The 57,671-nt window shown below is 71.1% G+C and carries 43 protein-coding genes and 1 riboswitch (1 of these 44 only partly in view); of the genes, 30 read left to right on the plus strand and 13 right to left on the minus strand.

The annotated features are described in order from the left end of the window. Positions 1 to 8: 8 nt before the first annotated feature. Positions 9 to 1,511 (plus strand): IMP dehydrogenase, encoded by a 1,503-nt coding sequence (gene guaB, locus ACH492_RS30900; protein ID WP_398991251.1) that lies wholly within the window; start codon positions 9 to 11, stop codon positions 1,509 to 1,511. A 99-nt stretch (positions 1,512 to 1,610) separates the two neighbouring features. Beyond that, positions 1,611 to 2,735: a GuaB3 family IMP dehydrogenase-related protein gene (locus ACH492_RS30905; protein WP_398991253.1), complete on the plus strand. Its 1,125-nt coding sequence runs from the start codon at positions 1,611 to 1,613 to the stop codon at positions 2,733 to 2,735. A gap of 72 nt (positions 2,736 to 2,807) precedes the next feature. On the opposite strand, the gene ACH492_RS30910 is transcribed toward ACH492_RS30905, so the two are convergent. Continuing rightward, the gene (locus ACH492_RS30910; protein WP_398991255.1) at positions 2,808 to 3,296 is read right to left on the minus strand and encodes a hypothetical protein; all 489 of its coding nucleotides are present in this window, start codon (positions 3,294 to 3,296) and stop codon (positions 2,808 to 2,810) included. Between the two features lie 113 nt (positions 3,297 to 3,409). Then, the gene (locus ACH492_RS30915; RefSeq protein ID WP_398991257.1) at positions 3,410 to 4,651 is read right to left on the minus strand and encodes a nucleotide sugar dehydrogenase; all 1,242 of its coding nucleotides are present in this window, start codon (positions 4,649 to 4,651) and stop codon (positions 3,410 to 3,412) included. A 229-nt stretch (positions 4,652 to 4,880) separates the two neighbouring features. On the opposite strand from ACH492_RS30915, the gene ACH492_RS30920 reads away from it, so the two are divergent. From ACH492_RS30920 to ACH492_RS30960, 9 genes are all read left to right on the plus strand, one after another. Then, on the plus strand, positions 4,881 to 6,587 hold the full coding sequence (locus ACH492_RS30920; RefSeq protein ID WP_398991259.1) for a glycerol-3-phosphate dehydrogenase/oxidase: 1,707 nt from the start codon (positions 4,881 to 4,883) through the stop codon (positions 6,585 to 6,587). 375 nt (positions 6,588 to 6,962) lie between these two features. Continuing rightward, positions 6,963 to 9,332 (plus strand): serine/threonine-protein kinase, encoded by a 2,370-nt coding sequence (locus ACH492_RS30925; protein WP_398991261.1) that lies wholly within the window; start codon positions 6,963 to 6,965, stop codon positions 9,330 to 9,332. A gap of 166 nt (positions 9,333 to 9,498) precedes the next feature. Further along, positions 9,499 to 12,168 carry a protein kinase gene (locus ACH492_RS30930; protein WP_398991263.1) on the plus strand — a complete coding sequence of 890 codons (2,670 nt, stop codon included), beginning with the start codon at positions 9,499 to 9,501 and terminating at the stop codon, positions 12,166 to 12,168. Positions 12,169 to 12,400: 232 nt separating this feature from the next. Then, on the plus strand, positions 12,401 to 14,014 hold the full coding sequence (locus ACH492_RS30935) for a serine/threonine-protein kinase (RefSeq protein WP_398991265.1): 1,614 nt from the start codon (positions 12,401 to 12,403) through the stop codon (positions 14,012 to 14,014). Positions 14,015 to 14,043: 29 nt separating this feature from the next. Further along, complete coding sequence (locus ACH492_RS30940; RefSeq protein ID WP_398991266.1) at positions 14,044 to 15,693, plus strand: serine/threonine-protein kinase; 1,650 nt, start codon at positions 14,044 to 14,046, stop codon at positions 15,691 to 15,693. Beyond that, positions 15,690 to 15,929, plus strand: a complete 240-nt coding sequence (locus ACH492_RS30945) for a hypothetical protein (RefSeq protein WP_398991386.1) — start codon at positions 15,690 to 15,692, stop codon at positions 15,927 to 15,929. Before ACH492_RS30940 ends, ACH492_RS30945 begins: the two co-directional genes overlap by 4 nt. Next, a complete protein-coding gene (locus ACH492_RS30950) occupies positions 15,926 to 16,123 on the plus strand; it encodes a hypothetical protein (protein WP_398991268.1) in 198 nt (65 codons plus the stop codon). The genes ACH492_RS30945 and ACH492_RS30950 overlap by 4 nt, the downstream gene beginning before the upstream one ends. A gap of 104 nt (positions 16,124 to 16,227) precedes the next feature. Further along, positions 16,228 to 17,844, plus strand: coding sequence for a succinic semialdehyde dehydrogenase (locus tag ACH492_RS30955; RefSeq protein WP_398991270.1), 1,617 nt, complete (start codon positions 16,228 to 16,230; stop codon positions 17,842 to 17,844). Positions 17,845 to 17,873: 29 nt separating this feature from the next. After that, complete coding sequence (locus ACH492_RS30960; protein WP_398991272.1) at positions 17,874 to 19,679, plus strand: GMC family oxidoreductase N-terminal domain-containing protein; 1,806 nt, start codon at positions 17,874 to 17,876, stop codon at positions 19,677 to 19,679. A gap of 73 nt (positions 19,680 to 19,752) precedes the next feature. Here ACH492_RS30960 and ACH492_RS30965 read toward each other — a convergent pair whose 3' ends face one another. Further along, a complete protein-coding gene (locus ACH492_RS30965; protein WP_398991274.1) occupies positions 19,753 to 20,706 on the minus strand; it encodes an LPXTG cell wall anchor domain-containing protein in 954 nt (317 codons plus the stop codon). A 753-nt stretch (positions 20,707 to 21,459) separates the two neighbouring features. Next, entirely contained in the window at positions 21,460 to 21,762 is a 303-nt protein-coding gene (locus ACH492_RS30970; RefSeq protein WP_398991276.1) for a chorismate mutase, read from the minus strand. 311 nt (positions 21,763 to 22,073) lie between these two features. Here ACH492_RS30970 and guaA point away from each other — a divergent pair, with 311 nt between their 5' ends. After that, the gene (gene guaA, locus ACH492_RS30975) at positions 22,074 to 23,654 is read left to right on the plus strand and encodes a glutamine-hydrolyzing GMP synthase (protein WP_398991278.1); all 1,581 of its coding nucleotides are present in this window, start codon (positions 22,074 to 22,076) and stop codon (positions 23,652 to 23,654) included. A gap of 65 nt (positions 23,655 to 23,719) precedes the next feature. Here the strand turns inward: guaA and ACH492_RS30980 are convergent, their stop codons facing one another. Beyond that, positions 23,720 to 24,157, minus strand: coding sequence for a cupin domain-containing protein (locus ACH492_RS30980; protein ID WP_398991280.1), 438 nt, complete (start codon positions 24,155 to 24,157; stop codon positions 23,720 to 23,722). Positions 24,158 to 24,226: 69 nt separating this feature from the next. Between ACH492_RS30980 and ACH492_RS30985 the strand changes: the two genes are divergently transcribed. The 3 genes from ACH492_RS30985 (at position 24,227) to ACH492_RS30995 (ending at position 27,096) form a co-directional block, all read left to right on the plus strand. After that, positions 24,227 to 25,024, plus strand: coding sequence for a class II aldolase/adducin family protein (locus ACH492_RS30985; RefSeq protein WP_398991282.1), 798 nt, complete (start codon positions 24,227 to 24,229; stop codon positions 25,022 to 25,024). Positions 25,025 to 25,200: 176 nt separating this feature from the next. Next, a complete protein-coding gene (locus ACH492_RS30990; RefSeq protein ID WP_398991284.1) occupies positions 25,201 to 26,442 on the plus strand; it encodes a hypothetical protein in 1,242 nt (413 codons plus the stop codon). Between the two features lie 129 nt (positions 26,443 to 26,571). Then, positions 26,572 to 27,096: a DoxX family protein gene (locus ACH492_RS30995; RefSeq protein ID WP_398991286.1), complete on the plus strand. Its 525-nt coding sequence runs from the start codon at positions 26,572 to 26,574 to the stop codon at positions 27,094 to 27,096. A 168-nt stretch (positions 27,097 to 27,264) separates the two neighbouring features. Here ACH492_RS30995 and ACH492_RS31000 read toward each other — a convergent pair whose 3' ends face one another. Then, positions 27,265 to 28,581, minus strand: a complete 1,317-nt coding sequence (locus ACH492_RS31000; protein WP_398991288.1) for a PspC domain-containing protein — start codon at positions 28,579 to 28,581, stop codon at positions 27,265 to 27,267. 179 nt (positions 28,582 to 28,760) lie between these two features. Here ACH492_RS31000 and ACH492_RS31005 point away from each other — a divergent pair, with 179 nt between their 5' ends. The 3 genes from ACH492_RS31005 (at position 28,761) to ACH492_RS31015 (ending at position 31,925) form a co-directional block, all read left to right on the plus strand. Further along, positions 28,761 to 30,053, plus strand: a complete 1,293-nt coding sequence (locus tag ACH492_RS31005) for a PspC domain-containing protein (RefSeq protein WP_398991290.1) — start codon at positions 28,761 to 28,763, stop codon at positions 30,051 to 30,053. Continuing rightward, positions 30,050 to 30,745: a LuxR C-terminal-related transcriptional regulator gene (locus tag ACH492_RS31010; protein ID WP_398991292.1), complete on the plus strand. Its 696-nt coding sequence runs from the start codon at positions 30,050 to 30,052 to the stop codon at positions 30,743 to 30,745. Before ACH492_RS31005 ends, ACH492_RS31010 begins: the two co-directional genes overlap by 4 nt. Positions 30,746 to 30,815: 70 nt before the next feature. Next, the gene (locus ACH492_RS31015; protein WP_398991294.1) at positions 30,816 to 31,925 is read left to right on the plus strand and encodes an alpha/beta hydrolase; all 1,110 of its coding nucleotides are present in this window, start codon (positions 30,816 to 30,818) and stop codon (positions 31,923 to 31,925) included. A gap of 37 nt (positions 31,926 to 31,962) precedes the next feature. Here ACH492_RS31015 and ACH492_RS31020 read toward each other — a convergent pair whose 3' ends face one another. Continuing rightward, positions 31,963 to 33,018: an NlpC/P60 family protein gene (locus tag ACH492_RS31020; protein ID WP_398991382.1), complete on the minus strand. Its 1,056-nt coding sequence runs from the start codon at positions 33,016 to 33,018 to the stop codon at positions 31,963 to 31,965. A gap of 373 nt (positions 33,019 to 33,391) precedes the next feature. Here ACH492_RS31020 and ACH492_RS31025 point away from each other — a divergent pair, with 373 nt between their 5' ends. After that, positions 33,392 to 33,745 carry a hypothetical protein gene (locus ACH492_RS31025; RefSeq protein ID WP_398991296.1) on the plus strand — a complete coding sequence of 118 codons (354 nt, stop codon included), beginning with the start codon at positions 33,392 to 33,394 and terminating at the stop codon, positions 33,743 to 33,745. 61 nt (positions 33,746 to 33,806) lie between these two features. Here ACH492_RS31025 and ACH492_RS31030 read toward each other — a convergent pair whose 3' ends face one another. Further along, positions 33,807 to 34,979 carry an NlpC/P60 family protein gene (locus ACH492_RS31030; RefSeq protein ID WP_398991298.1) on the minus strand — a complete coding sequence of 391 codons (1,173 nt, stop codon included), beginning with the start codon at positions 34,977 to 34,979 and terminating at the stop codon, positions 33,807 to 33,809. 2 nt (positions 34,980 to 34,981) lie between these two features. Beyond that, a riboswitch (cyclic di-AMP (ydaO/yuaA leader) is annotated at positions 34,982 to 35,145 on the minus strand. Between the two features lie 296 nt (positions 35,146 to 35,441). Between ACH492_RS31030 and pcrA the strand changes: the two genes are divergently transcribed. Continuing rightward, on the plus strand, positions 35,442 to 37,883 hold the full coding sequence (gene pcrA, locus ACH492_RS31035) for a DNA helicase PcrA (RefSeq protein ID WP_398991300.1): 2,442 nt from the start codon (positions 35,442 to 35,444) through the stop codon (positions 37,881 to 37,883). A gap of 31 nt (positions 37,884 to 37,914) precedes the next feature. On the opposite strand, the gene ACH492_RS31040 is transcribed toward pcrA, so the two are convergent. After that, entirely contained in the window at positions 37,915 to 39,471 is a 1,557-nt protein-coding gene (locus ACH492_RS31040; protein ID WP_398991302.1) for a M23 family metallopeptidase, read from the minus strand. 266 nt (positions 39,472 to 39,737) lie between these two features. Next, on the minus strand, positions 39,738 to 40,580 hold the full coding sequence (locus tag ACH492_RS31045) for an esterase/lipase family protein (protein ID WP_398991304.1): 843 nt from the start codon (positions 40,578 to 40,580) through the stop codon (positions 39,738 to 39,740). Between the two features lie 376 nt (positions 40,581 to 40,956). Between ACH492_RS31045 and ACH492_RS31050 the strand changes: the two genes are divergently transcribed. Continuing rightward, positions 40,957 to 41,370, plus strand: coding sequence for a cobalamin B12-binding domain-containing protein (locus tag ACH492_RS31050; RefSeq protein ID WP_398991306.1), 414 nt, complete (start codon positions 40,957 to 40,959; stop codon positions 41,368 to 41,370). A 709-nt stretch (positions 41,371 to 42,079) separates the two neighbouring features. On the opposite strand, the gene ACH492_RS31055 is transcribed toward ACH492_RS31050, so the two are convergent. Both ACH492_RS31055 and ACH492_RS31060 read right to left on the minus strand, forming a co-directional pair. Then, a complete protein-coding gene (locus ACH492_RS31055; RefSeq protein ID WP_398991308.1) occupies positions 42,080 to 43,693 on the minus strand; it encodes a DUF5691 domain-containing protein in 1,614 nt (537 codons plus the stop codon). A 16-nt stretch (positions 43,694 to 43,709) separates the two neighbouring features. After that, a complete protein-coding gene (locus ACH492_RS31060) occupies positions 43,710 to 45,110 on the minus strand; it encodes an SWIM zinc finger family protein (protein ID WP_398991309.1) in 1,401 nt (466 codons plus the stop codon). A 138-nt stretch (positions 45,111 to 45,248) separates the two neighbouring features. Here ACH492_RS31060 and ACH492_RS31065 point away from each other — a divergent pair, with 138 nt between their 5' ends. The 8 genes from ACH492_RS31065 (at position 45,249) to sucD (ending at position 55,135) form a co-directional block, all read left to right on the plus strand. Then, positions 45,249 to 45,659 (plus strand): MmpS family transport accessory protein, encoded by a 411-nt coding sequence (locus tag ACH492_RS31065; protein WP_398991311.1) that lies wholly within the window; start codon positions 45,249 to 45,251, stop codon positions 45,657 to 45,659. A gap of 120 nt (positions 45,660 to 45,779) precedes the next feature. Beyond that, the gene (locus ACH492_RS31070; protein WP_398991313.1) at positions 45,780 to 46,904 is read left to right on the plus strand and encodes an AAA family ATPase; all 1,125 of its coding nucleotides are present in this window, start codon (positions 45,780 to 45,782) and stop codon (positions 46,902 to 46,904) included. Continuing rightward, a complete protein-coding gene (locus ACH492_RS31075) occupies positions 46,901 to 49,402 on the plus strand; it encodes a DUF5682 family protein (protein ID WP_398991315.1) in 2,502 nt (833 codons plus the stop codon). Before ACH492_RS31070 ends, ACH492_RS31075 begins: the two co-directional genes overlap by 4 nt. Next, on the plus strand, positions 49,399 to 50,580 hold the full coding sequence (locus ACH492_RS31080; protein WP_398991317.1) for a VWA domain-containing protein: 1,182 nt from the start codon (positions 49,399 to 49,401) through the stop codon (positions 50,578 to 50,580). The genes ACH492_RS31075 and ACH492_RS31080 overlap by 4 nt, the downstream gene beginning before the upstream one ends. A gap of 94 nt (positions 50,581 to 50,674) precedes the next feature. Further along, positions 50,675 to 51,508 carry a hypothetical protein gene (locus ACH492_RS31085; protein ID WP_398991319.1) on the plus strand — a complete coding sequence of 278 codons (834 nt, stop codon included), beginning with the start codon at positions 50,675 to 50,677 and terminating at the stop codon, positions 51,506 to 51,508. Between the two features lie 107 nt (positions 51,509 to 51,615). Then, positions 51,616 to 52,725, plus strand: a complete 1,110-nt coding sequence (locus ACH492_RS31090; protein WP_398991321.1) for a hypothetical protein — start codon at positions 51,616 to 51,618, stop codon at positions 52,723 to 52,725. A 324-nt stretch (positions 52,726 to 53,049) separates the two neighbouring features. Further along, positions 53,050 to 54,228: an ADP-forming succinate--CoA ligase subunit beta gene (sucC, locus tag ACH492_RS31095; RefSeq protein WP_356222746.1), complete on the plus strand. Its 1,179-nt coding sequence runs from the start codon at positions 53,050 to 53,052 to the stop codon at positions 54,226 to 54,228. A gap of 22 nt (positions 54,229 to 54,250) precedes the next feature. Next, positions 54,251 to 55,135 carry a succinate--CoA ligase subunit alpha gene (gene sucD, locus ACH492_RS31100; RefSeq protein ID WP_398991323.1) on the plus strand — a complete coding sequence of 295 codons (885 nt, stop codon included), beginning with the start codon at positions 54,251 to 54,253 and terminating at the stop codon, positions 55,133 to 55,135. Between the two features lie 95 nt (positions 55,136 to 55,230). Here sucD and ACH492_RS31105 read toward each other — a convergent pair whose 3' ends face one another. After that, the gene (locus tag ACH492_RS31105) at positions 55,231 to 56,400 is read right to left on the minus strand and encodes a sigma factor-like helix-turn-helix DNA-binding protein (RefSeq protein WP_398991325.1); all 1,170 of its coding nucleotides are present in this window, start codon (positions 56,398 to 56,400) and stop codon (positions 55,231 to 55,233) included. Positions 56,401 to 56,525: 125 nt separating this feature from the next. On the opposite strand from ACH492_RS31105, the gene ACH492_RS31110 reads away from it, so the two are divergent. Beyond that, positions 56,526 to 57,671, plus strand: partial view of a DUF6350 family protein gene (locus tag ACH492_RS31110; protein ID WP_398991327.1) — the 5' portion only. Its footprint extends 579 nt past the window's final position; 1,146 of the gene's 1,725 nt are visible here — the first part of the coding sequence; it begins with the start codon at positions 56,526 to 56,528; the stop codon falls past the right edge of the window.

Here is a 57,671-nt window from a genome sequence, read left to right on the forward strand (position 1 = left end):
AAGGTGTCATGACCAACGTCGACGGAGTGCCCGATAAATTCGCGACACTCGGGCTGACCTACGACGATGTGCTGCTGCTGCCGGGCTCGTCGGACATGGCGCCCGACCAGATCGACACCGCCTCGTACATCTCGAGGAACGTACGGGTGAACATCCCGCTGCTGTCCGCCGCCATGGACAAGGTGACCGAGGCCCGGATGGCGATCGCCATGGCCCGGCAGGGTGGCGCAGGCGTGCTGCACCGCAATCTCTCCATCGCCGACCAGGCGAACCAGGTCGATCTGGTCAAGCGCTCCGAGTCCGGCATGGTCACCGACCCGATCACGGTGAACCCGGACGCGACGCTCGCCGAGGCCGACCAGCTGTGTGCGAAGTTCCGCATCAGTGGTGTCCCGGTGACCGACCGCGGGGGCAAGCTGCTCGGCATCGTCACCAACCGCGACATGGCCTTCGAGTCGGACCGCAGCCGCCAGGTGCGCGAGGTCATGACCCCGATGCCGCTGGTCACCGGCAAGGTCGGGATCTCCGGTGTGGACGCCATGGAGCTGCTGCGCCGGCACAAGATCGAGAAGCTTCCGCTGGTCGACGAGGCCGGTGTGCTCAAGGGCCTGATCACGGTCAAGGACTTCGTCAAGGCCGAGAAGTACCCGATGGCCGCCAAGGACAATGAAGGCCGGCTACTCGTCGGCGCGGCCGTCGGTGTCGCGGGCGACGCCTTCGAGCGGGCCCAGGCGCTGATCGAGGCGGGTGTCGACTTCATCGTCGTCGACACCGCGCACGGCCACTCCCGGCTGGTCGGCGACATGGTCGCCAAGATCAAGTCGAACGCCTCCGGCGTCGACGTGATCGGCGGCAACATCGCCACGCGCGACGGCGCGCAGGCGCTGATCGACGCCGGCGTCGACGGCATCAAGGTCGGCGTCGGACCGGGCTCCATCTGTACGACCCGCGTGGTCGCCGGCATCGGCGTACCGCAGGTCACGGCGATCTACGAGGCCTCGCTCGCCGCCAAGGAGGCCGGCGTCCCGGTGATCGGCGACGGCGGTCTGCAGTACTCCGGCGACATCGCGAAGGCGCTGGTCGCGGGCGCGGACACGGTGATGCTCGGCTCGCTGCTCGCGGGCTGCGAGGAGTCGCCGGGCGAGCTGCTCTTCATCAACGGCAAGCAGTTCAAGTCGTACCGCGGCATGGGTTCACTCGGCGCGATGCAGTCCCGCGGCGAGCAGCGCTCCTTCTCCAAGGACCGTTACTTCCAGGAGGGTGTCGCCTCCGACGAGAAGCTGGTGCCCGAGGGCATCGAGGGCCAGGTGCCCTACCGCGGCCCGCTCTCCGCGGTGGTGCACCAACTGACCGGTGGTCTGCGGCAGTCGATGTTCTACGTCGGCGGCCGGACGGTGCCTGAGCTGCAGGACCGCGGCCGGTTCGTACGGATCACGTCGGCGGGGCTCGAGGAGAGCCACCCGCACGACATCCAGATGACGGTCGAAGCGCCGAACTACAGCAGGAAGTAGTCCACGCGTGGTCAGGGGCGGTCCCGGTTCCCCGGGCCGCCCCTGACGTGTGCGTCGGGGATACTGGAACGGCAGACGTAGAGGGAAAGGCCACACAACGTGACTGAGATCGAGATCGGGCGCGGAAAGCGCGGCCGCCGGGCGTACGCGTTCGATGACATCGCCGTCGTACCGAGCCGGCGCACCCGGGACCCGAAGGAGGTCTCGATCGCCTGGCAGATCGACGCCTACCGCTTCGAGCTGCCCTTCCTGGCCGCTCCGATGGACTCGGTGGTCTCCCCGCAGACCGCGATCCGCATCGGTGAGATGGGCGGTCTGGGCGTGCTGAACCTCGAGGGTCTGTGGACCCGGTACGAGGACCCGCAGCCACTGCTCGAAGAGATCGCAGGTCTCGACGAGGCCGCCGCGACCCGTCGTCTGCAGGAGATCTACGCGGCTCCGATCAAGGAGGACCTGATCGGGCAGCGGATCAAGGAGGTGCGCGACTCGGGTGTGGTGACCGCCGCCGCGCTCTCACCGCAGCGCACCGCGCAGTTCTCGAAGGCCGTCGTGGACGCGGGTGTCGACATCTTCGTCATCCGCGGCACCACCGTCTCGGCCGAGCACGTGTCGGGCGCCGCGGAGCCGCTGAACCTGAAGCAGTTCATCTACGAACTCGATGTGCCGGTCATCGTGGGCGGCTGCGCCACGTACACGGCCGCGCTGCACCTGATGCGTACGGGCGCGGCGGGCGTGCTGGTCGGCTTCGGCGGCGGGGCCGCGCACACCACGCGCAACGTCCTGGGCATCCAGGTGCCGATGGCGACGGCTGTCGCGGATGTGGCCGCAGCCCGCCGTGACTACATGGACGAGTCCGGCGGCCGGTACGTTCACGTCATCGCGGACGGCGGTGTGGGCTGGTCGGGCGACCTGCCGAAGGCGATCGCGTGCGGCGCGGACGCGGTGATGATCGGCTCCCCGCTGGCCCGCGCGACGGACGCGCCGGGGCGCGGTCACCACTGGGGCATGGAGGCGGTCCACGAGGACGTGCCGCGCGGCAAGCTGGTGGACCTGGGCATCGTGGGCACGACCGAGGAGGTCCTCACCGGTCCCTCGCACAGCCCTGACGGGTCGATGAACTTCTTCGGCGCGCTGCGCCGGGCGATGGCGACGACGGGCTACAGCGAGCTCAAGGAGTTCCAGCGGGTCGAGGTGACGGTGGCGGACTCGCAGCACCGCCGCTGACGCCGCTGCGTACGAAAGGGGCCCCGCACCGGGTGGTGCGGGGCCCCTTCGTATGCCTGGATCACGCGTGGATCAGCCGTTGGCCTTCTTGGCGCCCGCGAACGCGGCGGCCGCGCCGACAGCGAGGAAGACGTAGGACATGGCGTCCGCCGCCTCCTTCCACACCTTGGTCAGGTCGCTGAAGTTGTCGAAGAAGTACTCCGTGAAGGAGAGGTCACCCAGCTTTGTGAAGATGACCGCGATGGCGACCAGCTGGCCCAGGTAGACGGCGCCCAGCGCGAGCACCGCGCTGACGATGGGCAGCACGGGGTTGCGACCGCCGACCTTGGCGGCGGCGAAGCCGACCAGGAAGCCGACACCGAGGGCCGCGTAGCCGATCTCGCGCTCGATGGCACCGCCGATGCCGCCGTACGCGCCCGCGGCGACCAGCGCGGCGACGATGGCCGCGATGACGCCGAGCCCCACGTTGTTACGGACGGGCGCCGGCGGCGGTGCCGGGGCGTACTGGGTGTCGGCGCCGGCGAACGGGTTGCCGGTCGGCGGTGGGACAGGCTGGCTCATGTGGAATTTCCCCCAGGGACGAATGCATCGCACGACCGTGCGAGCGGAGATCCCGGAGACTAGCAGTCAGGACCGACAGTGCCGCAGCGGGTTATTCGGGCTGCTGTACTCGATCACAGGCGGTGTGCCGCGCCGGCCGGGCTGGCTCCCCTTGTGTCGAGCAGGAGTTGGGCCTTGACCGCCAGTCCCTGGAGGTCGTACGTGCGGTGATGCTGGAGCAGCACCGTCAGATCCGCGCTGGCGGCGGCCTCGTAGAGGGAGTCCGCACGGGGGACGGGCAGTTCGCGCACGCGCCAGTCCGGGACGTACGGGTCGTGGTAGCTGACGGCGGAGCCCAGGTCCATCAGGCGGCGGGCGATCTCGGTGGCGGGGGAGCTCTCCAGGTCGGGGAGGTCCGGCTTGTAGGTGATGCCGAGGAGCAGCACGCGCGCGCCGCGGGCCGATTTGCCGTGTTCGTTGAGGAGCGTGGCGCAGCGCTGGATGACGTACTGCGGCATCCGGGTGTTGATCTCCTGGGCGAGGCCGACGATCCGCAGCGGGTGGCCGGGGGTGCGTCCGGTGTGCGGGAGGCCGTTGGGGTTCAGGGGGACGCCGTGGCCGCCGACGCCGGGGCCGGGGCGGAAGGCCTGGAAGCCGAAGGGCTTGGTCTCGGCGCAGCGGATGACGTCCCAGAGGTCGACGCCCAGGTCGTGGCAGAGCACTGCCATCTCGTTGACCAGGGCGATGTTGACGTGGCGGAAGTTCGTCTCGAGGACCTTGACGGTCTCGGCCTCACGCGGTCCGCGCGCGCGGACCACCTTGTCGGTGAGGCGGCCGTAGAAGGCGGCGGCCGATTCGGTGCAGGCAGGGGTGAGACCGCCGATGACTTTGGGGGTGTTGGCGTAGCCGTGGGTGCGGCTGCCCGGGTCGACGCGGCTGGGGGAGTACGCGAGATGGAAGTCGCGGCCCGCCCGCAGCCCGGAGCCTTCTTCGAGGATCGGGCGGAGGAAGGTTTCCGTGGTGCCGGGCTGGACGGCGGATTCGAGCAGCACGGTGGTGTGCGGGCGCAGCCGGGCGGCGAGCGCGCGGGCGGCCTCGGCGAGTGCCGTGAGGTCGAGGTTGCCGTCCGCGCCGAGGGGGGTGGGGGCGCAGATGGCGGCGGTGCGCACGCGGCCCAGCTCGGCCGGGTCGGTGACGGTCCTGAAGCCTCCGGAGAGCATGCGGCGGATGTCGGCGGGGGTGCGCCCCGCCGCCGGTTCCGTGAGATGGCGGGGGTCCGTGTCGTAGCCGATGGTCTCGATGCCGACGGTTACGGCGGCCTGGGCGAGGGGCAGGCCGAGATGACCGAGTCCGATGACGGCGAGATCTGCGGGCATGGCGTAGGCCGTCCTTCCCTTAGCCGGAGGGGGCAGAAAGCGCAAGCCCTGTGGGCAGAACGAGCAGGCGCAATGTCAGACTAGGCGTAAATATGACTGATATGCCGCATTGCGAGCCTGTGGCTGTCCGAGTGTTATCCACAGGCGGTGGCTGAAGTCGGCGACTGCGGACAGAATCGACGTTGTGAGCCCGACCGCAGGGGACACACGGGGGCGACGGGAGGCAGCAGTGAGGACAGCGACACTGGGACCCGAAAAGCGTGCCGAGGCGCTCGCCGGGATGGCCGAGCGTGAACTGGACGTGCTGGTGGTGGGCGCGGGCGTGGTCGGAGCCGGGACCGCGCTGGACGCCGTGACGCGAGGGCTCTCCACCGGTCTGGTCGAGGCCCGTGACTGGGCGTCGGGCACATCGAGCAGATCGAGCAAGCTCATCCACGGCGGGCTGCGCTATCTGGAAATGCTGGACTTCGCGCTCGTACGGGAAGCGCTGAAGGAGCGCGGGCTGCTGCTGGAGCGGCTGGCGCCCCATCTGGTGAAACCGGTGCCGTTTCTGTATCCGCTCCAGCACAAGGGCTGGGAGCGGCTCTACGCCGGATCGGGCGTCGCGCTCTACGACGCGATGTCGGTGTCGTCGGGGCACGGGCGAGGACTGCCCGTCCACCGGCATCTGTCGCGGCGGCACGCGTTGCAGGTCGCGCCCTGTCTGAAGAGGGACTCGCTGGTCGGAGCGTTGCAGTACTACGACGCGCAGATGGACGACGCGCGCTATGTGGCCACGCTGGTGCGGACGGCCGCGAGCTACGGCGCCCAGGTCGCCAGCCGGGCCAGGGTGATCGGCTTCCTGCGGGAGGGCGAGCGGGTCGTCGGCGCGCGGGTTCAGGATGTGGAGGCCGGCGGGGAGTACGAAGTCCGGGCCAAGCAGATTGTCAACGCGACCGGGGTGTGGACGGACGACACCCAGGCGCTGATCGGGGAGCGCGGGCAGTTCCATGTGCGTGCCTCCAAGGGCATCCACCTGGTGGTGCCCAAGGACCGGATCCACTCGGCAACCGGGCTGATCCTGCGGACCGAGAAGTCGGTGCTGTTCGTCATCCCCTGGGGACGGCACTGGATCGTGGGGACGACCGACACCGACTGGGACCTGGACAAGGCCCATCCGGCGGCGTCCAGCGCGGACATCGACTATCTGCTTGAGCACGTCAACTCCGTGCTGGCCGTCCCGCTGACACGGGACGACGTCGAGGGGGTGTATGCGGGGCTGCGGCCGCTGCTCGCCGGGGAGTCGGACGCGACCAGCAAACTGTCGCGCGAGCACACGGTGGCGCATCCTGTGCCGGGCCTCGTGGTCGTGGCCGGCGGCAAGTACACGACGTACCGGGTGATGGCGAAGGACGCGGTGGACGAGGCGGTGCACGGGCTCGACCAGCGAGTCGCGGCCTGCGTCACGGAGAACGTGCCACTGGTCGGCGCCGAGGGGTACGGCGCGCTGTGGAACGCGCGGGCGAGGATCGCGGCACGGACGGGGCTTCATGTGGTGCGCGTGGAGCACCTGTTGAACCGGTACGGCTCGCTGGCCGAGGAGGTGCTGGCTCTGATCGCCGACGACCCGAAGCTCGGCGAGCCGCTCGGGGGTGCGGAGGACTATCTGCGGGCCGAGATCGTGTACGCGGCGTCGCACGAAGGGGCGCGACACCTCGACGACGTACTGACGCGGCGGACCCGGATCTCGATCGAGACGTTCGACCGCGGGACGCGCAGTGCGCGGGAGTGTGCGGAGTTGATGGCGCCGGTGCTCGGCTGGGAGAAGGAGCAGATCGAGAAGGAGGTGGAGCACTACGAGAAGCGGGTGGAGGCGGAGCGCGAGTCGCAACGGCAGCCTGACGACCTGACGGCGGACGCGGCGCGGCTGGGGGCGCCGGACATCGTGCCGCTCTGATCCCGGGCGCCGCTGATCCCGGGCGCCGCTCTGATCCCGATCCCCCGGCGCCGGTCTGGTCCTGGCGCCGGTCCGAACCCCGTGCCGGGCTGGTCCTGGTCCCCGCGACCGGTCCGAAAACCGGTGGCTATCCGTCCGTTGGCGCTGATCCCGGTGGCGGCCGGGGCAGGGCTGCGACCAGCAAGGCGGTGAGCTTTACGCCGTGTAGTGGCATTGTGGGTGGTCCCAACCTCCCGGGCCCGTCTTGCGGACGGCGGACCCGGGAGAGACGCCGGTCCCGGAGTAAGAGACAATGGAGGCTCTGCCAGGGTGGGTTACCGCATCGCGCGGGAAGCGGCAGGCGCGGGCGAAGATCAGGGATCGCAGAGGGGACGCATGTCGGAGGCGGAGCAGTCGCGGGAGCCCCAGCGGGACACGGCCGAGGAGCCCAAGGAGTCCACGTCGCAGGAGTTGGGGGCCGGGGCCGGTAAGCAGTCCGCGGACGGTGCTGGGCGAGGCGCGGATTCTGGTTCGGGGGCCGGGGCCGAAAAGGTTGCCGACGTCGAGACCGAGGCCGGTTCCGGAGTCGAACCCGAGCGTGGGTCCGGTGTCCGGTCCGAAGCCGGAGCTACGGCCGGTGCTGGGGCCGAGAAGTCGGGCGAGGCTGCGGGACAGGTGTCCGTGAGGGCGTCCGCCGCGGGTGCCGTGCACGAGCGTGAGCGGAAGTCCGAACAGCGCTCAGAGAAGAGCGGCTCCGGGACGCGGGACGAGGAGGTGCCCGCCCAGTCGGCTGACAGCGGTTCGGGGCGGGGCGACGCTTCCGGTGCCGGGCGGGCGGCCGCGCAGGCCGCTGACAGTGGATCAGCGCCGGGCGGCACGTCCGGGGCAGGCGCCGGGCAGAGTGCCGTCCAGGCGGGTGCGGCCGGTCGGAGTTCCGGCCGGGAGACCGAGGGGCGGCTGCTCGCAGGGCGGTACCGGCTCGGAGGCGTGCTCGGTCGCGGAGGCATGGGCACCGTCTGGCGCGCCGTCGACGAGACCCTCGGCCGTACGGTCGCGGTGAAGGAGCTCCGCTTCCCCAACAGCATCGACGAGGACGAGAAGCGCCGGCTCATCACGCGTACCCTGCGCGAGGCCAAGGCGATCGCCCGGATCCGCAACACCAGCGCGGTCACCGTCTACGACGTCGTCGACGAGGACGACCGCCCGTGGATCGTCATGGAACTCGTCGAGGGCAAGTCGCTCGCCGAAGCCGTGCGCGAGGACGGGACGCTGACGCCGAGGCGGGCCGCCGAGGTCGGGCTCGCGATCCTCGACGTGCTGCGCTCCGCCCACCGCGAGGGCATCCTGCACCGCGATGTGAAGCCGTCCAACGTGCTGATCGCCGAGGACGGGCGCGTCGTGCTCACGGACTTCGGCATCGCGCAGGTCGAGGGCGACCCGTCGATCACCTCGACCGGCATGCTCGTCGGCGCCCCTTCGTACATCTCGCCGGAGCGCGCCCGCGGTCACAAGCCCGGTCCTGCCGCGGACCTGTGGTCGCTGGGCGGGCTGTTGTACGCGAGCGTCGAGGGCAGTCCGCCGTACGACAAGGGCTCCGCCATCGCGACGCTGACCGCCGTGATGACCGAGCCGCTCGACCCGCCGAAGAACGCGGGCCCCCTGGAGGAGGTCATCTACGGCCTGCTCGTCAAGGACCCCGATCAGCGGCTGGACGACGCGGGCGCGAGGGCGTTGCTCACCAACGTGCTCTACGCGCCCGAGGTTCCGGAGCCGCCCGTCGAGCCCGAGCCGGCGCCGGATGCGACGCGTGCCATACCGCTGCCGCCGATTCCGCCGGTGCCACCGCAGACGAGGCAGCCGAAGGATCCGGCCGCCGACCGGGTGCGGGCCGCGCTGCGCTCCGTACGGAATGCCGCGGCGGCCGCGAAGCCGGAACCGACGCCTCGGCCCGCGTCGCAGACGCCCGCCGCGCGACCCGTGCCGGTGCGGGCGCCGCTCACCGATGTGGTGCCCCGCCGCACCCTGGTGATCATCGCGGTTGTCGCCGCGCTCGCAGTGCTGACCACGGTGCTCTATCTGACCCTGGGTGACGACGACACGGGCGGCCAGGGCAAGTCCAAGGACGACAAGACCGCTTCGGCCGGCGCTGCGAACGGCGGAAGCGGGAACGGCAAGGGCACGGACGCCACCCCGGACAAGGGCAAGGACACCGGGAACGGCGACAACGGCGGCGGGAGTGGCGGGAGTCCGGGCGGCGGGAAGCCGTCCGGCGCGCCCAAGGCGGACAAGCCCGCGGGCGGGGACGGAGTGCCGGCCGGGTATGTCCTGGTCTCCAACGACCAGTTCCACTTCACGATGGCGATGCCCAAGGGCTTCAAGCTGACCGGCATCGCCGGCCAGAACTCCGGCGGGATCTTCAGCCGGAACGGCGGATTCCCGCGCGTTCAGGTCGACTTCAACGGCAGCCCCAAGGACGACGCGGCCGCCGCCTGGAGCGCCGCGGTGGCCGCGACCCGCGCCAGCAGTAACGGCTACAAGCACCTGGGGATCGGGAAGGTCGCCTACAACGGCTATCCGACGGTCGCGGACTGGCAGTTCGAGCGCAATCAGGGCGGCCAGCGGGTACGGGTCCTCAACAGGGGCTTCAAGGTGGACGCCCGGCGCGGCTACTCGATCATGATCACGTGCAAGGCGAGCGAGTGGGAGAGCACGGAGTGTGAGACGTTGCGCAAGACGGCGTTCGCCACATTCAAGCCCAAGGACTGAGTAAGGCCACGTATCGTGAGAGCTCGCGGACGGTAGGCAGCTGCAAGGGGTCGTATGAGGCCGTAAGGGGCCGTCAAATGACCGGAATTGACGGTCTGCTGCGGCACCGGCTGCGACACCTCCGGGACGGACCGGCCCGGGGACGGCACGCTCGTGGGGAGGCGTCGTGGACGACTATGCGGGAAGGGTGCTCGCCGACCGCTACCGCCTGCCGCTGCCGCCCTCCGACGAGTACGAACTGGTCGAGACCCGCGCGTTCGACACTTATAGCGGGCAGGAAGTCCTGGTGCGGCAGGTGCCGTTGCCGGAGGTGGTGGACGCGGAGGTCGTCGAAGCGGACGGCCTGGCCGGGGCGGCGGTACCGCGGCGGACCCAGGGGCGTACGACGCGCAGGCCCACGGACCCGGCGGTGCGGCGGGCCATCGAGGCCGCGCAGGCGGCCGCGCAGATCCCCGACCACCCGCGCCTGGACCAGGTCTTCGACGTCTTCGCGGAAGGCGGTTCGCTCTGGATAGTGAGCGAACGTGTCGCGGCACGGCCGCTGGCGGCGCTGCTCGCGGAGAAACCGCTCAGTCCCTACCGGGCGGCGGAGGTCGCCTCCGACGTGCTCACCGCGCTGCGTGTGCTGCACGCGCATGGCTGGACCCACCGGAACATCACCGTCCGTACGGTGCTCGTCTGCGACGACGGGCGCGTGGTCCTGACCGGGCTGGCATCGGGTGCGGCGGAGGAGGCGCTGTGCGGGTACGCCCCGGTGCCGGGCCCGCCGGACGAGCACTCGGACGAGTACTCGGAAGAGCCGCCGGAGTACGACGACGTGTCGGGGGAACCCGTACTGCCCGCCGCGCCGGCCGCCCCCGCCGCCCCGGCCGCGCTGCCCGGCGCCGGAACCGGTGGAGCGACGACCGGCGTGCCGGACGTCCGGGCCGCCAGGGCGGGCGCGATCGCGGCGTACCGCGCGGGTGCCCGGGCCGCGGCCCGCGTCAGCGAGGACCAGCGCCATGGCGACGGCTCCGGCGACATGGGGGACCGTCCGGTGCAGGGCTTCGACCCGGACTGGTGGGCCAGTCGGCCGGGCGAGTTGGGCCCGGTCCTCAATGTGGACGACACCGACGACGACGAGATCGACGACGAGGACGAGATCGAGGGCGGCTGGCACCCGGGCGGCGGGCCGCGCGGCCCCGGCCGCGCCCGGCTGGCGGGGACCTGGCACGACGGGCCCTTCCCGGGACACGACGGCCCACGCCCCCTCCCGGCCGGTGGAGGGCCCGCCGGCGATCGGCCCACCCCTGAACTGCCGTACGGCGCTCGCCAGGTGGGCCCGGACGGTAAGCCCCGCGCCGCCCGCGACCGCCCCGCCGGAGACCCGTACGCCTCCCGGCCCGCGCTCCCCAGCGCCCGCACCACCCCCGCCACCAGCAACACCACCACCAGCAACACCACGAGCTGGGACCAGGGCGGTGCCGGACGGGAAGCACTGCGGGCCGACGCCCAGAGGCAGCCCGTCGTGGCCGGGGCCCCCGTGCCCACCGGGCGGTGGGACGAGATCGTCGCGAGCGGCAGCACCCCCGCCTACCGCGGCCCCGCAACGCCGCTCGCCGCCGAGCGTGCCCGGCACGCGCGTATCGCCGTCGTCGGGGCCGTCACCGAGCGGTGGGCCCCAGAGCAGGCCGGACCCGTCCACGAGAACTGGCAGTTGGCGGCCCCCGTCGGCCCCGCCACCGATCTCTGGGCTCTGGGCGCGCTCCTCTACCGGGCGGTGCAGGGCCACGCCCCCTACCCCGAGGAGAGCGCGGTTGAGCTGGTCCAGCTCGTGTGCGCGGAGCCGCCCGCGTTCGCCGAGGAGTGCGGGCCGCTGCGCCCGGTAGTCGAGTCCCTGCTGCGCCAGGACCCCACGGAGCGCCCGGACTTCGAGGAGCTGCGCGGCTGGCTGCGTTCGCTCGTACGGTCCGCGCCCGAGCCCGAGGCCGGGATGGACGTCGTGCCGGTCCCGTCCAGCCCGGTGGACGGGACCCGGCTGCCGGTCGTACGCCGCAGGGGCGAGCTCGTGCGCAAACGCCGCGCGGGCTCGGCCGAAGTGGTGCACGGCCGCCACCGCCACAAGAAGGCCCGGGGCAACCGGGAGCGGCGCGGGCCGCGTGCGCTCGGCCGTACCTTCCTGCTGCTGATACTGCTCCTTCTGGTCGCCGCCATCGCGTACGCCGTCCTGTTTATGCCGAAGGCCGAGCCACAGCAGCAGAACCAGCCCCAGGGCAAGGGCGGCGGGCGTCCGTCGGCGGCGGGTCCGGGCCCGGACCGTACGGCCCCGGACACCCCGCCAACGACCCCCACCACCAGCCCCGGAGCCCAACAGCCCCAGACCTCCGCGCCGGCCGGAAGCCTGCCGTCCGGCTATACGCTGCGTAAGGACCCGGAGGGTTTCCAGACAGCCGTCAACAAGACCTGGCAGCGTCGCCCCATCAATGACGTCGGCCAAGTCCGTTATATCGACGGTGACTTCACACTGATCGTGGTTCCCGGCCGCGACACCGTGAAGGCGAACGGCAACGACCCGCTGGCCTATCAGCGCGACAAGGAGCGGGAGCTCCAGCCGTGGCGGGAGTCCTCCTGGGCCGGGGCGAGCGGACTGCGCCGTATCGAGGTGGGGCAGCAGGTCATGGCCGAGGGCCAGTTCACCTGGCAGGACAGCAACGGCCGTGAGGTGTACGTACGTAACCTCGCCCTGATCGTCGGCGGCAGCTACCACGTCGTCCAGGTGATCGGCCCCGAGGACCAGCGCGACAAGGTGACGGAGGTCTTCGAGGAAGCCACGACCGCTTACCGCGCCACCCGTTAGACCCGCCCAAGACCCGCCCAAGACCCATCCGAGAACCGCCGGAGACCCGCCCGAAAGCCGCCGGGCACTCGCCGGGGGCTCGCCCAAGCCCCCGCCGGAAATCCGTTAGTGGGCGTTTTGGCTCCGGTTGCGCAGAGTCACAATCATCACAGTGCGGTCACTTGAGGCTTCCGAGGTTCCGTGGCCGTATTCCCCTCCGTAACCTGTGATCCCAAGGAACTGGGCGGGGGACGTGGAACACTCTCAAAGCACGGGCGCGGGTCTACTGCTCGCTGGGCGTTACCGCCTGAGCGAGACCATCGGCAGCGGCGGCATGGGCAAGGTCTGGCGCGCACACGACGAACTGCTGCACAGGGTCGTTGCGGTCAAGGAGTTGACGGCCGGGCGGTATGTCTCCGAAGCCGACCGGGTCGTCCTGCACGCCCGCACCCAGAAAGAGGCCCGGGCCGCCGCCCGGATCAGCCACCCCGGTGTCGTCACCGTGCACGATGTGCTGGAACACGACGCCCGCCCCTGGATCGTCATGCAGTACGTCGACGGGCCCTCCCTCGCCGACGCGGCCAAGGAGTCCGGGCGAATACCCGCGCAGGAGGCCGCCCGGATCGGGCTGCACGTCCTGCGCGCGCTGGGCGCTGCGCACGCGGCCGGTGTGCTGCACCGGGACGTCAAGCCCGCGAACGTACTGCTCAACCGCGACGGCCGGGTGCTGATCACCGACTTCGGCATCGCCGCCATCGAGGGCGACTCGACGATCACCAGAACCGGGGAAATCGTCGGGTCCATCGACTACTTGGCCCCCGAGCGGGTCCGCGGCTCCGATCCCGGGCCCGCGTCCGACCTCTGGTCGCTGGGCGCGACGCTGTACACGGCGGTCGAGGGGGAGTCGCCGTTCCGGCGCTCGTCGCCGTTGTCCACGATGCAGGCCGTGGTTGACGAGGAGCCGCGCCATCCCGACCAGGCGGGACCCCTGGCACCGGTCATCATGGCGCTGCTGCGCAAGGACCCGGCAGCCCGGCCGTCGGCCGCCGAGGCCGAGCAGTTGCTGCTGGAGGCGATGACAGGCGGCTCGTCGGCCGCCACGAGGAAACACATACCGCCCCAGCAGACCACTGAGCAGCACACCCGGCCTGTGACCACACAGCTGCCTTCCCCGACGCCCGCCGCTCCCGCCCCCGTTCTCCCGCACCCGGGGCACGCCACCACGGCTTCCGCGGCTGAGCCCCGGCGCGGCGGCCGCCTGCGCAGAGCGGCGATCGTCGTCGTCCTCGCGGCCGTCGTCGGCGGCGGCGCGGGACTGGCGGCCATGAAATACGCGGGCGGCGGCAACGGCGGCAACGGCGGCGGGGAGCGCACCGGCACGCAGTCGACCGCGTCGCCGGGCACCGCGTCGAGCGTGCCGACCGGCTGGCGGCGGGTAAAGGACCCGGAGGGCTTCAGCCTGTGGGTACCGCACGGCTGGACGCGCCAGACGGACGGCGACCAGATCGACTACACACCCGACAACGGCCGCCATCGCATCCGGATCAGCAGCAACACGTCGCCCGACTTCGAGAATCCGTACATGCACATGCTGGACATGGAGAAGGGGCTGGAGAAGCGGCTGCCCAAGTACAAGAGACTGAAGCTCAGCCCCAACACCTTCCGTGACCAGACGAACTCCGCACAGTGGGAGTTCACCTGGACCGAGAAGAAGACCTTCCCGGGGCCGCGGCGGGCCATCGACCAGATGTACTACACGGACGACGGCACTGAGTACGCCCTCTACATGTCGGGACCGGCCGACGACTGGGCGACAACCCGCGAGCAGTTCGACACCATGCTGCGGGGCTGGCGGCCTCCGGCATGATGTACCCAGGCTGATCAAGGGGGAGTTGCGTGTCCGAGGGAACGCGGCTGATCGCGGGCCGCTACCGGCTCCTCGACCGGCTGGGACGCGGGGGCATGGGCACCGTGTGGCGCGCGGACGACGAGCTGCTCGGGCGTCGGGTTGCCGTCAAGGAGCTGCATCCGGAGGACGAGGGGCGCCGTTCCGCGTCCCCGTACACCTCCACGGCCGCGCCGCTGCGCGAGGCCCGTGCCGTCGCCCGGGTCAAGCATCCGCATGTGGTCGTCGTCCATGACGTGGTGGTGCACGAGGGACTCCCGTACATCGTCATGGAATTGGTCGACGGCGGCTCGCTCGCCGAACGGATCACGCGGCGCGGTCCGGTCGACGTCGCCGAGGCGGCGCGCATCGGGCTGGCGCTGCTGGGCGCGCTGCGCGCGGCGCACGGGCTCGGTGTGCTGCACCGGGATCTGAAGCCCGCCAACGTACTGCTCGAGGAGTCGACCGGCCGGGTCGTCCTCACCGACTTCGGTATCGCGCAGTTCGCCGGGTCGACGACGATCACCGAGTCGGGGTCGTTCGTCGGATCGCCCGAGTACACCGCTCCGGAGCGGATGCAGGGCGTCACCGCGGGTCCCGAGTCGGACCTTTGGTCGCTGGGGGTGCTGTTGTGCGCGGCGCTGAGCGGTGAATCGCCGTTCCGCCGCGACTCGTTGGGCGGCATTCTGCATGCGGTCGTCGAGGACGCGATCCGTCCGCCCGCCCAGGCCGGGCCGTTGCTGCCGGTGGTGCTGGGTCTGCTCGAGCGGGATCCGGAGCGGAGGCTGAGCGCGGCGGAGGCGGAGGAGCTGCTGCGTACGTACGTCACGACGGGGGCCGTACCGACGCCCGAGGTGTCCCGGTCCGGGTCCGGGTCCGGGTCCGGGTCCGCGGTGAGTTACACACCCACCCGTCTCGACGCGCCGCGTGCGCCCGCGCCCCGACCGCCCGTCGACCTGCCCGCGCCCGCGAAGGCAGCTCGCCACCGTACGCCGTTGCTCGTCGCAGCCGCCCTGGTCGCCGCGCTGGCCGGGGCGGGAGGGGCCACCGCGCTCCTCGTGGACGACGGCGGGGGCGACGGCCGGGCGGCTGCGGGGCGCACCGCCGCGAGCAGTACGCCTCCGGTGCGTACGGCGCAGTCGCCCGTGGCAGGCGAGAAGCCCACGCCCACGCCCACGGTGACCGTCACCGCCTCCACGTCACCCAACAGGCCGGTGGCACCGGAGGGTTATCTCATGGTGTCCGATCCGGACGGTTTCGCGCTTGCCGTCCCCGCAGGCTTCGCCCGTTCCGCGGACGACAAGCGGGTCTACTACATGGCGCCGGACAAGGGCATCAGGATCGGCGTACGCATACAGCAGCCGGCCTCCGACGGGCCGCTCGGCGCGATGCGGCGCTCGGACGCCGACGGGCCCAGCACCAACCCCGGCTACCGCGACGGCAAGGTCACCGCGACCACGCACAACGGACTGTCCGCCGCGCTCTGGGAGTTCACCTGGAACGGCTTCTCCAAGGCGGAGGGACCTCGGCACACCTTCGACATCTGCTGGGACGAGGACGGGAAGATGTACGACGTCTGGGTCTCGGCCCCGGTCGGCCGGCTCGACGAGGCGCGACGGCATTTCGACACCGCGCTCGACTCCTTCACCCCCAGGATGTGAGCACGACCGGTTCCGGCGAGGGGCGGCTGATCGGCGGCCGTTACCGCCTCGTCGAACGCGTCGGCTCCGGCGGCATGGGCACCGTCTGGCGGGCCCGCGACGAACTCGTCGGCCGCGACTGCGCGGGGAAGGAGCCGCGGCTGGTCCCCGCGCGGGCCGGTTCACCGCGTCCGAGGCGAAAGGCACCGTCGTCCCCGCCAACCACCACGGTGCCGACGCCGCCCTCCTGGACGTGACGTACTACGCCCAGGAGGGCGACACAGCGCGCCCCGTCCACCGGCCGGTGTTCTACGTCGTGACCGAAGCCGATGAGCGCCACACCGTGCTCGTCGAGATGCCCGAGGGCGGCAAGGAGGAGGCCGAGGGGCAGGATCTGTTCCGCGGCGTACGAGAGCGGCTGAAGCTCGGCAGAGCCGCGACGAGCCCCTGATCAGGCCTTATCTGCCAGTGATCGCTGGCGCGATGGTGAGGGCCTGGTGAAAAGCCGTTACTGACGGGTACCCAAAGCTCCGTTTGCGGCATACTCTCGCCCCCATGACGGACTCGCAGGCCCCCGCCGCCGCCCTCGGTACCAACCCGACAGCCGCCTCCCCGGCCGGTGCGCGCACCGCAGCCGACGTGGTCACTCCCGAGGTGGTCGCCCAGCTCACCCGTGGTGTGGTCGGCTCCGGCCGTACCGCCAATCACACCCCGTTCACCGGGGAGAAGCTGGCGGACCTGCCCGAGTCCACGCCCGAGGACGTCGCCGAGGCCTTCGAACGCGCCCGCGCCGCACAGCCCGTGTGGGCCGCCACCTCCGCTCGCGCCCGCGCCGCCGTGCTGCTGCGCTTCCACGATCTGGTCCTGGAGCGCCAGGCCGAGGTCCTCGACCTCATCCAGCTGGAGACCGGGAAGGCCCGCCTCCACGCGCACGAAGAGGTCCTGGCCGTTGCCGTCGCCGCCCGCCACTACGGCCGCAAGGCGCCCGCCTATCTCAAGCCCAAGCGGCACACCGGCGTCGTCCCCGTCCTCACCAAGACCACCGAACTGCGCCAGCCGCGCGGCGTCGTCGGCCAGATCGCACCCTGGAACTACCCGCTCGAACTCTCCGTCGGCGATGCGCTGCCCGCGTTCGTCTCCGGCAACGCCGTCGTGATGAAGCCCGACACCGAGACCGCGCTGACCGCCCTGTGGGCGCGTGATCTGCTGATCGAGGCGGGCCTGCCGGCCGGCGTCTTCCAGGTCGTCATCGGCGAGGGGCCGGTCGTCGGCCCGGAGGTCGTCAAGCACGCGGACTACGTCTCCTTCACCGGCTCCACCCGCACCGGCCGCGAGGTCGCCCAGGGCGCGGCGGCCCGTCTGATCGGCGTATCCCTCGAACTCGGCGGCAAGAACGCCATGCTGGTGCTGCACGACGCGGACGTGGAGAAGGCGGCGGCCGGAGCGGTCCGCGCCTGCTTCTCCTCCGCGGGCCAGCTGTGCATCTCCATCGAGCGGCTGTACGTCCACGAGTCGATCGCCGACGACTTCGTCGAGCGTTTCGCGGCCCGTACGAAGGCGATGCGCCTCGGCAAGTCCCTCGCGTACGGCGCCGACATGGGCTCGCTCGTCGGCGAGCGCCAGCTGGAGACCGTCACCCGTCATGTCGAGGAGGCCGTCGCCAAGGGCGCGACCGTCGTCGCGGGCGGCGTCGCGCGCCCCGACATCGGTCCGCTCTTCTACGAGCCGACCATCCTCGACGGTGTCGAGGCCCCGATGGCCGTGTGCACCGAGGAGACCTTCGGCCCGGTCGTCTCCATCTACCGCTTCACGGACGAGGACAAAGTCGTCGAGCAGGCCAACGCCACCCCGTACGGCCTGAATTCCAGCGTCTGGACCAAGGACGGCAAGCGCGGCCACGCCGTCGCCGCGAAGCTGCGCACCGGCACCGTCAACATCAATGAGGGGTACGCCCCGGCGTACGGCAGCGTGCAGTCCCCGATGGGCGGCATGAAGGACTCGGGCCTCAGCCGGCGGCACGGCTCGGAGGGCATCCTCAAGTACACCGAGGCGCAGACCGTCGCCCAGCAGCGGCTGATCCCGCTGGCTCCGTCCTTCGGCATGGACGACGAGAAGTACGCCGCGTTCATGAGCCGCAGCCTGAAGGCGATGAAGGTCCTGCGCCTGCGCTAGTTTCCGCCCTTTTCGCACGAGGAGAGCCAATGTCACGGGACACCCAGGCCCAGATCCAGGACGACGAGTCGCTCTACGACTACGACGTCATCGTCGTCGGCTCGGGCTTCGGCGGCTCGGTCTCCGCGCTGCGGCTGACCGAGAAGGGCTACCGGGTCGGGGTCATGGAGGCGGGCCGCCGCTTCACCCGCGAGACCCTGCCCAGGAACTCCTGGGACATCAGGAACTATCTGTGGGCGCCGGCGCTCGGCCTGTACGGCATCCAGCGCGTCCATCTGCTGGGCAAGGTGATGGTGCTGGCGGGCGCGGGGGTCGGCGGCGGTTCTCTCAACTACGCCAACACACTGTACGTACCGCCGGCGGCCTTCTTCGAGGACCGCCAGTGGGCCGGGATCACCGACTGGCAGGCGGAGTTGTCGCCGTACTACGACCAGGCGAAGCGGATGCTGGGCGTGCGGCTCAATCCGACGACGACCCCGTCCGATGTGCATCTCAAGGCGGCGGCGCAGGCGATGGGGGTCGGCGACAGCTTCCACCTGGCGCCGGTGGGCGTCTTCTTCGGCGACGGGAAGGACGCCGACGGTACGTCAAAGGCGAAGCCGGGCACGGCGGTCGACGATCCGTACTTCGGGGGCGCGGGCCCGTCCCGAAACGCGTGCACCGAGTGCGGGGAGTGCATGACGGGCTGCCGCCACGGCGCGAAGAACACCCTCAACGAGAACTACCTCTACCTGGCGGAGAATGCCGGGGCTGTCATCCATCCGATGACGACGGTCGCCGCGGTCCGCGAGGACGCCGAGGGCGGCTACCAGGTGACGACCGTCCCGACCGACGCGCGCCGGAAGGGCAGGACCAAGGTGCTGCGTGCCCGGCAGGTCGTCGTGGCGGCGGGCACGTACGGCACGCAGACTCTCCTGCACACCATGAAGGACCGCGGGCTGCTGCCCCGGATCTCGCCGCGGCTGGGCGAGCTGACCCGTACGAACTCCGAGGCGCTCGTGGGTGCCCAGACCGACAACCGCCGCTACCGCCGACGGCACGGGGTGAACAAGGCCGACTTCACCCAGGGCGTCGCGATCACGTCGTCGATCCACCCCGACGACAACACCCACATCGAGCCGGTCCGCTACGGCAAGGGCTCCAACGCGATGGGCGCGCTGTCCATCCTCCAGGTGCCCTACCGCAACCGCCGGGTGCTGGGCTGGCTGGGCAACGCGGCGAAGCACCCGGTGCTGGTGGCGCGTTCGCTGTCCAACCGCCGCTGGTCGGAGCGGACCATCATCGGCCTGGTCATGCAGTCCCTGGACAACTCGCTGACGACGTTCCGCAAGCCGGGCGGCATCGGCAAGGGCCTGCTCACAGCCCGCCAGGGCCACGGGGCCCCCAACCCTCAGCAGATCCCGGAGGCGACGCGGGCGGCGTCTCTCCTCGCCGAGGAGATCAACGGCTTCGCCGGCAGCAATGTCGGCGAACTCATCGGCACGCCCCTGACCGCCCACTTCCTCGGCGGCTGCCCCATCGGTGCGGCGCCGGAGTCGGGTGTCATCGACCCTTACCACCGGCTGTACGGCCACGCGGGCATCTCGGTCGTGGACGGCGCGGCGGTCTCGGCGAACCTGGGCGTGAACCCGTCGCTGACCATCACGGCGCAGGCGGAGCGGGCGATGTCGTTCTGGCCCAACAAGGGCGAGGAGGACCCGCGTCCGGCGCAGGGTTCGGCGTACGAACGCCTGACCCCGATCGCGCCGAAGTCCCCGGCGGTCCCGGAGGCGGCCTTCGGCGCGCTGAGGCTGCCGTTCCTGGGGATCCCGGCGGTCCCGCCGAAGAAGTCCTGACCGCCACAGACACAAAGAGGCCGCTGCACCCCCCTCCGAGTGCAGCGGCCTCTTGGCCTTGTGTGGCCGGGTGTTACGCGGTGGCGCCGTCGCTGCGGCGACGCTTCATCGCGAACACGACACCGGCGCCGGCGACGATGGCGATGCCACCGGCGATACCGACAGTCGGCAGGATGGAGCTGGAACCGGTCTCAGCGAGGTTGCCGGTCACGTTGCCCGCGGTGTTGGTGTCCGGCTTCTCGGACGGGACGGGAACCTTGCCGCCCTCCTGCGGCTCGGTGCCGCCGGTGTCCGTGCCGGGCTTGACGATCTGGAACTTGTACGCGACGTCCTGGAAGCCGAGGCAGTCCTTGTCGCCGATGTAGATGCCACCGCCGAGGGTGAAGCCGGCGCCGGCCGGGGCGGACGCCTTGACGTTGAGCCGCAGCGGCAGATTGACCTCGTAGCCCGGCTTCAGCTCGTTGGAGCTGCCGATGTAACCGACAGCCTGCCCCTCCTCGTCGAGGGTCTCCCAGGTGTTGGTCTCCGGGTCGAGAGCCTGCAGCTCGACCTGCTTCGTCTTGAAGAGGTTCTCGCCGTCCTTGTCGAAGGAAGCCCCGGCGATGTAGTCGATCTCCTTGACGACCGCGTCGGAGGAGTTGAAGACGTTCAGCGTGAACTTGTGCCAGCCACTACCCGCGGCGATCTTGCCCGGCAGGCCGGTGATCGAGAGCTCGAGGTCGGAGGTCTTGCACTCGAAGTCCTCGTCCTCCTCGTCCTCGCCCGGCGTGGTGGCAGTGGCGCTCGGCGAAGTGGCCGGCGTGCTCGGGCTGTTCGCCGGAGTGCTCGGGGCCGTAGCCGTGTCCGTCGGCGCGGGGGGCGTGGTGACGGTGTCCGTCGGCGACGGAGACGTGGTCGCCGTGTCCGTCGGTGACGGCGACGTGGTGGTCGTCTCCGTCGACGTCGGGGTAGGGGTCGTCGCGAACGCGGCAGGCGCCGCCAGGAAGGTGGCGGGGGCTATAACAGCCGTCGCGGCAGCGACTGCCATGGCGCGGCGAAGCTTCATTAAGACCTCAGCGAAGTCCGGCGTACCGCTTGACACGGCACGGAGTTTGGAGGCCTTCCGAGGTGGGGGTACACGGGTGAGGCCGTTGTTTCGCATGCATGACTTGCGAATGGCTGGAATGGTTGCCCTCGGTCTCACAGAAAACTTATGTGGCCCCCGTCACACACCCCGTCGCAGCCCCCGTCGTTCGCCCCCCGGCAGGCACCCTCGTCACCCGCCCTCGTCACCCGCCCCCGTCGCGCGCACCCGGGCATGAGCAAGGGCCCCGCGGATGCGTGATCCGCGGGGCCCTTGTGGTCAGCACCGACGTCAGGGCAGCGCCGGTGCCGAGGTGCGGCGCCGGGGGGTAGCGCCGCTTGGGGAGGGTCGCCGACCCGGCGCACTTGGGGCGCGCGGGTGGTATCGACCTTTGGCAATGTTGTCGCGCAGAGGGACGCGCTTGTTCTTGCATCGTGCTGGAAGGGCTGCGGCCTGCGCAACCTTTTGGACCGGATGCGGTCGGCCCCGGGCGTCCCCGGAGCCGACCGCCTTTGGGGTGACCGGGCTGCTGTCCCCTGCCGACCGGTCACGCGCGCTGGGGCGAGGTCCCACGACGTACCTGCGGTACGTCACACGCTCCAGCGGAGCCACGCGTGGTTTCCTTCGAGGCCCGCCCCTGGCTGGCACGGACACCGGTACCAACGAAGCCTCGTCGGGTGCGGTCACGCGCCGTACGGGTGAGGGACGCGCCCGAACTCAGATACGGCCCCGGCACAGCTCCAGCAGCGTCATCGCGAGCGCCGTTCCGGGCTTTCCGAGCGCGTCGCGGAAATGGCCGAGAACCTCCATCTCGCGCGACAGGTTCACGCGGCGGCCGCCGGAGGAGATGCGGGCCTGCTGGATGACGGCCGAGACCGCCATCCGTTCCTGGATCAGTCCGATGATGCGGTCGTCGAGTGCGTCGATGCGGTCACGGGCGCCGGTGATCACACACGCGGCCTCGTCGGTACGGGCTCCGGTGTCGGCTCCGGCGTTGGCTCCGGTGTCGGTGACAGTCATGCGGGGCTCCTTGTCGGGGGCGGCGGCCCCGGAGCGGCAAGGCCCGGAAATGACAGAACGCCCCGGGCCTTGTCGGCCCGGGGCGCCTGGGAAGTTGCTTGTCAGTGGCTCAAGCAGCACGACCATGGCAGCCGGACGGGCCGGTGCCATAGGTAAAGACGAAGGTCAGCTGCTTGTGCATGGCGACAGTATGGACCGCCCGCCCGCGCGGGCCCAATCCGGGTTCGGATGGTGAGACGAAGAGCTCTACCGGCGCGCCGGTAGAATCGACAACGCAGACCCTCCCTCCCACCGCCGGAAGGCCGCCACCCGTGCCAGCAGCACCCCCCGCCGCCACCGACGTCGTACTCGTTGTCGACTTCGGCGCGCAGTACGCCCAGCTCATCGCCCGCCGCGTCCGTGAGGCCCGGGTCTACAGCGAGATCGTGCCGTCCACCATGCCGGTGGCGGAGATGCTGGCCAAGAACCCCAAGGCGATCATCCTCTCCGGCGGTCCGTCGTCCGTGTACGCGGAGGGCGCCCCGCGGCTGGACCGCGAGATCTTCGAGGCCGGGGTCCCGGTCTTCGGCATGTGCTACGGCTTCCAGCTGATGGCGACGACGCTCGGCGGGACCGTCGACAACACGGGCGCGCGTGAGTACGGCCGTACTCCGCTGCACGTCTCCAAGCCCGGCTCGACGCTCTTCGAGGGCACCCCGGCCGAGCAGTCGGTGTGGATGTCCCACGGCGACGCCTGCTCCGCCGCCCCCGAGGGCTTCACCGTCACCGCGTCCACGAACGTCGTGCCGGTCGCGGCTTTCGAGAACGACGAGAAGAAGCTGTACGGCGTCCAGCACCACCCCGAGGTGATGCACTCGACGTACGGCCAGCAGGTCCTGGAGCACTTCCTCTACCGGGGCGCCGGCATCGAGCCGACCTGGACCACGACCAATGTCGTCGAGGAGCAGGTCGCGCTGGTCCGCGAGCAGGTCGGCACCAGGCGCGCCATCTGCGGTCTGTCCGGCGGCGTGGACTCGGCGGTGGCCGCGGCCCTGGTGCAGAAGGCCATCGGCTCGCAGCTGACCTGCGTGTACGTCGACCACGGGCTGATGCGCAAGGGCGAGACCGAGCAGGTCGAGAAGGACTTCGTGGCGGCGACCGGCGTCCAGTTGAAGGTCGTGGACGCGGCCGACCGCTTCCTGAACGCGCTCGCCGGGGTGTCCGACCCCGAGCAGAAGCGGAAGATCATCGGCCGCGAGTTCATCCGGGTCTTCGAGCAGGCCCAGGCCGAGATCGTGGCGGAGGCCGCGGGCGGCGAGGCCGTCGCCTTCCTGGTCCAGGGCACGCTCTACCCGGACGTCGTCGAGTCCGGCGGCGGCACCGGCACCGCCAACATCAAGTCGCACCACAATGTCGGCGGCCTGCCCGAGGACCTCGAGTTCGAGCTCGTCGAGCCGCTGCGCAAGCTGTTCAAGGACGAGGTCCGGATGGTCGGCCAGGAGCTCGGCCTGCCGGACGAGATCGTCCAGCGCCAGCCCTTCCCGGGCCCGGGCCTCGGCATCCGTATCGTCGGCGAGGTCACCAAGGACCGCCTCGACCTGCTGCGCGAGGCGGACGCCATCGCCCGCGAGGAGCTCACGGCGGCGGGCCTGGACCGTTCCATCTGGCAGTGCCCGGTGGTGCTGCTCGCGGACGTGCGCAGCGTCGGCGTCCAGGGCGACGGCCGCACCTACGGCCACCCGATCGTGCTCCGTCCCGTCTCGTCCGAGGACGCGATGACGGCGGACTGGACGCGGATGCCGTACGAGGTGCTGGCCAAGATCTCGACCCGGATCACCAACGAGGTCGCGGACGTCAACCGCGTGGTCCTCGACGTGACGAGCAAGCCGCCGGGCACCATCGAGTGGGAGTAGCCCTTTTCCGCAGGGCCGATGCCGGCGCCGCCGCTCAGCAGTCCTGAGCGGCGGCGTCGGCGTTCTTACTGCTCGAGCGTGAAGTCGTCGAAGTGAAAGCCCGGCGCCACGATGCACGTCACCAGGACCGGCTCGGTGCCCGCGGGTTCCGCCGCCTGCCAGGTGTTCGCGGGGACAAGGAGCTGGGGCTGTTCGCCCGACTCCACCGACGGGCCGAGGGTCAGCGTCTCGCTCGCCGAAGGCTTCTCGCCCGTGCCGCCGAGGTGCAGACTGAGCGGGCCGCCGCGGTGCCAGAGCCAGAGTTCGTCGGAGCGTACGCGGTGCCATCGCGAGCTCTCACCGGGGTGCAGCAGGAAGTAGATGCCGGTGGCGTACGCCCGCGGCCCGGGGTAGCCGGGCGGGGTCGTCGAGCCCGCCGTCTGCCAGGTCTGCCTGAACCAGCCGCCCTCCACGTGCGGTTCGAGGCCGAGGAGCGGGACCAGGGGGGATGTCGGTTCGGTCATGCGCGCATTCTCGTGCAAGGCGCGTGACGTCTCTGGTCAGTTGCGGTACCCGGAGGTAGCTTCCCAGCCATGACTGAGACGCCCGCGCCGATCCCTGTCGAGCAGCTGCGATTCGCCATGCCGCCCGTGCACGAGTCCGTCGTGGACGAGCGGGCGTACCGCAAGGAGAGGCTCGCCGGGGCGCTGCGGCTCTTCGGGCGGTTCGGTTACGAGGACGGGGTGTCCGGCCATATCACCGCTCGGGATCCGGAGTTCACCGACTGCTTCTGGGTGAACCCCTTCGGCGTCCCCTTCGCGCGTGTCACCGCCGGTGATCTGATCCTCGTCAACGGGGAGGGCCAGGTTGGCCGGGTGGTGATCGGGAGGTACCACGTCAACCAGGCGGCGTTCGCCGTCCACGCCCAGGTGCACCGCGCCCGGCCCGAGGTCGTCGCCGTCGCCCATACCCACTCCGTGCACGGGCGGGCGCTGTCCGCGCTCGGTGCGCTGATCGAGCCGATCACACAGGAAGCCTGTGCTTTCTACGAGGACCACGCCCTGGTCGACCGGTACACAGGAGTGGTCGTCGACGAGGGGGAGGGGCGGCGGATCGCCGGCGCCCTCGGCGCGTACAAGGCCGTCGTCCTGCGCAATCACGGGTTGCTGACCGTCGGCGACTCGGTCGACGCCGCGGCCTGGTGGTTCATCTCCATGGAGCGCTGCGCCCAGGTACAGCTCGCCGCGCGGGCGGCGGGCAAGCCCGTGCTGATCGAGCACCGGGACGCGGTGGCCACCCGCGAGCAGCTCGGCAGCGATCTGGTCGCATGGATCAACTACCAGCCCCTGTGGCGGCAGATCAGCCAGGCGGAACCCGAACTGCTGCAGTAGCGAAGCAGTAACAGAGCAGTAGCAAGCAGTAGCAAAGCAGTAGGGTCAATCGGGCACCGGCACGTTCACCCCCTGTAGCCTCGGGCGCCGGGGCGTGCACCCCTTTCGTACGGCACAATTCCCATGAATTACACGGAAGTTCAGTCAGTACGGGGCGGGGAAGGCGGCTTTCACTCGTGGCGGTGCAAGAAGCGGGACAGTGCGACGAATGTACGCACGGCGCGCGCGAAGGGCATCGGCGGGCAGTGGCCGAATTCCTCGCCAAGCGGGACGAGTTCGCCGCCGGGCAGGGACTGCCGGCCGCCGTCGCCCACTCGCCGGGCGCCTCGCGCCAGTGGGTGTCGGACGAGCTGACCCAGTCGGCCCGCACGGTCGCCGACCGCAGCCGCGAGGCGGGCGAGGCGTGGCTCCAACTGGTCTGGCAGCGCTCGCTGTTGGTCGTCTGGGCGGCCTTCGCCGCCCTCGCGCTCGGGCAGTTCTTGACCGCGATCGGCGCGGGCTGGACCGGCGCCCGCACGTCCGGACTGCTCGCCGCGTTCGTCGTCGCCTCCCTGCTGAGCGGCGCAGCCCGCCTGCACCGGTCGCGCGGCGGCCTCCTCGCCCCGCTGATCGGCGAGGACAACCGTCTCTCCACCTCGCGCGCCGTCGCCACCGCCTGGGTGCTGCTCGTCGTCTTCTCGGTGCTGGTGCTCGCCCTCCAGCTGGCCTGGGCCTCGTCCGCCGCCGAACGGGACGCGCTGATCGAAGGACTCGACCTGGCCCGTGGCGCGGGCATGCTGTCCGTCCTCGCGCTCGTGTGCGCGATCGCCGTCGTCGTACGCCGCGTGGTGGCCGTACGCGTCTTTGGCCAGCGGCTGCAGAAGATCCGCGCCGACCGGCCGCGCCTGGCGGATCTGCTCTGCGACGACAGCGGGCGCGGCAGCTTCGCGGATGTGCAGTACGCGCTGGTGAGCTCCGTCGCGGCGGTCTTCGCGCTGGTACGGCTAGCCCGCCGGCCCGACCAGCTGCCCGATCTGCCGTGGGGGCTTGCCCTGCTGGTCGCGATCTCGGCGGCGACGTACTTCGCGGGGAAGTACGCGGAGGGCGGCCGGCCGATCGTGCTCTCGGTCGTCCGGGCCCGCGAGGCCGGGGATCTGGACGCCCCCATCCGTACCGGCGACGACATCGAGATCCGCGGCGCCGGTTTCGTGCCCCCGGGCGCGGGCACGCCCGACCGGCTCGCCCGAATGGTCGTGCGCTTCGGCGCGGTTCATGTCCATGTCCCGCTGATCCCGGTCCCCGGCGGCTTCGCCAATCCGACGGACACCGCGCTCACCGTGCCGGTCCCCGTGGACGTCGAGCCGGGGACGGTGAACATCCAGGTGGTGACGGCATCGGGGATGGAGAGCAACCGCTGCCTCATCGAGGTGACGGACTGACCCACCCGGCGCAAAGGGACTGATCCCGCCCGCCCCTGAATGTCACAGAGTGAGCCGCACGGCTGGTGAGCGGCCCGGCTTCGTCGTACGTATGGTCAGTTGACGGGTCTACCGAAGGCGGGACCAGCGATGACACACACATATCGGACTACGGTCGACTACGGCACGGTCGACGGCGGGCGGCGCGGCGGCTGGAGAGACAGGGCGAGCCATTACGCCCTTCTGCCGCTGCGGCTCTTCCTCGGCGTGACTTTCATCTACGCGGGGATCGACAAGCTCACGGACAGCCAGTTCATGGCCGCGAGCGGGCAGGGCTCCGTCGGCGATCTGATGCGCAGCGTGCGCGACACCTCCGCCGTGCCCGCTCTTGTGGACCTTGCGCTCAAGAACCCCGAGGGCTTCGGCTACGCGATTGCCCTCGGTGAGCTCGCCGTTGGCATCGGCATCCTCGTCGGGCTGCTGGCCCGGCTCGCCGCGCTCGGCGGGGCTCTCATCTCGCTGAGCCTGTGGCTGACGGTGAGCTGGCAGACCGAGCCGTACTACTACGGCAATGACCTCGCCTATCTGATGGCCTGGCTGCCGCTGGTGCTCGCAGGGGCCTCGTTCCTCTCGCTCGACGCCCTTCTGGCCGACCGGCGACGCCGAATGCCGTAGTGCGCCCAGGTCACCGCCCCGGCCAGGAACAGACCGCCGAAGACGACCGGGAAGACCACGAACCAGGGTGTCTGCCAGGAGCCGGCCGCATCGCCCGCGTACAGCAGCGCTGCGGCCAGCACGGCGAGGCCCGCGATCAGCTTGCCCGGCCGGAATTCATGCCGGAGTTCACGACGCGGCACGGGTCACCTCCACCTGTCCGATGCCTACTTCGAGGCGGAGTACCAGCGTGCCCGACGGCTTCGCGCCGGCCGGCGCGGGCAGGGTGCTCTGCCGGTCCTGGCCGGGGGCGACGTCGATGTCGTTCGCCGCGTCTTCGGGGAGCCGGATGTCGCCGATGCCCGCTTCGACCCGCAGCTTCACCGTCGCGTCCTTCGGTACCACGACCTTGAGCTGACCGGCCCCGACCTCCGCCCTCGTCGACACCGTCTGCCCGGCGGGGACGGCGAGGGACGAGAGGTCGAGCGTCGCGACGCCGGAGCCCATTTCGTACCGCGGCTGGACGGCGGCCACCGAGGCCGGCTTCCAGTCCGTACGCGCCCAGTGGGTGCTGATGTCCTTGGGGAGCGCGGCGGCCCCCGCCAGCAGACCCGCCGTGATCACCGTCATCATGATCGTGCCGAAGCCGGTACGGCCCAGCAGCGCGCTGACCAGCAGACCGAGCCCGAACACCGCCAGCGCGCAGACAAGACCGATCTGCAGACTCGTGCCCAGCGGACTGCTGTCCCAGCTGAGCCCGGTGCCGAGACCGCCCGCGAGCAGGGCGAGAAGGAAGACGGTGCCGCCGATTCCGCGCGGCCCGCGCGTCTGCGGGGGAGCTGCTGAAGGACGCCGCTGGGGCGGTGCGGCGGCTTCCGCGGCCGCCTGGGCCGCAGCCTCTTCGGGGCCCCACAGATAGCCGGTCGCCACCGGGCCCGTCGTGCCGTCCTTGACGATCGGGTCCCGCCACCAGGACGGGCTGTCGCGGACGGGCGGCGCCTTCGTCTCGGGTGGCGCCTCGGCCACCGCGTGCGCCGTCGCGGCGTCCAGCAGCGCACCGTCGGGGGCGACGACACGGCGGCGCTGCGACCACACCGACGCGCCGACGACCGCGACCGAGAGGAGGGCGGCGAAGGCGAGCGTCCCGCTGTTGCCCAGCATGGACAGGAACAGTCCGCAGCCGATCAGGGCGAGGAGCACGGCGGTCAGCGACGCGCCCTCCACCCGGCCCGACAGCAGGCGACGCGCCTCGTTCTCCTCCTCGTCCTCGAAGGGGATCAGCAGCCAGGCGAAGCCGTAGAAGATCAGACCGATGCCACCGGTCACGGAGAGCACACCGATCACGATCCGGAAGATCACCGGGTCTATGTCGCAGTACCGGCCGAGCCCGCCGCAGACACCCGCCACAACCTTCTGGTTCGGGGTGCGGCGCAGCGGCTGCGTCTCGGCACGCGCCTCGGGCGGCGCGTCCGGTTTCGCAGGAGGCGGAGTGGTCGGCTGTGTCATACGTCCATGGTGACGGGCCCCGCGCCGGGACGGCACCCACGCCGACCCTGGCCCTTCCCTGATATCGGCCCGGCCGCGGGCCACGGCTTTCAGGGTCGGATTAAGGGCCAGGGCTTTCAGGGTCGGTTTAGGGGAGGACCCTGATACCCCGGCCCGCTCCCGCATGTGACGATCGGAGCATGCCCGTCGCCACGCCCCGACCCGCCGGACCCTCCCGCGCCCCCGCGCCGGAGGAGCAGCCGCTGCGCAAGCTGTACCGCAGCGCCGACGGCCGGATGCTCGGTGGTGTGGCGCGCGGCCTCGCCGGGCATCTGGGACTGCCCGTCATCTGGGTCCGTCTCGTCTTCCTCGGCCTGTTCATGGCCGACGGCCTCGGCGTGCTGCTGTATGCCGTCTTCTGGATAGTCGTGCCGCTCGGCGTCGGCGGCAGGACCGCCGAGCCGCGTTCCGTCTTCGAGACCACGGACGACGGCCGGCGCCGGCTGCGCAAGCCCGACAAGGGGCAGCTGTTCGCGTTGGTCGCGCTGATGATCGGCGCGGCGATCTTCGTCGGCAATGTGAACATGGGCGGCAATGCCAGCCGCTACATCTGGCCGATCCTGCTGACCGGCGCCGGTGTGGTGCTGGTCTGGCGGCAGGCGGACAACGCTCGCCGGGCCCGCTGGACCGAAGTCGGCCGCCGCCGCAGGCTCCTCCAACTCGGCCGCGCACTCGCGGGCGTGGCGCTGGTCGGCATGGGCCTGACCGTCTTCATCCTGGTACGTGGATCCGCCGCCCAGCTCGGCAATGTGCTGACGGCGGCGATTGCCGTCATCGCCGGCATGGCCCTGCTCGCCGGGCCCTGGCTGGTGCGGATGACCCAGGACCTCTCGGAGGAGCGGACGATGCGCATCCGGGCCCAGGAACGTGCGGAGGTCGCCGCGCACGTCCATGACTCCGTACTGCACACCCTCACCCTGATCCAGCGGAACGCCGACGACGCGGGCGAAGTGCGCCGCCTCGCCCGCGCCCAGGAGCGCGAGCTGCGGAACTGGCTCTACAAGCCGGAGGGCAACGGCAAGGACGAGGACGAGGAACCGGACACGCTCGCCGAGGCGGTGAAGAAGGCCGCGGCCGAGGTCGAGGACAAGCACGGCGTCCCGCTGGAGGTCGTGGTCGTCGGCGACTGCCCGCTGGACGAGAAACTGGCCGCACAGATGCAGGCCGCACGCGAGGCAATGGTCAATGCGGCCAAGTACGGTGGCGAGGGCGGGGCCGTCCAGGTCTACGCCGAGGTCGAGGGCCGCACGGTATTCGTGTCGGTACGTGACCGGGGGCCGGGCTTCGACCTGGATTCCGTCCCCGGCGACCGGATGGGCGTAAGAGAATCGATCATCGGCCGGATGCAGCGCAACGGCGGGACGGCACGGCTTCGCTCGGTGCCCGGCGGGGGCACCGAGGTCGAGCTGGAGATGGAGAGGGCGGGCGAATGACCGAGACCGAGGCTGCTGGAGAGACTGCCGAGCGGCGCGTACGGGTCGTGCTCGTCGACGACCACCGGATGTTCCGCACCGGAGTGCAGGCCGAAATCGGCCAGACCGACCGCACCGGCGTCGAGGTGGTCGGCGAGGCCGCCGACGTCGACCAGGCGGTCACCGTGATCACGGCGACCCGGCCCGAGGTCGTCCTGCTGGACGTGCATCTGCCGGGCGGCGGTGGAGTGGAGGTGCTGCGCCGCTGTGCCTCGCTGATGGCGGCGCCTGAGAACCCGGTGCGCTTCCTCGCGCTGTCCGTCTCGGACGCGGCCGAGGACGTGATCGGGGTGATCCGGGGCGGCGCTCGCGGCTATGTCACCAAGACGATCACGGGCACGGATCTGGTCGACTCGATCTTCCGGGTGCAGGACGGGGACGCGGTGTTCTCGCCGCGTCTGGCGGGCTTCGTGCTGGACGCCTTCGCCTCGACGGACGCGCCGCCGGTGGACGAGGACCTCGATCGGCTCACCCAGCGGGAGCGCGAGGTGCTGCGGCTGATCGCGCGGGGTTACGCGTACAAGGAAATCGCGAAGCAGCTGTTCATCTCGGTGAAGACGGTGGAGTCGCATGTCTCGGCGGTGCTGCGGAAGCTGCAGCTGTCGAACCGTCACGAGCTGACGCGATGGGCCACGGCTCGACGTCTGGTTTAGGCTCCATCGTGAGGTAACTGGTACATAGCCGGGCAACCGTCCATGCCATGTTCACCTCTTGTTCTGCGTGATGAATCTGACGGGGAACACCTTCTTCCTGATCACGATCGGCCTGGTCGTGATCGCTGTACTGCTGCCGCTGCTGCTCTGGAGCCGTCTGCGCGGACCCGCTCTGGTGCGGGGCGCCGGCCGGCTGCTCATGGTGCTCTTCGCGCAGGCCACGGCGGTCCTGGTGGTGTTCGTGGCGGTCAACAACGCCAATGGCCTCTACGACAGCTGGGACGACCTGCTCGGCACGGCGGACCATGTCGACTCGGCGCTCGACCTCGGGCCGAACGGCACCGGCGGCAAGCAGATCTCCGCGCTGCCGAAGGTGATTCAGAAGTGGGAGAAGGTCAAAGACCCGTCGCTCGGCAGCGGTCTGCGGCGCACCGAGCTCAAGGGCGCCATCTCGGGTGTCGTGGGCGAGGTGTACGTCTGGCTGCCGCCGCAGTACGACGACCCCGCGTACCGCGACAAGAAGTTCCCGGTCGTAGAGGTGCTTTCAGGCTTCCCCGGCTCCTCGAAGAACTGGTTCCGGACGCTGAAGTTCCAGGATCGGGTGCAGCCGCTGATCGAGTCCGGCAGGGTCGCGCCCTTCATTCTGGTCTCGCCGCGCACCATGCTGGGCGACGCGGACACCGGGTACGCGAACATACCGGGCAAGGTGAATGCGGACAGCTGGCTGACCGTCGACGTACGCAAGATGGTCGCCGACAACTTCCGGGTGTCGCTGGCACCTGAGAACTGGGCGATCGCGGGCTACTCGGCGGGCGCGCACGGCGCGGCCAAGCTGGCCTTCGCCCACCCCGACCGCTACAGCGCGGCCGTCAGCTTCTCCGGCTACAACGACCCGGCCGCCGAGTCCCGCTCGCTGACTGCCGCGGACCCGAAGCTGCGCGTCGAGAACAACGTCCTGCACATCCTGAAGTCGGCCAAGACCCCGCCGCGGGTCTCGCTGCTGGCGACAGGGGAGGGCTCGGACGGGTACGAGCCGGGTCTTGCGCTGAAACGGGCGGCCAAGCCACCGACGAAGGTGGATGTACGGGCGACGAAGGGCGGGCATGTCACTCCTGTGTGGAGCAGGCAGTTGCCGTACGCCTTCGAGTGGCTGACGCAGCAGCTGCGGCCGCGGTTCTGATCTACGGGTCTGACCTGCGTCTGACTCCGCCGACGGCTTACACGGGGCGGGTCGCGCCCGCGAAGGGCATCTCGTCGATCGGCGCGACACGGACCGGGGCGCCGGGGCGAGGGGCGTGGATCATCTGGCCGCCGCCGATGTACAGGCCGACGTGGCTGATCCCGGAGTAGAAGAACACCAGGTCGCCGGGGGCGAGTTGGGAACGGGAGACCCGTCGGCCCGCGTTGATCTGCGTGTACGTGGTGCGGGGCAGCGAGACCCCGGCGTAGCCCCAGGCAGCCTGGGTGAGCCCGGAACAGTCGAAGGAGGCGGGCCCGGTCGCGCCCCAGACGTACGGCTTGCCGAGCGCTCCGTAGGCGTACGCGACGGCTTGGGCGGCACGGGAGTTGGGAGCCTCGAGGGAGCCGCGGGGGCCGGCTGACCGGTCGGCACGCGTATCCGCGGGGCTTTCCGCACTGTTCGAGCCCTCGTACGAGGCGCGCTGCTCGGCGGTGAGCGCGGCGAGGAGACGTTCGGCGGCCGCGAGCTTGTCCTGGACGGTGGCCTTGTGCTTGGCCAGCTCGGTCTGCCGGGCCTTGAGCCCGTCCATGCGCCCGCCCGCCTCGGCCCTCAACCGGGCGATCTCCACCAGCTGTTGGTGCACACCGGCGATGGAGTCCGCCTGCCGCGTGCCGATCCGCTCGGCGAGCGCGGCCCGCTCCAGATACTCGTCGGGGTCGGAGGTGAGGGCGAGCTGCACCCCCGGGTCCATGCCACCGGCGCGGTACTGGGCGGTGGCGATCGAACCGAGGGCATTGCGTGAGGCGTTGAGCCGATCGGTCCTGCGGGCGGCCTCCTCGCGCAGCCGCTCCAGCGACGCGCGGGCCTTCGCGGTCTGCTCCTTGGCCCCGTTGTACTTCTCGGTGGCGGCCTCCGCCTCTTGGTAGAGCTTGTCGACCTTGGCCTTGATCTGTGCGGGAGTGAGACGGGGCTCGGCGTGCCCGGTTCCGTCGAACGCGGTGGCGGTCGCTGCGCCGGCGAGCGCGAGGGTGGCGGCGGTCCGGGCGGCGGGCCCGCTGAGCGGATGCTGCTTGGGTTTCCGGTGCGCTGCCACGAGGGCGTCCACGTCCTTCCGTCTTCCCTGCGGTCCGAATCCGACGCCGAGTCCGACGCCGCATCCGACGCCGAGTCCGACGGCGGTCCGCACGGGGGAGCGGCCCGCCGCCGGATCTCTCGGCGGGGGTGGCCGACTGCCGCCCGGGAGCTCGGCGGCGGTGGGGAGTCGGTCACCTGAGAAAGGACGCTAAACCTGAGAGTCACGGGAATGAGGCGTGGACCGGTACTGCCCGAAGCTGGACACGTGGGTGCGCTTTCTGAGAGCGGGACTGATGGTGCCGGCTCGGATCCCCGTGCCGCTGTGACCGATGCGGCGAATGAGGCATACCTGCCTGGAGATCGGTGCTATGGGGAGGGTTAGGCTCCGCGACATGGACGTACTCATCAATGTCTTCGTCGCCCTGCACATCATCGGCATCGCGTCGCTGCTCGGCGGCTTCCTCACCCAGATGAAGGCGATGGGCGCGGGAACGGCCCGCTTCACCCCGGCAATGCTGCACGGCGCGCTGACCATGCTGATCACGGGCGTGGCACTGGTGGGTCTGAACCAGGCGGACGACCAGCCGGTGAACAACCTGAAGGTCGGCATCAAGCTGGCGGTGCTGGTTGTGATCCTGGGCCTGGTGTACGTCAAGCGGGACGAGGAGAAGGTGGACAAGGCGCTGTTCGGCGCGGTGGGCGGGCTGGCGGTCGCGAACATCTTCATCGCGACGCTCTGGACGTGAGCCGGACATGAGAACGCCCGGGCGCCGAAGTCGGCCCCGGGCGTTCGTGCGCTGAGCGGTCTCAGGCCGGGCGCACGCTGCCGTAGATCGGCATGTAGTAGATCGACTCCTCGCGGACGTTCGTACCCGGCTTGGGCGCGTGGATCATCTTGCCGTCGCCGATGTAGATGCCGACGTGGCTGATGTCGTCGTAGAAGAAGACCAGGTCACCCGGGAGCAGATCCTTCGTCTCGACCCGCACGCCCACCTTCACCTGGTCCCAGGTGGTGCGCGGCAGGTCCACGCCCGCGGCCTTCCAGGCGGCCTGGGTCAGTCCCGAGCAGTCGTACGAGCTCGGGCCCGACGCGCCCCAGACGTACGGCTTGCCAATCTGGGAGCGGGCGAAGGAGAGGACCTTCTCCGCCTTCGCCGCGTACGTGGCTCCGCCCGTGGAACCGGAGCCGGTGTCCGACCCGGTGTCCGTGCCCGTGTCGCCGCCCTGGTTCTGCTCCTGCTCCTGGCGCCGGCGCTCGGCCTCCGCGCGGGCCTCCGCCTCCTCCTTGGCCTTGGCCTCGGCCCTGCGACGGGCCTCTTCTTCCTTCTCGCGCTCGATCGCCGCAAGCCGCGCCTTCTCCTCGGCCGTCAGCTTCGACAGCAGCGTGCGCGCCTCGGCGAGCTTCGCCTGGACGTCCTGCTTGCTGGTGCGCAGGGCCTGCTGGGAGCGGGTGAGCGACTCGAGGCTCTTCGTCGCCTCCGCGCGCTGCTCGGCGGCCGCGGCCCGCTGAGTCTCGTAGTCGTCGATCACACTGCGCTGACGGTCGGTCATCCGGTCCATCAGCTGCGTCTGGTCGAAGTACGCCTGCGGGCTGTCCGCGAAGAGCAGCGCGGCGGTCGGAGTGACCGCGCCCGTGCGGTACTGCGCGGCCGCGTAGGTGCCGAGCTCCCGCCGCGACTCGTTCAGCTTGTCCGTGCGCTTGGCGGCGTCGTCGAGGAGCTCGTCGACCTCGCGGCGCTTCTCCTCGGTCGCTTCCTTGGCCTTGTTGTACTTCTGGGTCGCCGTGCCGGCCTGCCGGTACAGGTCGTCGACCTTCTTCTGCACCTCTTCGACGGAGGGCTTCGGCTCGGCGGGTGCGGCATTGGCGCTCTGCGTCGACAACAGCGTGACGGAGGCGAGGGCTGCCGTCGTGAACCCGACGGCGGGGGAGGACTTTACGGTTCGACTTCGCGTTTTGCGATGCGACGCCAAGGCCGGCATCTCCTTCTTCCGTGGACCGCCTACCGGGTTAGCTGTCGGGTTCGGGCGGAACGGAAGATCGCCCTACGGACCGAGTGAGGCGCGGTCCGATTCACCCCGGTTGTGCATGGTGGGTCCCCGGTTCCGAACTCCCTTGTGGAAAGCCCGAATTCGGCGCAGGCCGCCCGATTGGCGTGGATCGCCATGGGGGTACGGGCCGCCTTGGGGGAGCACGCTAGCCAACTCGTGCGGCTGCTGTGAAGGTTGATGTTCGAAATGTCCGATACATTTTCGTGACCTTGGCGATCGGTGAACCGGCGCCCCCAAATGATGACCCGATGGTATAGGCCGATGACGGAGAGTCGCGGCGTCGATCGCCGGTCGAATCGCCCTCGAATCGGCCGTCGAAACGTCCTGTGCATCGTCCGGGGTATCCCAATGCGGCGGCGAGCTGTCAGTGCGGCGGCCTAGACTCGTAGAGCGATGAGCAGCCTCTTTGACGACAGCTTCCTGGCGGACCTCCAGCCCAGCGCGGAGCACCACCCGCCGCCGCCCGAGGACTCGGCCCCGGAGGAGATCCCTGACGATCTCTTCCAGGGCGCCTACGACGTCCCCCCGGCCCGGGACCCGTACCACCGTGACGGCGCTCCGCGCACGGTCGTGGACCCCGCCGCCCTGCTCGAGGGGCTGAATGAACAGCAGCGTGCCGCCGTCGTGCACACCGGCTCGCCGCTGCTGATCGTCGCCGGGGCCGGGTCCGGCAAGACCCGGGTGCTGACCCACCGGATCGCGTATCTGCTGGGCAGCCGCAGCGTCCACCCCGGCCAGATACTGGCGATCACGTTCACCAACAAGGCCGCCGGCGAGATGAAGGAGCGCGTCGAGCACCTCGTCGGCCCGCGCGCCAACGCCATGTGGGTCTCCACCTTCCACAGCGCCTGCGTCCGGATCCTGCGCCGGGAGTCCAAGAGGCTCGGCTTCACCTCGTCGTTCTCGATCTACGACGCCGCCGATTCCAAGCGCCTCATGGCCCTGGTCTGTCGTGATCTGGAACTCGATCCCAAGAAGTTCCCGCCGAAGTCCTTCAGCGCGAAGATCTCGAACCTCAAGAACGAGCTGATCGACGAGGAGACCTTCGCCGACCAGGCGGTCGACGGTTTCGAGAAGACGCTCGCAGAGGCGTACCGGATGTACCAGGCGAGGCTGCGCGAGGCCAATGCGCTGGACTTCGACGACATCATCATGACGACGGTGCATCTGCTGCAGGCGTTCCCGGACGTCGCCGAGCACTATCAGCGCCGGTTCCGCCATGTCCTGGTGGACGAGTACCAGGACACCAACCACGCTCAGTACACGCTCGTACGCGAGCTGGTGGGTCCCTCGGGCCCGGACGACGACCCGGCCGAGCTCTGCGTCGTCGGCGACGCCGACCAGTCGATCTACGCCTTCCGCGGCGCGACCATCCGCAACATCCTCCAGTTCGAGGAGGACTACCCGGACGCGACGACGATTCTGCTCGAGCAGAACTACCGCTCGACGCAGACGATCCTCTCCGCCGCCAACGCCGTCATCGAGCGCAACGAGAGCCGCCGCCCGAAGAACCTGTGGACCAACGCCGGCGCCGGCGCGCAGATCACCGGCTATGTCGCCGACACCGAGCACGACGAGGCGCAGTTCGTCGCCGACGAGATCGACCGGCTGACGGACGCCGGCGACGCGAAGGCCGGCGACGTCGCCATCTTCTACCGTACGAACGCCCAGTCCCGTGTCTTCGAAGAGATTTTCATCCGGGTCGGGCTGCCGTACAAGGTCGTCGGCGGAGTGCGCTTCTACGAGCGCAAGGAGGTCCGGGACGTCCTCGCGTATCTGCGAGTTCTCGCCAACCCCGAGGACAATGTCCCGCTGCGCCGCATCCTCAATGTCCCCAAGCGTGGCATCGGCGACCGAGCCGAGGCGATGATCGACGCGCTCGCGCTGCGCGAGAAGATCACCTTCCCGCAGGCGCTGCGCCGCGTCGACGAGGCGTACGGCATGGCGGCCCGCTCCGCCAACGCCGTCAAGCGGTTCAACGTGCTGATGGAGGAGCTGCGTACGGTCGTCGAGTCGGGCGCCGGACCGGCCACCGTGCTCGAGGCCGTCCTGGAGCGGACCGGCTACCTCGCCGAGTTGCAGGCGTCGACCGACCCGCAGGACGAGACGCGTATCGAGAACCTGCAGGAACTGGCCGCCGTAGCCCTGGAGTTCGAGCAGGACCGCGCCGAGGAGGAAGGCGCGGGCACGCTCGCCGAGTTCCTGGAGCAGGTCGCGCTCGTCGCCGACTCCGACCAGATCCCGGACGAGGACGAAGACGGTTCCGGCGTCATCACGCTGATGACGCTGCATACGGCGAAGGGCCTCGAGTTCCCGGTGGTGTTCCTGACCGGCATGGAGGACGGCGTCTTCCCGCACATGCGCGCGCTCGGCCAGGCGAAGGAGCTGGAGGAGGAGCGGCGGCTGGCGTACGTCGGCATCACGCGCGCCCGCGAGCGCCTCTATCTGACGCGGTCGTCGATGCGCAGCGCCTGGGGCCAGCCCTCGTACAACCCGCCCTCGCGCTTCCTGGAGGAGATCCCCGGGCAGCACCTGCAGTGGAAGCGGACCGGTCCGATGGCCGCGCCCGCCGGTCCGACGTCCGGCATCGCCTCGTCGCTCTCGTCCTCGCGCTCACGCGCGGGCGGCGGTGCTTCGGGCTTCGCCACGCGGCGTACGACCGACAAGCCGGTGATCTCGCTGGCGGTCGGAGACCGGGTCACGCACGACCAGTTCGGCCTGGGGACCGTGGTGGAGGTGACGGGGTCGAGTGCGGACGCGCAGGCGACGATCGACTTCGGGGACACCAAGCCGAAGCGCCTGCTGCTGCGGTACGCGCCGGTCGAAAAGCTCTGATCGAGCTCGGACCGAGCTCTGATCGGCGCTTTTACGTCGGGTCGAGGCCGTGGCTGCGAAGCCACGGCAGCGGGTCGATCGCCGAGCCGCCGCCGGGCCGTACCTCGAAGTGGAGGTGCGGTCCGGTGGAGTTGCCCGAGTTGCCCGAGTATGCGATGACGTCACCGGCCTTGACCGAACCGGAGCGGATCTTGGTGCTGCTGAGGTGGCAGTACCAGGTCTCGGTTCCGTCGGAGGCGGTCACGATGGCCATGTTGCCGTAGGCGCTGTTCCACTGCGTACGGACGGTGCCGTCGGTCGCGGCCATCACCTCGGTGCCGTACGACACCGGAAAGTCGATGCCGGTGTGCACGGACATCCAGTTGACGCCGGCCTGGCCGTAGTACGCGCTCAGGCCTTCCCGGTTCACCGGCAGTACGAACTTGGGGCGCAACGCCTCGCGGCGCTTGGCCTCTTCCTCGCGCTTCTTTTTCTCCGCCTCCTGGCGCGCCTTCAGGTCGAGGCGTTCCTGGGTGCGCGACGCGCGGTCGCCGAAGTCGCGGGCGTCGGCGCTGAGGGCGGCGAGCTGCGTGTCCATCTTGTTGTTGGCCGCGATCGCCTTGGGGGAGGACGGATCGGCCGCCTCCACGTTGCTGTCGCCCTTGGTGTCGCCGGTGCCGAGGCTGCCGACGGAGGCGGCGGCGATGCCGGCAACGCCCATCACACACGCGGAGGGCACAGCGACGGTGAGGAGCGCGGAGCGTTTCGCGGGGGTGCGGCGACGGCCGCGGGACCCGCCGGAACGGCGGACGGGGCGGGGGATGACCGCGGCGGCGATGGGTTCGGGTTCCGGCGCGAGTTCGTATTCGCCGTCGAGTTCGGCTTCCGCTTCGACTTCGGCTTCCGCTTCGAGTCCGGCCTCGGCCTCGGGCTGGGCCTCGGGTTCAGGCTCGGCTTCGTACTGGTACTCCTCGTACTCGTACGTGAGGTCCGACTGGAACTCCGGCTGGAATTCTGTGGTGAGGTCGGCGGGCGCCGCAGGGCTGAAGTCCTGGTCCGGGATGAACTCATGCTCCGGCGTGAACTGTTGCGGTACGTGCGGTACGACGGCTTCCGCGCCAGTGTTCCAGGCGGTGGCGTCGTATGTGCCGGTGTCGAAGGCGGGCGCCGTCCACTGTCCGGTGGTGTCGTACGCGAACGTGGCCGCGGCGGTTTCGTACTGATCCGTCTGCGCGGTCTGGTTCCACGCGCCGGCGTCCCACTGGCCCGTCGTGTCGTACTGGACCGCGGCGGCGTCGTAGTGGCCGGTGGTGTCGTACTGGCCGGTGGAGTCGTACTGGCCGGTGCTGCCGTACTGGGCGGTGCCGTCGTACTGCGCGTGAGTCTCGTACGGCGGGAATTGCTGCGCCTGCTGCGGCTGTTGTGCCTGCTGCGCGGCGTAGACGTCGTAACCGGAGGTCTGGTGCGACCCGGTGTCCCACTGGGTGGTGTCGTACTGGCCGCTGTGGCCGGCTTCGTAACTGCCGGGAAGCGCACCGAAGAGCGGGTCGGTGTCGAAGCTGCCAGTGGAGTAGCCGTCGTACCCGGCGTGGGCGTGCTGGTCGTTCACCAACTTCTCTCTCGCCTCGGCAGCAGGACCTGGGTTCTGGGGCCGTGGAGCGCAGGGGTCCCAGTGGGAAAGCAGTGGCGCGACTGTACCCGGCGGTATGCGACGGCGACAATCTTCGGCAGGTTTTAGGCAATCAGGAAACGGGCATTCGGATGCCTTTCGGCGGACTGTGGGCACAGCTTTGGCTCTATGTTCGAAAGGTGTTCGACGTTTCGTTACCCGGTCTGCCGGGGCTGGGCGTGGTGGCGCGCGCCGTCGAGCCCGAATCAGGCGACGGAGACGGCGCCGGATGTGCCCGTCGCGGGTTGGCTCGACTCCAGGGCCTGCCGGATGCCGGCCGCTACGGCCGGGTGGACCGGGAGCGCGAGATGCCCGATTCCGCTGACCTGTACGTTCTGAGCGATGAGGTCCGGGTGGTCGATGCATGCCGTCTCGACCGGGACCATCAGCTGGTCGAGATCGCTCCAGAAACTCACGAAGCGAGTGCGGCAGCCGGGCGCGGGCATGCGCAGCTCCTCGATCACGGCGGATCCGGGGCGCATCTGGCGCACGATGGGGTGCGCGCTGGCGAGCGGGGCGACGCTGGTGCCCGAATGTGGGGTGCCGAGGGTGACGAGCGTGCGTACCCGGTGGTCACCGCCCAGGCACTGTACGTAATAGCGGGCGATCAGGCCGCCGAGGCTGTGCCCGACGATGTCGACCTCGGACCGGCCCGTACGCGCGCAGATCTCCTCGATGTGCCGGCCGAGCAGCTCGGCGGCGGTGCGGATGTCGCAGGTCAGCGGGGAGTAATTGAGGCACTCGAGGTGCCGCCAGCCGTGCCGGGCGAGGGAGCGGCGCAGCAGTACGAACACGGACCGGTTGTCCACGAAGCCATGGAGGAGCACGGCAGGCGGGCGGTCCGCGCCGGGCGTCGGGAGCTGGGGATTCGGTCCTGGGGCGGGGGCCGGGTCGGGTTCGCGACGCTCCGGGACGAGGCCGGCGGGGTAGAGGAGCAGATGCCCGGCGAGGATGGCCAGCTCGAGGGTGGCGGCGCGCAGCAGCACGGCCGGTATTTGTAGGTGTCGCACGGGGCGCAGACACAGCGGAAAGAAGGGAAAAGCCTTCATGGCCGACCTCCCGTACGGCACGCTGGAGGACGGCTCCGTCCCCCGTGTGCCCTCGTGGGCGCCACTCAGGCCCTGTGCCCGTGCTGGGCCAGTACCGAAGAGGTCGTAACGCCGTGCCGCGCGGCTGACGGCACGGGGCTACGAACCCTGGAGCGGCTCCCGTAGCGATCGTTCCCGCGGTGGTGCGGTGCTGCGTGTGTGCCGCGTGGTGCGGGTACGACGCATAGCTAAGTTGTCCCATGTGTGATTTCCCCCTCGCTATCGGCCGCGAAACGGCGGGTTGCGGGATGCTGGAGATAACGTTCGTTCACTTCCCCGGACCGCTGCGGTTCGGGACCCGTGCCCAGGGCGGCGCAGTCGGTAGGTGGAGGCAGTGATGGGTGTGACTGGTCCGATCCGCGTGGTGGTGGCCAAGCCGGGGCTCGACGGCCATGATCGCGGGGCCAAGGTGATCGCGCGGGCGCTGCGTGACGCGGGCATGGAGGTCATCTACACCGGTCTCCACCAGACCCCCGAGCAGATCGTGGACACGGCGATCCAGGAGGATGCCGACGCGATCGGCCTGTCCATCCTCTCCGGTGCGCACAACACGCTCTTCACGAAGGTCATCGAGCTGCTGAAGGAGCGCGACGCGGAGGACATCAAGGTCTTCGGCGGTGGCATCATCCCGGAGGCGGACATCGCGCCGCTGAAGGAGAAGGGCGTCGCGGAGATCTTCACCCCGGGCGCGACGACGGCGTCGATCGTTGACTGGGTCAACGCAAACGTCCGCCAGCCCGCGGGCGCCTGACACCGCCTGACGACGCCGCCGGGTGGGGGACTGCGGTCGCCCGACGCGGTCCGGGCGGCACCGGCCGAGACGCGACCCCCGTGCCCTGCGGGCGCCTGACGACGCCGCCGGGTGGGGAGTCTGCGGGCGCCTGACGGCGGCGCCTGGCGGGGATGCCGTGCCCGTTCCCTGCGTCCGCTTGATGCCGTCCGGGCGGCACCGGGCGTGCGCGGCCCCGTGCACTACGGGCGCCCGACCAAGGCGCCTGGCGGGGATGTCCTGCCCGTTCCTGCGTCCGCCGGTCCGCTGGTGCCTGACGCTGTCCAGCGGCGCCGGGGCATGACGCGGCGCCCGTGCCCTGCGTCCGCCAACCTGCGGTGGCCTGACCCCGTCCAGCGGCGCCGGACGGGAGCAGCGCCCGGTTCCTCCCTCCGCCGGCACCGCGGATGCCTGACGCCCTCCGACGCGCGTGACGCGGCCCCGTGGCCCTGCGGGCGCCTGACGGCGGCGCCGGGCGGGGACGCAGGCTCGTTCCCTGCGTCCGCCCCACGCCGTCCGGGCGGCACCGGGGGTGACGCGGTGCCCGTGCACTGCGCCTGGGGCCGGGCGCGGCGCGAAGCTGCCGCTTCCGGGGGCCTGGGGGCGTAAGCCCCCACGCCTACCTCACCCCCCCCGCCCGGGGGGCCGGGGGGCGTCAGCCCCCAGATTCGGGAAGGGGCGGGGTGGGGGATCACACACCCCCCAGCTCCACCCGCATCGCCGCCCGCAACCGCAACGTCGACACCAGCCGCTGAAACGCCTCCGACCAGTACCCCCCCGCCCCCGGCGACGCCCCCTCCGTCTCGTCCGGCGTCGCCGTCAGCAGCTCCAGCCGGCTCGCCTCCGCCGGGTCCAGGCAGCGTTCCGCCAGGCCCATCACCCCGCTGAAGCTCCAGGGGTAACTCCCCGCATCGCGCGCGATGTCCAGCGCGTCCACCACCGAACGGCCGAGCGGCTCCCCCCACGGCACCGCGCAGACGCCGAGCAGCTGGAACGCCTCCGACAGGCCGTGCGCCGCGATGAACTCCGCGACCCACACCGCCCGTTCACCGTCCGGCAGCGTCGCGAGCAGCTTCGCCCGTTCGGCGAGGGACGACGTGCCGGGGCCGGTGTCCGGCGGGTTGCCCGGCGCCCCGAGCAGGGCGCGGGACCACTCCGCGTCCCGCTGCCGCACCGCCGCCCGGCACCACGCCGCGTGCAGCTCCTCGCCCCAGCCGTCGGCGACGGGCAGCGCGACTATCTCCTGCGCCGTACGCCCGCCGAGCCGCCCCCGCCAGGTGGACAGCGGGGCCGCCTCCACCAACTGGCCCAGCCACCAGGACCGTTCGCCCCGTCCCGTCGGCGGGCTCGGCGCCACCCCGTCGCGCTGCATGCCCGCATCGCATTCGTGCGGCGCCTCCACGCCTACCGCCGCGTCGCCGTCGCCACTGCGGTCCAGGCTGACGCACGTCGCCGCCCGCGCCGCCATCCGCCCGGCGAGTGCGGAGTGCGGCAGCGCCGACAGGAGTTCGGCCGCGGTGGCACGGACGTTGCGGCTGCGATCGGACAGGGCCTGTTCCAGGAACGACTCGTCCGCGTCGGACAGTCCGGTACGCAGAGAGTCGAGGAACATCAGCCGGTCCTCGGCCCGCTCCGTAGCCCACGTCGCGGTCAGCAGCGCCAGCGCCGCCCCCGCATCGTGCACCCGCACCGCCACCAGCAGCGCGACCCGCTCGGCGAACAGTCCTTCCTCCCAAAGCCGTTGGACCGCCTCGGCGTCACCGGCGTCCGGCAGCACAGAGCTTCCGGACGCGCCGCGCAGCGCGAACTTCCACTCCGGGTTGAGCCGGGCCAGCCACAGCCCGCGCGGCCCCGCGAAAGTGAGGGCCTGCGGCCGCAGATCCGTACGAGCACGGGCCGCGTCCAGCAGAGTGGGCAGTACGGACGGCGGTGCCTGGTACCCGTGTTCGTTGGCCGCGGCCAGCCACTGGGGGAGCAGCTCGGTGAGATCGGGTGCCGTACCCCGTCGTCCTCCCGCGTGCGACGGGGCGGACCGGTCGGCCAGCAACTGGGCGAGCCGGCGCCGGGCGGGCGCGGGGAGCTGCGGGCGGGCGTCGTGCGGCGCGGGCTCCGGCCGGTCGGCGGCGGGCGCGGGCAGCAGTCCCGCCCTGCGCCGTACGGTCTGGACCGCCGCCGCGTCCAACAGCGCGACCGGCGCGTCCTTGCCCGGGGACAGCACGGCATCCGGCGGCGTACGGCGGTCGGTGCCGAGCAGGGCCGAAGTGACGAGCTCTTCCCAGGGTGAGGTACTGGCGGTGCTGGTCATGACGTCCTCCGTACGTTCAGATGAGCGGGATCGTCTCGGCCGGACCCGTGGCGTCCTCGGGCCGGGCGGCCCAGGCGGCGAGCGGCGTGAAGCCCTGGTGGCCGCACTCGCCGAAGACGGTGACCGGGCCACCGCCGGAGAGCGCCACGAGCTTCCACAGCCCGGGGCGGGAGAGCGCGCCGGGCGCGATGGGCAGCGCGGACTCGCCGTCGGCGTCGGCCAGTTGCCACCCCTCGCCGACCTGGGTGGGAATGACGCCGCTGAGCGTGAACGGCCAGGAGTCCAGCCAGGGGTCGTCCCGCAGAGCCTTGCCGTATGCGTCGAGGGCCGCCGCGGCCGGACCACCCGGCGGCGGGGACCCGATCGGGACGGGCGCGCCGAACTGCTCGCCCAGGTCCGCCCGCAGCTGCCCCGCGCCGGTGTACGCGGTGAGCTCGGCATCGATCATCAGCCCCACCGGGAGCGCCTGTTGCGGAGAGCGGCCCGCCGCGCCGAAGGAGAGCAGCAGTGCCGTACGCCCGGAGCCGTGTCCGTACAGCCATATACGGCGCGTGGTGATCTTCCCGTCCGAGGAGTCGTACTGGGCCAGGATCAGCCAGTCGTCCCGGACCGGCGGTCCCTCGGCGGGCGAGGTGAGGCCGACCCGGGTGCGGACCGTCGCGGCCAACGGGTCCGGCAGCTTCTCCAGCCCGAGCCACGCCTCGTCCAGCAGATGGATCAGCGCGCACTCCTCCAGCAGCCGCACCGGCCAGCCCGGCCCCGAGCCCGGAATCGCGCCCAACTCCCGCACCCGGCCCGCCAGCCCGGGTGCCTGAGCGTCGACCATGCGAGCCGCGGTTTCCTCCCACAGTTCGTACCCCCTCTGTTCGGCCGCGGCCAGGCCGCCGCGCAGCAGATCCGTGAGCCGCTGCTCCAGCTCCGTGGCCCCCGTGGTGATCCGCCCCGCCCGGCGCTCGGCCCGGCGCCTGGCCGCCTCGGGGTCGGTGGCCTTCGCGGGCTGTCCCGCCCCCGCGTCGCTCTGTTCCTTGTCCGTGGCGCGCTTTCTGCGCGCTTCAAGCCACTCCTCGGCCCAGTCCGGCGTGGTGGAGACCGGTGCGGTGCCCTCGTCCGCCGCCCAGAGCAGCAGCAGCCCCAGCGCGTGCTTGCACGGGAACTTCCGGCTCGGGCAACTGCATTTGTAGGCCGGGCCCGTGGTGTCGACGACCGTCTGGTACGGCTTGCTGCCGCTGCCCTTGCACTGGCCCCACACGGCCCCCGAGCCGCTGCTGCCCGCACCGGACCACGGCCCGGCCGTGCCGAGTTTGTTTCCCGCCCTGCGTGACGCGTCGTCAGGAGCCAGTGCAAGCACCTGATCCGGCGTCCAGCGCACCCCCTGCTCAGGGGGGTTCGGGGGTTCTTCCCCGTTAGATCGCAGCATGCTGAAGACGCTACGGGCCACCACTGACAATCGGTCCTGACCTGCGGATTCGCGCGCCCGACAGCGTCTTGGCCCTACCTTTCCCTTGTGATTGGCTGGGGGGCTCAGCCTCAGCCTCAGGATCCGGGGGGATTCCATATGAACCGCACCATCCGCGCTGCCGTCTGCGCCGTCGCTGTCTCCGGCCTCACGCTCGGCCTCTCCGCCTGCTCCGACGCCGTCGACGCCGTCGACAAGGCCACGAACGAGACGTACGAAGTCACGTACGAGGTCACGGGGAAGAACGTCGACTCGATCGACTTCCACGGCGGTGGCGGCAAGGCGACGGAGCCGAAGATCGAGACGGTGCAGAAGCCCACGCTGCCGTGGAAGAAGACGGTCACGCTGCGCGGCATCATGCCGCCCGCGGTCATGCCGGTTGCCGCGGACATCACCGGCTCCGAGGTCAGCTGCAAGATCACGTACAAGGGCAAGGTCATCAAGGAGGAGAAGGGTGCGGGTCTGGCTGCCGCGGCCGGTTGCATCGCGGTCTCCCCGATCGTGGAGTAGCTCCCGCAACTCCCCGGCGAATCCTGGCCATTGAGGTCCTGACCTGCGGCGACAGCCGATTGTCAGTGGCATGGTGCACGGTGGATCCCACATCGGGTCGAACGATCTGGAGGGGGATCCATGACCGTGTCCGAAACCGGCGCGACCACCGGCGCAGCCACCGGGGCCGAGGCTCTGCGACCGCATGCCGAGGACGCATTCGCCGAGGAACTGAAGTCGCTTGCCGCGGCCGACGACCGGCCGCGGCCGGTCGGCTGGCAGCTGTCGCCGTGGGCCGTCGCCACCTATCTGCTCGGCGGCACGCTGCCCGACGGCACGGCGATCACGCCCAAGTACGTGGGGCCGCGCCGGATCGTCGAGGTCGCCGTCACCACACTCGCCACCGACCGGGCGCTGCTGCTCCTCGGCGTGCCGGGCACCGCCAAGACCTGGGTCTCCGAGCATCTCGCCGCGGCCGTCAGCGGCGACTCCACGCTGCTCGTGCAAGGCACGGCGGGCACGCCCGAGGAGGCGATCCGCTACGGCTGGAACTACGCCCAGCTGCTCGCCCACGGCCCCAGCCGGGACGCGCTTGTGCCCAGCCCCGTCATGCGCGCGATGTCCGAGGGCATGACCGCTCGGGTCGAGGAGCTCACCCGTATCCCCGCGGACGTACAGGACTCGCTGATCACGATCCTGTCCGAGAAGACCCTGCCGATCCCTGAGTTGGGGCAGGAGGTCCAGGCGGTGCGCGGGTTCAACCTCATCGCCACGGCCAATGACCGCGACCGCGGGGTCAACGACCTGTCCAGCGCGCTGCGCCGCCGGTTCAACACCGTCGTGCTGCCGCTGCCCGCGACGCCCGAGGACGAGGTCGGCATCGTGTCTCGGCGCGTCGACCAGATAGGGCGCTCGCTCGATCTGCCGGCCGCGCCGGAGGGGCTCGAGGAGATCCGCCGGGTGGTCACTGTCTTCCGGGAGCTGCGGGACGGCGTCTCGGCCGACGGCCGCACCAAGCTCAAGTCGCCCTCGGGCACACTCTCCACGGCCGAGGCGATCTCCGTCGTCACGGGCGGTCTCGCGCTCGCCGCGCACTTCGGCGATGGCGTGCTGCGGCCCGGCGATGTGGCGGCCGGCATTCTCGGCGCGGTCGTCCGCGACCCGGCGGCGGACCGGGTCATCTGGCAGGAGTACCTGGAGACGGTGGTCCGTGAGCGCGAGGGCTGGAAGGACTTCTACCGCGCCTGCCGCGAGGTGAGCGCATGACCGGGCCCTTGCTGCTCGGCGTCCGTCACCACGGGCCGGGTTCGGCGAGGGCGGTGCGGGCCGCGCTCGAGGCGGCCTTGCCACCGGCGGTCCTGATCGAGGGGCCGCCCGAGGGAGACGCGCTGCTCGCGCTCGCGGCGGACGAGCAGATGCGCCCGCCGGTCGCGCTGCTCGCGCATGCCGTGGACGACCCGGGGCGGGCGGCGTTCTGGCCGCTGGCCGAGTTCTCCCCGGAGTGGGTGGCGATCCGCTGGGCGCTCGCCCGGGGGGTGCCGGTGCGCTTCATCGACCTCCCGGCAGCGCATTCGCTGGCGCTGGCGGCCGAGGAGGAGGCCCGAGACGCGGACGCTGCCCGGCCGGAGCCGGACGAGGCATCGGGCGCGGACCAGGCTCAGCAGGACCAGGCTCAGCGGGAGCCGGCTCCTGCACGGCCTGAGTCGGCGGAGGAGCCCGTCCTGACGCCGGGCGGCGAGGCGAGCGGCGTACGCATCGATCCCATCGCGGTCCTCGCCGAAACCGCCGGGTACGACGACCCGGAGCGCTGGTGGGAGGACGTCATCGAGCACCGCGGGTCCGCAGCCGAGGCCCCGTCCCGGCACGCGTCCGTGTCCGGGGCCGGGTCCGGGGCCGGGTCCGGGGACGAGCCCCGCCCTGAGGTCGCGCCCGCACTCCGCTCCCACGGTGCCGACCCCCGCGCCCCCTTCGTGGCGCTCGGTGAAGCCATGGCCGCCTTGCGCGAGATGTACGGACACGGCGGGCACGAACGCGATCTCGCGCGCGAGGCACACATGCGGATCCAACTGCGCGCCGCGCGCAAGGAGTTCGGGGACGACGTCGCCGTCGTCTGCGGCGCCTGGCACGTGCCCGCGCTCGCCGCGAAGTCCACCGTGGCCGCCGACAAGGCCCTCCTCAAAGGCCTGCCCAAGGTCAAAACCGAGATGACCTGGGTGCCTTGGACGCACCGCAGGCTCGCCCGGCACAGCGGGTACGGCGCGGGGATCGACTCGCCCGGCTGGTACGGCCATCTCTTCGGCGCGCCCGACCGGCCCGTCGAGCGCTGGATGACCAAGGTCGCCGGGCTGCTGCGGGACGAGGACCGGATGGTCTCGTCCGCCCATGTCATCGAGGCTGTCCGGCTCGCCGACACGCTCGCCGCCATGCGCGGCCGTCCGCTCGCGGGACTGACCGAGACTACCGATGCGATCCGGGCCGTGATGTGCGACGGCTCCGACGTGCCGCTCGACCTCATACGGGACCGGCTGATCGTCGGGGACGTGCTCGGCGAGGTGCCGGACGCCGCGCCCGCCGTGCCGTTGCAGCGCGACCTGAGCCGGCTCCAGCGCAGCCTGCGGCTCAAACCGGAGGCGCTGGAGCGGGAGTTGGACCTCGATCTGCGCAAGGAGACCGACACGGCGAAGAGCAGGCTGCTGCACCGGCTGCGGCTGCTGGCCATCGGCTGGGGCGAGCCCGTCACGGGGCGGGGGAGCACGGGCACGTTCCGGGAGAGCTGGCGGCTGCGCTGGGAGCCCGAGCTGTTCGTGCGGGTCGCGGAGGCAGGGGTCTGGGGTACGACGGTGCTCTCCGCGGCCACGGCGAAGGCCGAGAACAGAGCCGTGGCCGCGGCCGCCCTCGCCGATGTCACCGCGCTCGCCGAGCAGTGCCTGCTGGCCGAACTGCCCGACGCGCTCCCCGTCGTGATGAAGGCGCTCGCCGACCGCGCCGCCCTCGACACCGACGTCGGCCATCTCGCCCAGGCGCTGCCCGCCCTGGCCCGCTCCCTGCGGTACGGGGACGTGCGGTCCACCGACACGGCCGCGCTCGGCGAGGTGGCGGCCGGGCTCGCCGAGCGCATCTGCGTCGGCCTGCCGCCCGCGTGCGCCGGGCTCGACGCGGACGGCGCGGCCGAGATGCGGGGCCATCTGGACGGGGTGCACACAGCGATCGGGCTGCTGCCCAAGGCGCGGGAGCTGGGCGAGCGTTGGGGCTCCGTACTGCACCGGCTCGCGGCCCGGGACACCGTGCCGGGGGTGATACGCGGCCGGGCCGCCCGGCTGCTGCTGGACGACGGGCGGCTCGCGGAGGACGAGGCCGCGCGGCTCATGGCCCTCGCGCTCTCACCGGGCACGCCGCCCGCCGAAGCGGCCGCCTGGATCGAGGGTTTCGTCGGCGGTGCGTCCGGGGGCGGGATGCTCCTGGTCCACGACGAGCGCCTGCTCACACTCGTCGACACCTGGCTGACCGGCGTGCCCGCGAACGCCTTCACCGACGTACTGCCGCTGCTGCGCCGCACCTTCTCCGCGTACGAATCGGGTGTCCGCCGCACCTTGGGCGAGCTGGTCCGGCGCGGACCCGCGGCGGCATCCGGTCCGGTGCACGCCGCGCCCACGATGCCCGGATTCGGCCCCGGCCTCGACGAGTCGCGGGCGGACGCGGTGCTGCCGGTGCTCCAGCTGCTCCTCGGAATCGACGACAACGACCTTGCGGGGGTGGCCCGATGACGGGGACCGAGTACGACGAGCGGCTGCGGCGCTGGAGGCTGGTGCTCGGCGGGGAGTCCGCCGACGGCACCGGGTGCGCGCTCGCGGGGACGGACGCGGGGATGGACGGCGCCCTCACCGCCCTCTACGGCAGCGGCGGCGGCAACCACCAGGGCGGACGCGACCGTTCGGCCGGGCTCGGTGCGTCCGCGCCGTCCGTCGCGCGCTGGCTCGGCGACATCCGTACGTACTTCCCCAGCTCCGTCGTCCAGGTCATGCAGCGCGACGCGATCGACCGGCTCGGCCTGTCCACGCTCCTGCTGGAGCCGGAGATGCTGGAGGCCGTCGAGGCGGACGTCCACCTCGTCGGCACGCTGCTCTCCCTCAACAAGGCGATGCCCGAGACGACCAAGGAGACGGCCAGAGCCGTCGTACGGAAAGTGGTGGACGACCTCGAGAAGCGGCTCGCCACCCGCACCCGGTCCACCCTCACCGGTGCGCTCGACCGCTCGGCGAAGATCAACCGGCCGCGCCACCGGGACATCGACTGGAACCGCACCATCCGGGCCAACCTCAAGAACTATCTGCCGATTCCTGAAAAAGAAGGTGCCTACACCGTCGTCCCTGAGCGGCTGATCGGATACGGCCGGGCGTCCCAGTCAGTGAAGAAGGACGTGGTCCTTTGCATCGACCAGTCGGGCTCGATGGCGGCCTCCGTCGTCTACGCATCCGTCTTCGGCGCGGTCCTGGCGTCGATGCGCTCCATCGCCACCCGCCTCGTCGTCTTCGACACCGCGGTCGTCGACCTCACCGACCAGCTCGACGACCCGGTCGACGTCCTGTTCGGCACCCAGCTCGGCGGCGGCACCGACATCAACAGGGCGCTCGCGTACTGCCAGTCGCAGATCACCCGCCCCGCCGACACCGTCGTGGTACTGATCAGCGACCTCTACGAGGGCGGCATACGGGACGAGATGCTGAAGCGGGTCGCGGCGATGAAGGCGTCGGGCGTGCAGTTCGTGGCGCTGCTCGCGCTCTCCGACGAGGGGACACCCGCGTACGACCGGGAGCACGCCGCGGCTCTCGCGGCGCTGGGCGCACCGGCCTTCGCATGTACGCCGGACCTGTTCCCGGATGTGATGGCGGCGGCGATCGAGAAGCGTCCACTGCCCATACCGGACATGGTGACCCATCAGTAACGTAGGACTTGCGCCGACCCGGGCGACTCGGCGAGCATCGTCCCGATCCCCGCGGAAGGTCCACTTCCGCCAACCTCGGGAAGGCTCCTTCACCGTGACTGCCGCAGCTGCTCGTTCTGCTGCTGTCCTGTGCGCACTGCGCCGGGCAGCGGGCGAGCGGCGTGCGCTGCGGGTGATGTTGTTCCTCGGGGGCCTGCTGACGGTCGGTTTCCTCTACGGCGGACAGGCGCAGGCGGCCGAGCTGCCGGATCCGGCGCCGAGCTCCCAGGCGCGCGCCGACACCGAGGTGAGCGACCCGGCGTCGGCCCGGCCGGTCCCGGCGCGGGAACTGCGGCGCGCGGCAACGGACTCCGTCGACGCGGCGACGTCCGTTGCGCCGGTGCGATCCGTACACGAGGGTCTTCAGCCGGCCGCGGGCACTGTGGCGGATGTCGTCGGGCCGGTGATCGAACCGGTGACCGGCACACCGGGCGATTTCCTTCCCGTGCCGCCGCCGTCTGCCGGCGGCGGCACGGACCCCGGACAGCCGCAAGGTCCCGCCGACCGGCTCGTGGACGAGTCCCCGGGCGGGGTCACGGCCAAGCCCTCCTCGGGCGAGGCGGACCCGGCCCGGCCGTCCGGCGCGACCGTTGCCGCGGTCGGCGCGGCCGGTGAGTACGACGGTGCGCTCGGCCGGCACCTGGGTGAAGTCCCGCACGCGCAGCCCGCGTCGGCACCCGCGCCCGCTCAAGTCCCCGGCACGCCCTGCAACTCCACGCCCGGCGCGCTGCAGCAGTCCACCGAGACGCATGTCCCGCGTACGGGAGACCAGCCCGCGGCGGTGAGTGCGTACGACAGTCCGTACGCGCTCGTCTCCGGTGCGGTCCGGGCGGCGGCGGATGCGCCGACTCGCGAACGACCCCGCGACATCCTCGAATTCCCCGGCTAGGGCAGTCCTTTCCCCGCTCAAGACCTGCCGCGCGGGGGCGGGACAGGTCTGCCCGCCAACCGGACAGTTCCGGACAGCCGAACTCATTCGAAGGATTCGACTCAAGCATGCACAAGAATATTCGCCGTTCTATAGCTGTCGCCGCCACGGCCGGCGGCATGTGGGCCATCGGCACCGCCGCGGCCAGCGCCGACGAGGTGCACGTCTCCGTACCGCTCTCCACGCCCGACCAGGCGGCCGACGCCGTCCAGGACGCCACGGGTGCCGCCTCCGACGTGCGCTCCACGGCTACGGGTGCGGTCACCCAGGCCAAGGGCAAGGCGACGGGCACGGCTGCGCAGGCTCAGCGCACCGCTACGGGTGCGGTCACCCAGGCCCAGGGCAAGGCGACGGGCACGGCTGCGCAGGCTCAGCGCACCGCTACGGGTGCGGTCACCCAGGCCCAGGGCAAGGCGACGGGCACGGCTGCGCAGGCTCAGCGCACCGCTACGGGTGCGGTCACCCAGGCCCAGGGCAAGGCGACGGGCACGGCCGCGCAGGCTCAGCGCACCGCCGCCGGAACCGCCGCTCAGGCCCAGGGCAACGCCCAGTCCGCTGCCCGCACCGACGTCCAGGGCGAGATCGACTACCTCTTCGGCCCGCTCTCGGCCTTCGCGCACGAGCTGGAGCAGGCCCCGGCCCAGGCCCAGTACCAGGCCCAGGGTGCTGTCGCCGACGCCACTCCGGTCGTCGACGCCGCCGCTCAGGACGTTCTGCCGCCCATCGCGGGCCGGGCCGTCAACGGCGTCGTCCCGGTCGCCGGTCAGGCGGTCGGTGACGTCGGCGGCCTCGCCCAGGGCGTGGCCGCCGACGTGACGCCGTTCGCCGGCGGAGTCGTCAGCGAGGTCCAGCCGTTCGCCGGCGGTGTGGTCTCCGACGTCCAGCCCTTCGCGGGCGGTGTCGTCGGCTCGGTCCAGCCGCTCGTCCACACCCTGGTCGACCACGTGGCGCCGGTCGCGTACGGCGTCGGCGGCAGCGCCGGCTCCCTCGCGCACGGTGTCGTCGGCGACGTGACGCCGTTCGCGGGCGGTGTGGTCTCCGGGGTCCAGCCGTTCGCGCAGGACCTGACCGGCACGGTCACCGCGGCCCCGCTCGCCGGCAACGCCGTTTCCGGCATCCAGGGCGCGGCTTCCTCTGTCACTCCGGGTTACGCGTCGCAACTGACGCAGGGCATCTGACACAGAACGTATGACGCAGAACATCTGACAGGCGGGTCGGAAGTTACGCGGTTCTACGGAGCTCCACGGGCGGTCCTCATTGGGGTGGGGACCGCCCGGTTCCGTTTCCGGCACAGCCACCGGGTGCGATCTGTGACTGTTATCACCGCCCAGGTGTGAGCTGCGATTTAGGGACCTACGGCCCACGGGGATAACCTGCGAGACGGACATGCCGCGGCCACGGACACCGTGTACGCCTCCCTTGTGACAGCGCAGTCACGTTGCCCTTCGCGGCACGCCCACGCAGACAACGAACCGCGATCATCAGAAAAGGGACGGACGCGCGTGGACCTGTTCGAGTACCAGGCGAGGGACCTCTTCGCCAAGCACGGTGTACCGGTGCTGGCCGGTGAAGTCATCGACACGCCTGAGGCGGCGCGCGAGGTGACCGAGCGTCTCGGCGGCCGGTCGGTCGTCAAGGCGCAGGTGAAGGTCGGCGGCCGCGGCAAGGCGGGCGGCGTCAAGCTGGCCTCCGACCCGGACGACGCGGTCGAGAAGGCCGGTCAGATCCTCGGCATGGACATCAAGGGCCACACGGTCCACAAGGTGATGCTGGCCGAGACGGCGCCTGAGATCGCCGAGGAGTACTACGTCTCGTACCTCCTCGACCGCACCAACCGCACCTTCCTGGCCATGGCCTCCGTCCAGGGCGGCGTGGAGATCGAGGTCGTCGCTGAGGAGAACCCCGAGGCCCTCGCGAAGATCCCGGTCAACGCCAACGAGGGTGTCGACCTGGAGAAGGCCCGCGAGATCGTCGCGGCCGCGAAGTTCCCGGCCGATGTCGCCGACCAGGTCGCCGACATCCTGGTGACCCTGTGGAAGACCTTCATCGCCGAGGACGCGCTCCTCGTCGAGGTCAATCCGCTGGCCAAGGTCGCCGACGGCCGAGTCATCGCGCTCGACGGCAAGGTCTCGCTCGACGAGAACGCGGACTTCCGTCAGCCCGAGCACGCGGCGCTCGAGGACAAGGATGCAGCCAACCCGCTCGAGGCTGCCGCCAAGGCCAAGAACCTCAACTACGTCAAGCTCGACGGCGAGGTCGGCATCATCGGCAACGGCGCGGGTCTGGTCATGTCGACCCTCGACGTCGTCGCTTACGCCGGTGAGAACCACGGCGGCGTGAAGCCCGCCAACTTCCTCGACATCGGCGGCGGCGCCTCCGCCGAGGTCATGGCGAACGGCCTCGAGATCATCCTCGGCGACCCGGACGTCAAGTCCGTCTTCGTCAACGTCTTCGGTGGCATCACCGCGTGCGACGAGGTCGCCAACGGCATCGTGCAGGCCCTGGCGCTGCTCAAGTCCAAGGGCGAGGACGTCACCAAGCCGCTGGTCGTGCGCCTCGACGGCAACAACGCGGAGCTGGGTCGCAAGATCCTTTCCGACGCCAACCACCCGCTCGTGCAGCGCGTGGACACCATGGACGGCGCGGCCGACAAGGCCGCCGAGCTCGCGGCTGCGAAGTAAGGGAAGAGGGACTCCAGAAACCATGGCTATCTTCCTCACCAAGGACAGCAAGGTCATCGTCCAGGGCATGACCGGCGCCACGGGCATGAAGCACACCAAGCTCATGCTGAACGACGGCACCAACATCGTCGGTGGCGTGAACCCGCGCAAGGCGGGCACGACCGTCGACTTCGACGGCACCGAGGTGCCGGTCTTCGGCTCCGTCGCCGAGGCGATGGAGAAGACCGGGGCCGACGTCTCCGTCCTCTTCGTGCCGCCGGCCTTCGCAAAGGCCGCCGTCGTCGAGGCGATCGACGCTGAGATCGGCCTCGCGGTCGTCATCACCGAGGGCATCGCGGTCCACGACTCCGCCGCCTTCTGGGCGTACGCGACCGCCAAGGGCAACAAGACCCGGATCATCGGTCCGAACTGCCCCGGCCTGATCACCCCCGGCCAGTCCAACGCCGGCATCATCCCCGGCGACATCACCAAGCCCGGCCGCATCGGTCTCGTGTCCAAGTCCGGCACGCTGACCTACCAGATGATGTACGAGCTCCGTGACATCGGCTTCTCCTCGGCCGTCGGCATCGGTGGCGACCCGGTCATCGGCACGACGCACATCGACGCGCTGGCGGCCTTCGAGGCCGACCCGGACACCGAGCTGATCGTGATGATCGGCGAGATCGGTGGCGACGCCGAGGAGCGTGCGGCGGACTTCATCGCGAAGAACGTCACCAAGCCGGTCGTCGGTTACGTCGCGGGCTTCACCGCCCCCGAGGGCAAGACCATGGGCCACGCCGGCGCCATCGTCTCCGGCTCCTCCGGCACGGCCGCGGCGAAGAAGGAGGCCCTCGAGGCCGCGGGCGTCAAGGTCGGCAAGACGCCGACCGAGACGGCCAAGCTGGCGCGCGAGATCCTGGGCGCCTGACCTTCGCGGTAGGTACATCACGTACGAGTGGGCCCGCACCTCCAGGTGAATCCTGTGAGGTGCGGGCCCACTCGCGTACTCAGTTACCAGCCTGGTCAGCGCACCTGGGGCAGGAGTCGTTCAGGACCGTACGCCGGCTCGGCGAGCAGCTTCGCGCGCAGTTCCATGACCCGCGGGGTCAGCGGCTGCGGCCCGCTGTGCGGCGGTACGCCGCCGACCTGCTGCCCGGGGGCGAGCGGCGGTTCGTACCGCGTCGGCGCGGTGGCCAGGGTGTAGGCCGTGGCGCCGATGATCAGTGTGGTGACCGTGATGGCGGCTCGCGTCCAGAACCGGGCCCGGCGCTCGCAGCCCGTACGTACCGCTCTGGCGGCGCTCAGCCGCGGCACCGGGCCGTCATTCGCGAGGGCCGTGAGCTGCTCCTGCAGCGTTTCGGGCACGCCGAGCCCCGGCACCCGCTCGGCGATGGCTGCCCGGGCCTGCACCAGGCGGTTGGCCGCGGCGGGCGTACTCGCCTCCGTCTCGGCGGCCGTCTCGGGGAGATCGAGGCCGAGGCCGTCGTAGAGCAGCAGTGTGCGGCGGTACGACGGGGGAAGTTCCAGCAGCGCGTCGAGCAGCCGGCGCCGGTCCCCCTCGACGCGAGGGAAGTCGGGGTGCCGGTGGACGGGCCGTAGCCGCTGCCAGGGGGACATGGCGTATTCGTACGCGGCGGCCCGTACCCAGCCCGCGGGGTCCGGGTCGACGGCGACCTTGGGCCACTGCTGCCAGGCGAGATGGAAGGCGCGCTCGACCGACTCGTGGGAGAGCCGGAGCCGGCCGGTGAGCAGGTAGGCCTGCCGTACGAGGGCGGGGGCGGCGTACGAGTAGAGGGCGTCGAAGGCCTCGGCGGGGGTGAACTCGGGGGGTGCCGGCGGTTCCGGTGGCTTCGGCGGCGGGGCCTGCCGTTCGGCCGCGTGCTTGGTGGCGGGTTCGGGCTGCCAGGCGGACAATTCGCTGGAGTCCCTGGATTCCCAGAACTCCCTGGACTCTCTGGACTCCCCGGACTCCCTGGTCCTCTCGGCAGAGTCGGCGAGCAGCCTCGCGTACAGCTCGCGGTTGCGCCCCCGTGGGCTGCTGCGGCCGGTCTCCCAGGACCTGATCGTCGCCCGCGTGACGCCGACCACGCTCGCGGCCTCCTCCTCGCTCAGGAACTTCGCCTCGCGCAGCCTGCGCCGTTCCATGGGGGAGGGCAGCGGGGCGGGTACGGAGCGTGTGGTGCTCTGAGTCATGAAGGGCTCCCGTCAGCACTCCACTCGACGAGAAAGTACATAAACGTATATTGAACGACACAGCGGGTGATCGCCTGTTACGCGACTACGGCGCGTGTCGTTGGCAGCATGGCCGCGTGACTCAAATGACCGATCACAGCCCTTCTGTGCCGCAGACGTCGGTCCCCGTGCAGGGCGGGCCTGTGCCTGCCCTGGCCGCGTCCTTCGTGCGCGGGGCGACCGCGGCGGGGCTCGGGCTGGGCGGGCTCGCGCTTGTGGTGATGGTGCTGTGGATCAGCTCTCCGTACCCGGACAGCGATCCCGATGGGGCGCTGCACCTCGTCGCCGGGCTGTGGCTGATGGCCCACGGCACCGAGTTCGTACGCGCCGGCACGCTCTCCGGGGCCCCGGCGCCGGTGGGGGTCGTGCCGCTGCTGTTCGTCGCGCTTCCGGCCTGGCTGGTGCACCGGGCGGCGCGCGATGCGCTGGAGCTGGGGGAGGGGCGGCTGCGGCCGTCGGCGCCGGGTGCGCTGTGCGCGGTGACCGTGGGATATCTCCTGGTCGGCGTGGCTGCGGCGGTCTACACGGCGGGCGGGCCGCTGGCGCCGGATCCGGTGAGCGCGCTGATCCATGTGCCGCTGGTGACGGCGCTCGCGGCGACGGCCGGGGTGTGGACAGGGAGCGGCAGCCCGCGCGAGCCGCTGCCGGCCTGGCTGCCCGGGCGGCTACGGGTGGCGCTCGCCCGTACCGGGGCGGGCGTCGCACTGCGGTCCGCCGCGGCGGGGTCGATGGCGCTGCTGGGCGGCGGGGCGCTGCTGGTCGCGGTGTCGCTGGTGTGGCACTCCGACGCGACGCAGGATTCGTTCCTGCGCCTGGCGGAGCCGTGGTCGGGGCGGCTCGCGGTCCTGCTGCTGGGGTTCGCGCTGGTGCCGAACGCGGCGGTGTGGGGTGCGGCGTACGGGCTCGGGCCGGGTTTCGCGCTCGGTACGGGTGCGACGGCGACCCCGCTCGCGCTGGCCGGGGACCCGGCGCTGCCGCACTTCCCGCTGCTGGCCGCGGTCCCGGGTGAGGGGCGGGGGATGCCGCTGCACTGGGCTGCGGTGGCTGTGCCGGTGGTGGCGGGGGTGGTGATCGCGTGGTTCACGGTACGGGCGGCGGCGCCGCGGCACGGGGCACGGGAGACCGCGTGGGGCGTGCGCGAGACCGCGCTGACGGCGCTCCTGGGTGCGGTGGGCTGCGGGGGCCTGGCGGCCCTGATGGCGGCGGCCGCGGGCGGTCCGATGGGCACGGGC

The sequence above is a fragment of the Streptomyces sp. NPDC019443 genome, assembly GCF_044389785.1.
In the GTDB taxonomy this organism is placed as follows: domain Bacteria; phylum Actinomycetota; class Actinomycetes; order Streptomycetales; family Streptomycetaceae; genus Streptomyces.

Bases quoted from the DNA above. Each gene is read 5' to 3' on its own strand.
- guaB (WP_398991251.1), top strand. From the start codon at position 9: ATGACCAACGTCGACGGAGTGCCCGATAAATTCGCGACACTCGGGCTG.
- ACH492_RS30910 (WP_398991255.1), bottom strand. From the start codon at position 3,296: ATGAGCCAGCCTGTCCCACCGCCGACCGGCAACCCGTTCGCCGGCGCC.
- ACH492_RS30915 (WP_398991257.1), bottom strand. From the start codon at position 4,651: ATGCCCGCAGATCTCGCCGTCATCGGACTCGGTCATCTCGGCCTGCCC.
- ACH492_RS30925 (WP_398991261.1), top strand. From the start codon at position 6,963: ATGTCGGAGGCGGAGCAGTCGCGGGAGCCCCAGCGGGACACGGCCGAG.
- ACH492_RS30955 (WP_398991270.1), top strand. From the start codon at position 16,228: ATGACGGACTCGCAGGCCCCCGCCGCCGCCCTCGGTACCAACCCGACA.
- ACH492_RS30960 (WP_398991272.1), top strand. From the start codon at position 17,874: ATGTCACGGGACACCCAGGCCCAGATCCAGGACGACGAGTCGCTCTAC.
- ACH492_RS30965 (WP_398991274.1), bottom strand. From the start codon at position 20,706: ATGGCAGTCGCTGCCGCGACGGCTGTTATAGCCCCCGCCACCTTCCTG.
- ACH492_RS30970 (WP_398991276.1), bottom strand. From the start codon at position 21,762: ATGACTGTCACCGACACCGGAGCCAACGCCGGAGCCGACACCGGAGCC.
- ACH492_RS30980 (WP_398991280.1), bottom strand. From the start codon at position 24,157: ATGACCGAACCGACATCCCCCCTGGTCCCGCTCCTCGGCCTCGAACCG.
- ACH492_RS30985 (WP_398991282.1), top strand. From the start codon at position 24,227: ATGACTGAGACGCCCGCGCCGATCCCTGTCGAGCAGCTGCGATTCGCC.
- ACH492_RS30995 (WP_398991286.1), top strand. From the start codon at position 26,572: ATGACACACACATATCGGACTACGGTCGACTACGGCACGGTCGACGGC.
- ACH492_RS31000 (WP_398991288.1), bottom strand. From the start codon at position 28,581: ATGACACAGCCGACCACTCCGCCTCCTGCGAAACCGGACGCGCCGCCC.
- ACH492_RS31005 (WP_398991290.1), top strand. From the start codon at position 28,761: ATGCCCGTCGCCACGCCCCGACCCGCCGGACCCTCCCGCGCCCCCGCG.
- ACH492_RS31010 (WP_398991292.1), top strand. From the start codon at position 30,050: ATGACCGAGACCGAGGCTGCTGGAGAGACTGCCGAGCGGCGCGTACGG.
- ACH492_RS31015 (WP_398991294.1), top strand. From the start codon at position 30,816: ATGAATCTGACGGGGAACACCTTCTTCCTGATCACGATCGGCCTGGTC.
- ACH492_RS31025 (WP_398991296.1), top strand. From the start codon at position 33,392: ATGGACGTACTCATCAATGTCTTCGTCGCCCTGCACATCATCGGCATC.
- ACH492_RS31030 (WP_398991298.1), bottom strand. From the start codon at position 34,979: ATGCCGGCCTTGGCGTCGCATCGCAAAACGCGAAGTCGAACCGTAAAG.
- pcrA (WP_398991300.1), top strand. From the start codon at position 35,442: ATGAGCAGCCTCTTTGACGACAGCTTCCTGGCGGACCTCCAGCCCAGC.
- ACH492_RS31045 (WP_398991304.1), bottom strand. From the start codon at position 40,580: ATGAAGGCTTTTCCCTTCTTTCCGCTGTGTCTGCGCCCCGTGCGACAC.
- ACH492_RS31050 (WP_398991306.1), top strand. From the start codon at position 40,957: ATGGGTGTGACTGGTCCGATCCGCGTGGTGGTGGCCAAGCCGGGGCTC.
- ACH492_RS31055 (WP_398991308.1), bottom strand. From the start codon at position 43,693: ATGACCAGCACCGCCAGTACCTCACCCTGGGAAGAGCTCGTCACTTCG.
- ACH492_RS31060 (WP_398991309.1), bottom strand. From the start codon at position 45,110: ATGCTGCGATCTAACGGGGAAGAACCCCCGAACCCCCCTGAGCAGGGG.
- ACH492_RS31065 (WP_398991311.1), top strand. From the start codon at position 45,249: ATGAACCGCACCATCCGCGCTGCCGTCTGCGCCGTCGCTGTCTCCGGC.
- ACH492_RS31070 (WP_398991313.1), top strand. From the start codon at position 45,780: ATGACCGTGTCCGAAACCGGCGCGACCACCGGCGCAGCCACCGGGGCC.
- ACH492_RS31075 (WP_398991315.1), top strand. From the start codon at position 46,901: ATGACCGGGCCCTTGCTGCTCGGCGTCCGTCACCACGGGCCGGGTTCG.
- ACH492_RS31080 (WP_398991317.1), top strand. From the start codon at position 49,399: ATGACGGGGACCGAGTACGACGAGCGGCTGCGGCGCTGGAGGCTGGTG.
- ACH492_RS31090 (WP_398991321.1), top strand. From the start codon at position 51,616: ATGCACAAGAATATTCGCCGTTCTATAGCTGTCGCCGCCACGGCCGGC.
- sucD (WP_398991323.1), top strand. From the start codon at position 54,251: ATGGCTATCTTCCTCACCAAGGACAGCAAGGTCATCGTCCAGGGCATG.
- ACH492_RS31105 (WP_398991325.1), bottom strand. From the start codon at position 56,400: ATGACTCAGAGCACCACACGCTCCGTACCCGCCCCGCTGCCCTCCCCC.